The following is a 57,671-nucleotide window of genomic DNA, read 5'->3' on the forward strand; positions in this document are numbered from 1 at the left end:
ATGTCCGAAAGCATGCTCGTACGTGCCAGCCGAGACGGCGATCAGTTTCACTACCTTTGGGCCGCGCGCCGTGCACTGCAGCTTCTGAGGCCTCAATCTGGCCTAGTCGCGGTCACAATTGAAGGAGCCGCAACCAGCGAGTTTCCCGGTGCCGAGCAAGTTGAGGTCGGTGATCAACTCATCGATATCGCTGAATATTACGGCGACACTGATCTAGAACACGCAACACTGGTTCGCTACATGCAACTCAAGCACTCTACGCTACGGGTTGATGAGGTGTGGCAACCGAGCGGTCTGGAAAAGACGATTCATGGGTTTGCTGAGCGGTATGCGGAGCTTCAACGAAGGCTCCCTGGCGTCCCTCTACGGGAAAGACTTGAGTTTTGGTTCGTCACGAACCGCACTATCAGCGCCGAGTTTCTTGAGGCGATTGAGGATGCGGCTGCGCAAAGGACTGCTCGGCATCCGGGCAACCTAAGAAAGCTTGAAGCATTCACATCGCTAAACGGTGACGGGCTAGCAGCATTCTGTCAGATGCTCCGATTGGACGGATCGCACGATAATTACTGGACTCAAAGGAACATCCTTTTTCAAGATGTCAGTGGCTACCTACCAGATATGGATGTTGACGCCCCTATTCGTCTCAAAGAGCTGGTCAACCGTAAGGCGTTGTCTGAAAGTGCGGATAATCCATCCATCACTAAAATGGACATGTTCCGGGAGTTGCGCACGGATGAGGCTCAACTGTTCCCAGCCCCATGCCTGATCAACAAAATCGACCAAGTGATCCCTCGCCAACATGAAGATATGATCGTCAGATCCATCATTGAGGCAGCTGGTGTACCTGTGGTCGTACATGCTGATGCTGGTATCGGCAAGTCAGTCTTCGCAACGAATATTGGCAGCAACCTACCTGAAGGCTCGGTAAGCTTGCTATACGATTGCTTCGGTAATGGTCAGTACCGCAGCGTAACAGGCTACCGTCACGGCCATCGGATAGCCTTGGTTCAACTCGCTAACGAGCTCTCTGCACTCGGGCTATGTCACCTCCTGATTCCAACGGTAAATGCAGATATCTCCGCCTACATGCGCGCGTTTATGCACCGTGTAAGACAGGCTGTCTCAATGCTCCGGGCAAAGAATGCAGACGCACTGCTTTGCATCATCGTAGACGCTGCGGATAACGCGCAGATGGCTGCTGAAGAGATTGGCGAGCCCCGATCGTTTGTTCGCGATCTGCTACGCGAACCTCTGCCTGAAGGTGTTCGACTAGTCGCCTTGTGTCGGCCTCACCGGGAGTCTCTGCTCGACCCTCCTCCCCAGGCACTGTCGCTTGGTCTGAGTGCATTCACTGTCGAGGAAACGGCTGCACATTTGCATCAAAAATTCCCGGATGCTTCCGAACACGATGTCGAAGAATTTCACCGGTTAAGCTCACACAACCCACGAGTCCAGGCACTGACGCTATCTCGAGAGCTAACACTTCCAGAAATGCTACGCCTGCTTGGGCCGAATCCGACGACCGTGGACAGTGTCATTGATACGATTCTGGAAGCGTCCATCGCCAAGCTACGCGACACGGCCGGTACCCTCGAGCGAACCCAGATCGATTTGATTTGTGCTGGACTTGCATCGTTACGTCCGTTGGTACCGATAACTGTTCTAGCCGAGATATCAGGTGTGCAGCCCTCGTTGGTTAGGAGCTTTGCTCTCGATCTTGGCCGGCCGCTCATCGTCAATGGAAATACAATCCAATTTTTTGATGAGCCTGCAGAAACCTGGTTCCGTGAACGATTTCGGCCCGGCGCATCTCAGCTGAAGGACTTCATTAATGATCTGGCTAAGCTGAGCTCAACCAGCACATATGTCGCGGGTGTAATGCCGCAACTGATGCTGGAAGCTGGTCAATTCTCTGAGCTTGTGGATCTGGCACTGACGTCTAATGGACTTCCCGACTCTGGCCCGGTTGAGCGTCGTGACATCGAACTCCAGCGCCTCCAATTTGCGTTGAAGGCAAGTTTGCGTATCCAGCGGTATCCTGAGGCGGCCAAGCTAGCTCTGAAGGCTGGAGGCGAAAGTGCTGGCGATGAACGACAACGCGCGCTCTTGCAGGAGAATACAGACCTGGTCTCTGCCTTTATGGACAGTAACAGCGTGCAGGAGATTGTTTCGCGCCGTACCTTCGGATCCGGATGGGTTGGCTCTCATCACGTGTACGAGGCGGCAATTCTTTCCGGTTATGAGGAACTAAGGGGAGAAGCTCGTAGCCGCCTTCGTATGGCTGAGGAGTGGCTGAGTAACTGGGCCAGGCTATCCCCCGAAGCACGGAAAAGTGAGCCTGTGACGGACGAGGATCGAGCCATGATGGCAATTGCTCAACTCAATATCAACGGTGCAGACCAAGCCGCTTTGAACCTGCGGAGATGGAGCCCGCGCTCGATATCCTATACCGCAGGACGCGTTGTAGCGCAGCGCCTACTAGATCATGGACGATATCTACAGCTTGATGAGCTTGCGGTTGCGGCTGGGAATAATATGCCGCTAGTGCTCGCACTGGCGGAGGAAACCAGGAAGCAAAACCGTTTGCTATCCGTAGAGCCGACTCAGCGGATATACAAGCTTTTGGCCCGTCAGCAGATCCGAGCAAATAACAGTGACTCGGATCGTGCACCTCCGTTGCAAGCGATCGTAGCCCTGGTTGAGACTGCGTATTGCCACAAGATTTGCGATTCCCTTGAGGCTCGCGACCTACTAGAGCGTTATCTGCCACTGCAACCGCCAACTCATCTCTCATCACGCCTGGGCGGCAGTCCGACTCCCTATCTACGCGCCTGTGCCTTACACGCAGCTCTATCGGAGAAGCCTCTAGAGTTGATCGAGGTGGCGTCGCCTGAGCTTAGAAAGGAGATGCAAGCTGTCAAATCTCACAGCAAATCGCAGGAGCTTCGGGAATTTGAAGCAGACATTGGCCCACTGCTTCCGTGGGTTAAATTATGGGCGCATTCGTTTACACACCCTGTAGACGAGTCACAGCTTAACGAGGCCATCGTCCAAGCCAAATCGACATCTGCCCAGTTGCAGGTCAATCGATATCGCGAATACCCGCACACAGCTAACGACATCGTGATCTTATGGTTAGACATCCTCCTTACCTCTGGACTGGCTCGGCAGGAAACCATAGCCGAGCTGGTTGCCTGGACGACGACCCTAAGCCGTCCGCTGTTCACCCCGACCCTCAACCGGCTCACACGTCTATTCGCTACTGTTGCTGGAGCTGAAAACCTAGCATTTGAAATGGCTGAGAAGGCAGCGTCAATTCATCGTACTGAGCGTTCTGATGCACGACACTTGGTCGAAGGGCTTGTTGACGTCGCCCGCTCACTGCTCCCAATCAGTACTGTCGATGCCGAGGCTTATTTCAACGAGGCCGTCGAGGTCGCAAGCAAAATTGGTGACGAAAATTTCGCTCGCTGGGAGGCTCTGATTCAGCTGGCTGAACGCGCGGCAAATGGGGCGCGCCCGGCACCAGAAGTAGCTTACAACTTCTCTCGTTGCGCGGAAGTGACTCGAGATTACGTAGACAGAGATAAACATTTCGCGTGGAACGCCACGATAGACGCTCTGACAGGCTTGTGCCCCTCTTCTACATTGGCCATCGCGAGTCGTTGGCGTGACCGTAGGTTTGGGGATGAAAGCAGAATTTTGGAGGTTGCAACCCGCAGGCTCTTGGCTAATAAGCAAATTGAGCCTTTGGACGCCCTCCCCCTGACTGTCTTTCGGGCGGATTGGGACGAAATCGCAATTCTCTTATCGGTACTTGAGGGAGGCGCTGATAGCCAGGTCAAGGTAATAGCTGTTGAGCGTGCTTATCGCTATATGACGCTCAAAACACAGACCGCAGCGAAATGGCAGGCGTTAGAGTCCATCTCGCAATCTCTGGGCGTGACACTTCCGGGTTTAAGCCAGCGCCTGACCAGGACAATCCAGGCTGAGGCATCTGGTGTCCACAGCCCATCCAGCAGTGTTGGCACTCAAACGGGGCGTTCTCGGGATCAAAATGAATGGGACGCTGTGTTTGTAGGTTGTGACCTATCGACATCAACCGGAATATCGGCCGCTCATCAAACATACAGGGCGGGTGAGCCGCCGTTTCACATGGAGTTTTTTTTCAGCGAATGCGTTCAACGCATCTCGGTCGGGCAGCAGCCGTCCTTCATTGAGGCCTTCGCGCATGTTGCGGAATTTCGATTGTGGGATTTACGCAGCTTTCTGGAAACGCTTCCAACCCAATGGACGGCGCGTCCGGCGATTCGCAACGCGCTGGTTAGGATGCTGAAGACTGTGTGCCGACGTCTCTGCATGGAAATCAGGCGTGACCGGTATTACCAGGTTATGCCGTTCGATCTCGCGTATCAGAAATCCGGTATCGGCGAGTTTGAGTTACTGGACGTGATCTTAAGTGCAATCGCTGAGTCGACCGAGCTCGCTGGTTCGGAACGCCTCTTCAGCCTCGTAGGCCTGCTCGCTCCCAAGCTATCCAATGACGAGGCATTGGACGCTTTATCCTACGGCCTCAAATTATTCGACGCAGTTCTGGAGGAAGGCGATGGAGACGGGCCTTGGAATCAGCAACTGTTTCCAGCCGCTTCAATTGAGGGGGCACTGGCTGGCTACATTTGGGCGGGACTGGCCTCGCCGGTAGCAGCCACGCGGTGGGAAGCCGCTCACGCGGTGGTTGGGGTTTGTGCGTTGAACCGACATCAGATCCTTAGCGAGCTGTTCGCCCATGCGGTCAGTGACACAAAGATGCCGTACGGAGACGCTCGATTCGAGTTCTATAGTCTTCATGCTCAACAGTGGTTGTTGGTAGCTGCTTCACGCGCTGCGCTGGAATACCCAGCTGCATTCATCCCGCATCTAGACTGTTTGCTGGTACAGGCTGATCCGAACCAGCAACACGTACTGATTCGACTGTTTGCCGCCCGCTCAGTCATGGCTTTGATCGAGCACAAACTCGTCACTCTCCCCTCGGAACTTGAGCAGCAGTTGGTGAAGATATGCGCAGGTGAAAGCGCCAGCCAGGGCGCTGCTCAGACGCAAAACTCCCTCTCGCAAAGCAATGCTTCCAATAATGACGATCGCAATTTCTCGGGAAGGGACTTCGATCAGTATTGGCTAGCGCCACTTGGTCGCTGCTTTGGCCTGAAACAATCTCAGGTGTGCCGCGAGACGCAGAAGAGTTTGCGCAGCGAATTAGGTTACACAGGCGCACATCGCTGGGATGCCGACCTTAGAAACAAAGCAGAGCTATACCGCTATGAGGATACAAATAGCAGCCACGGTACCTACCCGCGCGTTGATGACCTGAGTTTTTACCACTCCTATCACGCGATGATGATCACTGCCGGCCGTCTATTGTCGACACAGCCAGTAGTCGGAGGTCATGATGAGTCGAATGAAAATAAGTTTGTAGAATGGCTTTCTCGACACGATATTGCGCGCACAGATGGAAGATGGCTTGCCGATAGACGAGACCCGGAACCTGCTATCCGATATGACTGGCCGCAGCGGGATGAGGCTGATGCTTGGCTAAAATCTATATCAGCCCAGGACTTTGAGCGTGGCCTCTATCCCACCCCAGGCATGCTCACGATTTGGGGCCAGTGGTCTGGGGCCGACGTCAATCATTCGGAGGCAATCTCGGTGCATTCAGCACTGGTATCACCAAGCACATCAGCGTCTCTGCTGCGTGCGATTCAAACCGTAGAACACCCGCACGACTTTCGAATCCCTGGCGTCGACGACGAATTGGAGTTCGCCACTCCACCCTATGTGCTCAAAGGGTGGATACAGAGTCGGCACCATGAATCGGGGCTGGACAGAAGCGATCCTTGGGCCGGCAATATTGGCTTTCCAGCTCCCGAACCGGCGGCGTATGTTGTTGAACTCATGAACATGTCGACTGACCTTGATCGCAGGATATGGTTGACGACCTCATCCTCAGTGCCTGTCATGCGCTCTCAGACGTGGGGGTATTCCCCAGACGATGAAGGTTCTGATCAAGCACAAGGTGTTCGGCTAGAGGCGTCCATGTCCTATGTTATTGAATTTTTAACAGCAGTTGGCAAAGACTTGGTCGTAGAGGTTGAAGTCGAAAGAACTGCTCGCCACCAAAATTACCGAGATCCAGTCGCAGATGAACTCCAATACATCTTACCCAGCAACCGAATTTACATCTTCAGAAGTGATGGAACCGTCCGAACGCTCTAGGGCTATCTTGGCGCTCGGAAAAAAACTGGTGGCAGAGCAAGGACTTGAGGACTCTGTTGACACGCTAGGTCGCTGGATGGCCCACCACATTGCCGAGCTCATTCAAGAGGCTGAATCAGCCAGCGATGACCACCGCCCCACCAAAATGGCAAACGCTCGTGAAGCCGTATTAGCATTTTGGGCTCACCGGCACGCGCTACCATCGGGACGCAGCCCTTTTGCAGGGATGGAGCCGATCCTTGATGTTTTAGAAGGCCTAGATCCTGACGGGTCGAACTATCGATATTTCTCTCCATCCCATGCTCCGAGCGAGGGTGACAAAGAGTCGGAGGAGGTTTATGCCAACGTAGCAATGGCGAAGATCGTTGACCGGGCATCAAGAATAGCCATCGACTTTTACCTAGCCGAGGCGGCGCGAGGGGCTCTCGACACATCAAAGGAGTGGGTTCAGTTGGCGACCGAGGCGGGAGCGGACGACGGGCTGGATATCACTTTAATAAGAATGCTCACTGACAGAGAAGATTTGACCAATGGATCGAATCCCAATGGTGAGCGCCGGCGTCTCCTCAATGACCGAAAACTCAACATGGAGGCCTTGCTCGCTGGAGCTTCGGATGCTCTGGCCGGCATCAATGCACAACTTGCCGAGTTGCCCGCTGATGATCAAGACGCTCAAGATGACTCCGAAATCAGCCTGCCAACAGGCGGAGATTGACGTCAGCATCTGGCGACCTCAATCCTGTACTCGCGCTCAAAACCGACGCTGGACGCTAACGAATTACGTTAGAAAGCATAACGTCTGTAGCGCTAGCTGAGGCAAATCGCGTGCATTAAACGACCAATCATCGCGTTTGCTGGCGGTGAGCGAAAATCCCTGCGATCCTGGCAGCTTTGCGCGGTCGCTGGATTTCCGGGCTTGTTACTGACCAACAAACGGCAATGCAGCTGGCCACCTTGTAACCGAGGCTTCTCTGCTAGATGTTACGGGAGGCCATTGACCATTTCGTCTGATGTTTTAGGTGGCTCTGATCCTCCCTCATACAGAGCAGCAAATAGTTCTCGAAACGCTGGGAGGTCACTGGTGATTTATAGATCCAGCATGGCAAGATGGCGGTCAGCTACCGCCGTTCAGTTTCGAGCACGCCATACCGGCATCAGCGGTAAATATGGATCGCAATCATGGATGATCTCCTGTTCGACTTCGGCAATGCCGTGCCTTGGTTTCCGCACAGCCAAGAAGATCCCTACGTTCTAGTTCGGATGAGTGCCGCGCATGTCGCGCTCCTGCAAGCGACGCTTGCCGAGCCATTGCGTCGTTGCTACATCACTGATGACCTACTCCACCGTTCCGCCGCGCGCACCGGACTGTCGCTTGCTGAAGTTCTCTCCAGCAAGCTTCCGGATGCAGGATCAACCATGGCTGGCGATTTTGGTGAGGTGCTAGGTTATTTCTATCAGTCAGCCAAGGAGCATCCGGCCGAAGCGATAGGCCCCAAGAAATGGCGGCTCAAACAGGATAGGACTAAACCGGCCCCCAAATCGGATGTCATCCATTTCCTGATGCCCGATCACCCCAATGCGAGCGCGAACGATGTCATCCTGTGCTCCGAGGTTAAGCTCAAATCCACTTCTGCTCCGTCAAATCCCATAGCCACCGCAATCAAGGACTGTGAAACGGATCGGGTAAGCCGGCTTGCCAAGACCTTGGTTTGGCTGCGCGAACGATCCATTACTGAAGATCTTGGTGATGTGAATATTCCGCTGTTGAACCGCTTTATCAATGCGGTTGACGCTCCATCTGCGACCAAGCGCTACCGCGCCGTTGCCGTCATCTGTGAAAGCTTGCTCACCGCAGAACTCGCGACTGCACCCACTACAGCAAGTGACGATTTCACCCTAGTCGTTATCTCCGTTCCAGACCTACACGCCACCTATAACGCCGCGTTCCAAGCTGCACGCGCTTCGGTGATTTGACTATGCGAGCCGCACTTCAAACGTGGATCAATAACGCAGACATGGCTCGTCATCTTGGTCATTTCTCGATAACACAGATGCCGATGGAGCTCGCACGCATCAGCAATCGGCTTGAGGATTACTACATATCTCTGGTTGGTGAACTTTTCGAGGCGGCTCGCGGAACAGACACTTCTAGCGCTGACTGGGCTCAGCTAGGAAATGCTTTCCTTCAGTTCTCAAAAGAATTGCCATCGGTGCAATTGGTACAGCTGGGAATCGCCCAAGACGAGGCAGCCCTGTTCGCAGCTGCAGCATTCTATTTCGGAGATTTCCCGGCTTCCGCCTACCTCGCCATGCGCCAATCGGCCATCCCTGACTCACCTCAGAGCTTGAGAGCTGCTTGCTACGACTTTTTGGCACGTCCACTGCAGCTGCGATCTGCGGCAGCACATGCACTGCAGGAACACTTGAGAACCGGTAATTTGGTGGCCCTCGCCAGTGATGTCGAGGCGGCCGTTCAGGTCGAAAAAGATGCTCTGCTGGAAGGGCCAGACGCTTGGGTTGCCGCTGCATTGCTCAGTAAGCTCCTTACTCGATTCCATGCATCAAATGTCCGTGCGGTGTTACCCCAAGGCGCGAATCCATTCTGGACACCACTGGTCAACTCCTTCCTTGATCGCAAGCCATCGACTTGGGAGTTTTTCCCTTCGCAGATACAAGCCATCCAGGGTGGATTGCTCGAAAACAACCAAAGCTATGCTTTGCAGATGCCCACCGGCGCGGGCAAAACAACGCTGTGCGAAACCTTGCTTTACTGGCACCTCAACTTGAATCCGCAGCATGTCGCAATCATGGTTGTGCCTTATCGCTCGCTGGCATCTGAGCTAAGAAGCTCACTTGTACGCAGACTCAACGCAATGGGTTTACCGTCTCGCTGCGCTTATGGTGGCACCGTCCCTTCGCGGGACGAGATGCACGGGTTGGAGCAAATACGCGCATTGGTCGCCACTCCCGAATCATTGTCCGGAGTTCTCAGCGCTGACCCATCGTTCGCCCAACGTGTATCGCTGGTGATCTGTGATGAAGGGCATCTTCTGGATAGCTCAGGTCGTGGCATTGGGCTCGAATTACTTCTCGCACGAATGAAAGCACGCGTCATCAATCCGATCCGCTTCGTGTTCATGTCAGCGATCGTTCCCAACATCGAAGAAATCAACGCGTGGCTGGGGGGGAACGAACAGACGGTTATCAGAAGCACCTATCGACCCGCCATTGCCGAATTTGCAGTGTTGCGCTCTAAGGGGGCGGGCGCGTCAAAATCAGTTCGTCTCGACATGCACCCTCATGAGCCCGATCAGCGCCAATATGGTATTTACGGTTTTCTGGATCGAAGCCATTTTCAGTACATAAACCCCGCCACAGGCCGGAACAAAACCTACACGTTCACCTCAGTTAAGACGCTTGCGATTGCAGCGGCCCGCAAGGTCTTAACGATGGGAACCACTGCGGTTTTTGCAGCGAATAAAAGAGGAAATCAAGGGGCGATAGGATTAGCTGAGGAGCTAATCGCCCAGTTATCTTTTCCGCTTTCACTGCCCAACCCGATCGCTTTTGCAAACCTGGAAAAACTGGAAAGTCGAATCAATTATTTGGAGGCTGAATTTGGCTCGTCTTGGATTGGGGCACGATCAGTAAGAAATGGAGCAGTCCTTCACCATGGGGACATTCCCCAGGAGACCCGCGAGGTGCTCGAGGAGTTGCTGCGCGAGCGCCATATCCACCTCGTTATTTGCACAAGTACGCTTGCTGAAGGTGTGAACCTACCTATCCGATCCTTGGTGCTGTATTCGGTGCAGCGGCGTCAAGGCAAGGGCAAACCGGTAGATATGCTCGCAAGGGATATCAAAAACCTTGTAGGGCGCGCTGGACGCGCAGGTGCCAACACCAAAGGGCTGGTCATCTGCGCCAATGCCGACCAATGGAGTCTAGTTGAGCCGGTGGCGACAGCCGGCCCCGGCGAGACTCTGAGGGGCGCATTGCGCACACTGATCCGGAATCTGGAAAATCACTTATCAATCCACAATATTGTCCTTACCAATGAGTTCTTAGAGGCCAATGCCGTTATTCATCCTCTTGTGGACGGAGTGGATTCGACGCTGTTGGAGCTAATTGGGGAAGAGCTTGGGGACAACGATTTCGTCAGGCTGGCCACGGATCTGGCCTCACACACATTCGCGGCGCATCAGCAGCCACCCGGATCTGCCGGCACCTTGAGATCTGTGTTCGAACTCCGAGCTGTACGTCTGCTGTCTTTACGTGCGCAGGGCAAGCTCGCGTGGATCAAAGAGACGGGTACCAAGGTTCGGCTGCTCGCATCTGTAGAACAACTATTGCTTCCAGCCCTGGCGGATTGGTCAGCGCCAATGGATCCCTCCTCAGATGATCTTCGAACCACGATTCTTGAATGGGCATGGCAGGATCAAGAGCTGCAGAGTGATGTGAAGTCCGCGTTCCGGCTTGATGAAAATCAGCACCCCGTGACGGTAAAACCTAAGTTTTTTGAAATCGTGCGTCTGTGGATGGCGGGGGCATCGTTTTACGGAATCGCTGAATCAACGCAGTTGAAAGTCGATGACCTGTTGGCGGTTCACTCGCGCGCGACATCATATTCGCTGGAGAGCATCGTAGAACAAGGCATCACCCTCCTCTCTCGTATTTTGCTGGAGCGTGGAATCGTCATTCATGAAGGGGTGACGGCATTTACCGAACACCTTAAGTTTGGTGTGCCTTCCCGTGAGGGGAAGCTTTTCGCGACCGCGGGTGTAAGACACCGCAGAGCCTACGTCATGTTAGGTGATGTCCATAAGCGTGATGGCACCGTCGTTGATCCGTCAAACGCCAAAGCAACAGCCCTCAGAGCCATGAACGCTTTTCCAGAGCAGTGGCATGCCGTGTTGGGCGACCTGGTCTACAACAACACACTCGTCGACCTCGGCAATCTGTGAGCGTTGGGCCCTGATATGTGATGGGCCATTTTTTGTAATTGCTAACGCTACTCGAGTCTGACGAGCTCAGGCCAAGAGCACAGCTTTCAACCATCATCTCAATGGCAGGACATGGATATTTATGGACATTGGCTTCGTCGATTTGGACATCTTAGTAACCCAAATTCGCAATTCAGCTTCAAAACGGTACTTCCTAGATGCCGTAAAAGCCTACAAGGCCGGCGCACTTCGAGGGTCTCTCACCTCGTTATGGGTGGCACTTGCCTACGATCTGATAGCTAAATATCGCGAAATCAGCGCTGAAGGCGACGCAGCAGCTACCGAGTTCATCAGGCAATGGGATGCCGCGACGGTGGCAGACAATATCCCAAAGTTGCTCAGCCTAGAGGCTGAAATACTTGATCACGCCGCGGATACGACCCAGGTCATTGATGGGATTGCCAAGCGGCATCTGGGGCGTCTACGGCAAGATCGACACCTGTGCGCACATCCGGCGTTCTCGGCCGAGGCAGCGCTTTTTGAGCCATCACCAGAACTGGTTAGACTTCACCTGGTAAACGTCATTGATTGCGTTCTGTCTCGTGAGCCTCGCCAAGGCAAAGCGATTTACGAAATCTTCAGCCTGGATGTCCAGTCCGCAGGATTTCCGGCAGACCCAGACCGTGTCCACAACTACGTAGATCAGCGCTATTTGAAGCGAATCAAGATACAGAATGTGCAGAACTTCGGCACGGTATTAGCCAAATCACTATTGAAGGGCGTCCCACCAGAATGGGAGGCTCACCAGGCAAAGATTTGCCATTCCTTGATAGCCTTACGTGACCGAGCGCCTGATGCATGGCCTGATCTGTCTACGACGATTTCACGGTTGATTGATAACTCCGAGCCGCTGACTCGCCCGCGGTCAATAGCATTTCTAGCAGCGTTACCTGCTTTCTGGAATCAATTGCAGCCGGCCACACAAACCGCACTGCAAGAAACCGCGGCAAATTTTGATCCGGCCAATGCGCCTGATTTTCGAATATTGGCCGGCGTTTCAGTCCCCGCCTTTCGGCAGGCGCTGCTGGACGCAATCGACAATATGGATGAAGACCAACTGGTGCTAGCGATCGCTATATCGCCAGTATCTGAACTATGGGTTCCGGCCGTCAAATCCTATGGAGAATCGGGTAGCTTTCGTGGGTCAGAAGGAAGGTTCAGAAGGCTGCTAGCTCCATTTTCTGGACACCTAAGTAGCGGGCAGCTCGATATGCTGCTGGATAAGCTCATGACCAACTCCCAATGCTGGGATGCTGGCGCGACACCCGGATTTTTGCTCGGTTTGCTCCGGGATGCAGGGGTTCGGAATCTTCCCACTGACGATGCGAAAAATCGCTTCTACCAGCAAGTTCGTCGTAGAAGGGCGGAAGCCCAGTATGTTGATGTTTTAGAGCTTTTCGCTACCCACGGGTGGGTGCGCCCTGCCCCAGAAAACGTAGATGAAGACGATTGAGGCAATTGGACTGATGAATCGACCGATATCGATCGGTTCAGCTCCTAAAGAGACGCCTACTTAGGGCAAGCGCTTTGATAGCAGAGTGGTCTTCGACCTCCTGCTGTCAAACATCGACACCTGCAATGTGCTCGTCCGGCAAAGTCATCTCTTCGACATTGGAGGTTAAGTACAAGGTAGGCACCAGTCAGGAACTTTCCCGGCGAGGCAATGCAAAAGGATAGCTAGCGTCAGCGCCAGACCGCAGCTCGGTGGCACGGTTACCCCCACCCTCCGTGTCATCCAAGCAGCGAGTAACGTCTGAATAGCGCGCGGTAGAAGTCGATGAGCATTTGGTCGGCATCAGGTCGTCCGAGTTCCTCCGCACCAAAACGATAAACCTCGCAACCGACCAGCCTGAGTGCTCGATCCGCTGCCATCATTTCTGCATAGAGCTTTGGACTCGCCTTTCCGTTTTCCGAATAGTGGTGCTGGCCATCGACCTCTATGACTATTCGCACACCACCAGGAAGCAGGATGAGAAAATCCATCCGGCATCTGAGCAGCGCCTCTTTCCCGCGGTATTTAAATGTCTGCGGATCCCAGTGAAACCAGACCTCAGGGACGAGCGCAGGCAAATTCGGGATGTCTTTCTGAAACGCACGGAAAAAACATGTGAACGCTAGGGCTTGCGGCGGTGAGTTTTCGGGCAAGCTAGCCTCTAGCCGGCGGTATAGCGCTACTTTGGCATCCTCTACGGCGAGCCCACGGGTGTGCGCATACCAAGCTTGCAGATCCCTCCAAAGAAGCCCCTCCGATCCGATAGGGCGATCGTACATGAGGACATCTTCTGCTCCTTGAACGATCTCGATGTCGTTGTCCAGCGCATTTCCTAAGCGCAAGTCTGGCTTTTTTCGGGAACCGAAAATAAGGTTTTTCGGGGAGGCCTGTGTTGCTCCACCGATAGCGACCAAAGTAGACGTGAGGTAGCCGTCCGCGCCATTGGACGTATAGAAATGAATGCCGCACGGCTTCAAGGCGGCGTCCACAGCTCCAATGAAAACCCGCTGCTGAGACTCATCGGGCCTGACCGTCGAGGAAGCAAGTGCCTCCACGAATCGACAGAATCGAGCATCAGTGCATTTGTATGCACCGAGCCTGTCGAAAAGGGCCACAGCGTCCCAGTCTGGGTTGTCGATGTAATGACGAATAATCTCGTCACGCAGGGTTGGCGTCTTGTTCGCGAAGTCTAGAAAAGGCCGGTCATCAATCTGCCAGAATGTACTCAGCACCTCCTCAAACCCTGCCCGATCCAAAGCCAAGTCAACTTGCTCGAGGCTTTTTGCCAGATCTCGTCGGTATCGCGCAGGAATGGTTGGGCTAGTCCCGTCATCCCACAACAGTTCTTGAAGGACATCCCGTTCACGTTCCGGTAATCCAATGCTCTGCAAAACACGTTGCACGGCTTCGATCCGCTGATCGTCGGTGGCTTTTAACACCGCACCTGCTAAATGCTGTCGCTTGCTGGGACTGCCGGGGTTGTCTGGCAGGCCAAGTTTGGCCAAGAGATCCGGGATCTTGGCATCACTCTGATCATCTTTCCGATCACCTAGGATAGCGGCGAAAGACGTGCGAAGGGTTGCGAGATTTTGCTGCGTCCGAGCCATAGTCAGCATTTCGAAAGATGTGGGATGAGGATGCTACCACTGGGGAGAAATGGTTGAGTATCGCCATTGAGAGGCCCACCTGAGCAGGCTATGGGCCCTCCTCCAAGACAGCTCTCGATCCATCTGCCGTGTTTGATCGATGCGTGAACAGATATACCCTTGGGGCACCTAAGTGTTGGTGACAGTTACTATAGGGCACGTGAACTGCCACAACGCCCACCAGCGAGTAGGTCGAACCTAATCCAGATCAAGGGGAAGAGCGCTAATGAAGTACGTCAAACTGGGCACAACTGGACTGGACGTTTCCAAGCTGTGTCTCGGGTGTATGACTTTTGGCGATCCGGATGCCGGTACTCATCCATGGACGCTTGGAGAAGACCAGAGCCGGCCCATCATCAAGCATGCGGTTGAGCAAGGCATCAATTTCTTCGACACCGCCAACAGCTATTCCGCTGGCACCTCAGAGAGCATTGTAGGCAAGCTTCTCAAAGAGTTTACCCGCCGGGACGAAGTCGTCATCGCAACGAAAGTCTTCTACCCAGCAAACATGTGGGAAGGCTCTACAAGGCCCAACGAAAAGGGGTTGTCCCGAAAAGCCATCATGGCCAATATCGACGCCAGCCTGAAACGGCTAGGGACAGATTACGTAGACCTTTTCCAGATCCACCGATGGGATTACGACACTCCGATCGAGGAAACCATGGAGGCCCTGCACGACATCGTGAGGGCCGGTAAAGCTCGTTACATTGGCGCGTCATCCATGTACGCCTGGCAGTTCTCCAAAGCCCAACACACCGCTCAAGTGCACGGCTGGAGCAAGTTCGTGTCGATGCAAAACTTCGTCAATCTGCTCTACCGCGAAGAAGAGCGAGAGATGATTCCGCTGTGCCTTGATCAAGGGGTAGGCCTGATGCCGTGGAGCCCACTGGCGCGAGGCCGCCTTACGCGACCTCATGGTCAGCAAACCGAACGCACTAAAACCGACATTTCCGGCCAGTCATTCTTCCAAGCAACCGAGATTGAGGACGGTCGGGTTATCTCAGTTGTAGAGCAGATCGCTAAAGAGAGAGGCGTGCCCATGGCTCAGGTAGCGCTGGCCTGGGTGCTCGGGAAGAAAGGAGTATCGGCACCCATCGTTGGCGCGTCGAAGCCTGCGCAACTGGACGATGCCATTGCGGCACTCGATCTCGTGCTAAGCGAGGAAGAGATCGCCCGCTTGGAGCAGCCCTACGTCCCTCACGCAGTAACTGGGTTTTCCTGAGCACACTTGCCCCATTCATCACGGTCTTACCTACCCTGATGAATGGGCTCATTTGCAACACCAATCAGGCGAAGCTTGCAGGTTCAAGTGAGTTGATCCAGTGGATCGCAGCCCGCTTGGATAATCAGTTCGAATAACCTCCCATAGTGAAGCCGCCCTTCGATCGTCAATCGGCTCCGGGTTTACCCTTCACGCGCTTTGATGAGATAAGCGCGTCGAAGGCTTCTTGAGTCGAATATCCCTCACGCAGTTTCCCCGCCAAAAACTCCGCATCCAGCCCTGCTGGGTCAAACGCTTCGCGAGCATGTCTGACCAAGGCCAACCATAGCTCCCAAGGAAGGGCCGCATGCTGAGCGTTACGGCAGCGATAGCTCGGGCGCGTCAACAACGCCGGCTCACGCTCAACGAGCGTATCGCACAGGCGTCGTAGCACCTGGAACACTGAGTCGCTTATGCCGATGATACTGGGATGCACCTGGACAGAGATTGCCTGAATCGTTGCTTCAGGGTTGAGAGCATGAAGCCCCGCCAAGCGAAGAACCTCAGCTTCGAACGCCTCAATACCGACAGAGTCGGCTAACCGCTCTATGACCTCAAGCTCCGCCAGATTCTGGCGCTCCAGTCCTATGACGTGCTTTTCCATAATCGACTTACGCCCTTGCAGCTGATGCATCATCCACGCCCCTGCCCGGTCGAACTCCTCCATCATCTCAGAGAATTCGGCGTCGTTCAGTGGTACCAGCTGCTCTGTATTGCCGGGCATCATGTCCCTCTAAGTGACTGAACCTTTGAACGCTAGGTATGCCAACTATCTGCAGATCTAAGCTCCCGAACAGGTTACCACCAAACACTCACCCGTCGGCAGCGCCCCCTCAGGGGCCCTGCCTCGTTGATCTTTGAGATCAGGTACGAATGGGGTTGAGGGGCGGGCCGTCTGGCTGAGCGCCCCGTTTATGCGCCGTGGCACTTCTTGAATTTAAGCCCCGATCCGCAAGGGCACCGTTCATTGCGTGCTACCCCAACCATTGTTTGCCTAGCTGCCACACGTTTAGCTTCGCTGATGATACCGGCGATTAGGGCAGTTTGACCCTCGAGTTCATGCCTTTGAACCACGTCCAACCCTTCTAGGTAAGGCTCCAAGCGGTGCATTTCAGCAATAGCCCCTCGGTGATCGCCACACCACGCCAGGATCACCGCATACTGACTACTGACCTGCACCATCCGCGCAATCAGGCCTGCTCGGGCAACAACTGGCAGAACATGCTGCTCCATGACTTCTCTGGCGCCCTGGAAGTCTTTCACACCGACAAACTCATCAGCCAGATCCTGTCCCACCCGAACGATCGACTCATACCCCTCTACCATCCCGTAGAATTTCATAGCATGGATACGTTGCAGAGGGGCATGCAACCCCTGAGCCTCTCGGGCTTTGGCGTAGACCTCCAGAGTATCGGCAAGATGCTTGATGTGCTCATGGACGTCAGCCGGTTGTTTGATGACCGTCCAAAGGACATCCGAATTCTTGCCCATGACGGCGTTAGGCGTCAGCCCCAGAATTTCAAAATACTCATCAGCTACTTTTTTACACAATGCCTCAGCTTGCTTGTTTTTCTTGAGCTTCCACAGGGCAACAGCATGGTTGTAGTCAAATACCCGTTGGTGATCTGCATCAGGTATTTTTGGTGCGGCGTACGCCACGGCCCGCGTCACCTCATCTTCATGACCTTGGTCTGAAGCAAACAGGATTTTCCTCATTGCCCATGCGATCTGCTCGCGAAATCCGAATCCGTGCACATCGAGCAGTTGCTCCATTGCGGACAACGGATCGCTGACTTCGTCGAAGCGCCCTTCGCGCATGAATGAAAACACAAGGCCATCGAGCGCCCAGAAAGCCTGATGAGGATTCAGACCACCATCCTCAAGCGCCTGCTTTAAGCTGGAGGTGATATCGACCGATACCCCCATCTCGTAGAACAGCTCCTCGCCTGCCAGCCCAATGAGCGTCATCACGTCGTTGAGTCTGATGAACACCCGCGTAAGAAGTGAAAACCGCGAAGTATCACGGTGCCTTTCTAGGCTCTGGATCAGCAGCTCCTTCAGCGCCAACAACCCAGCGGTGATCACACCTTCCCCCATGAGCTCCAAGTGTCGTAGACCTAGTGCACGGATGGCATCATGGACTTTGAGTGTCTTGGCGCCAAAGACCTCAACTGTCCCTGTCGCCTGGATTTTTCTGATGGCCGCAGCTGCCCCGCCCTGTGACAACTTAAGCGTGGCCGATAGCAGGCGAACGACCTCGTCATGCGTGAGCCCCGTATCTGCAAGGCTAACGACAGCTAGGGCGTTCTGGGTCACCTGGTCATAACCATCGTAAACACGAGCCAAGATAACTTCTTGAGCCGTTTCCACCACGTTCGCTTGCTGAGCTAGATCAGCGCAAAGCGCCTCGATGTCTCCTCCGTATTCTGATAAGGCAACCGTAATGGCGCTATCGACGTATAGGGGCAGTCCGCCTGAATAGATCCGTAGTTGTTCGAATGCTTGGGCACTACCGAACGCGCCCGCTGTACTAGCCACCCGAGCTACTGTGTCGATATCCCACCCCGGCAGCGTCTCACGCCGCAATGCCATGACCGCTTCGAGCTCGCGTATATTTTCATGTGGCTGACAGAGAAGAATGAAGCGGATATGGCGAGTCGCGTTCAGAAGATCTCGCAGATTTGCGACGGGAATGCGATGGGCATTGTCGATTACGACGACCAAAGGAGCGCCAGATTGCTCCATAAATCGATCAAACGTTGTAATCGCCTCGTAACCGCTAGCGCCTGGTAACAGGATTTGCCGGATGCCTTCCGGGTCTCGCTTGGAATACTTTGAAGCTAATTCCCGGACGAGTGAGCTTGCAATAGCGGGCCCAGGTAGATCACCGACGTCGTAGTAGGCACATGGTTCTGGGCTCAGCAGTGCAGCATGGGCTGCCCACGTAGTTTTCCCCGCGCCCGACAAGCCGCAAATGATGCGAACCCGCTCATCCGATATGAACGTAGGCTCGTTCTGCTGTGGCCTGTATGAGGCGAGCGGCGTGGGAAAATCTTGCAGTTGCACAATCAACTGCTCAAAAAGGCTCGGAAGCTCCGAGCTACGGAACACGTGTCTGATGTTTCCGTCCCCGGCGGCAGATGCCAACATCACCAAGCCAGCCATTTTCCAAGTCAGAGCAGAAGGCGAAAGGAGTGAGAAATTAAGTTTTTCAGCCTGGGTCACGCACCATTGCGCGGCCTCTTCTAAAGTCGACCACGCAGGTGGAAGGTAATCTGGGCGCGCGGCTTTCGACTCTGGGTAAAGGTAAATCATGTCCGAGGAGGTCTTGTCCTCATCCACTTCGTTCTGCAGGGTTTCTCCGAGCGGTTGGTTAGCAACGATCACGAAGAATGGTTTCCCTGCGCGCAGCCCTGGCCCGTCCTCCTGCCGGATCAGCTCGAACCGCTCCAATGCGCCTGCGGCGTCGCCAGGCATCAGGGGGCGGGAACGTGTCTTAACCTGGACGTACACCCGGCCGGCATCAGTGCTGAGCTCCACGTCCTCATCCAACTCGACCAGAACCTCCTTCACTCCAGAGGCTTGAGCCAGAAAGAGGCAGCCGACAGCGTACAGATGCTGATAGAGAAACCCCCGATGTACGGATTCGATCCGCTTAAGTTGCGCGGGATCAAGCACGAGATCGGGATGTGTCTGGTCATTCGATTTCATAGGATATCCATTCCAGGATTCAGTAGAAAATGTTCGTTATGCGGGTGTTCAGAGCGCCGCTTTCTCCGCACCATTTCAGGGGCATTCCGCTAAGCACTAGGCGATTCAAGAGCCCTCAATCAACAATGCCAAGGTTGCAACTATTCCGGAGCCTCGGCTCTACGGAGCTCAATAAGCATGCCTATATTTGGGCATGCTCATCGTAAAGTGCAGCTCTGACAAAGACAGAACCTCGCTTATGATTGCCATATGCCACCAGCCAAATCAGAATACGTCAAAAGGAGATTTGGCTAGGTGATGTCCATCATGGAAAGAATGCTGTTACGCGCGTTAAACCTCGATGCGACCATCGCCCTGCGCAGATTCGTCGTGGGTCGCCGCCATTCTTGGCGTAGAAGGCTCCGAATGATCGACCTTGGAGCATGGGCTAAATAATGAGTTCTTTCGCAGGCAACGACCCCGCTGACCAAAAAACTAGTGATCCCTACAGCGCCAGAGAGCAAGGACTGGGTTACATTTTCCAGCCTCGCTTTGCTCTGTATCAGGCATTAGAGCTTCCCGAGGACATCGCAATCCTCATCGAAAAGGAAGACGACCTCGATTTTTTGGAGTCCTCCGGTAAGAAGACACTGAGCTCGCTCAAACATAAGGCTGCTGGAGCGCGGCTGACTGACCTGTCTGTGGATTTCTGGAAGTCGGTCAATATCTGGCTAACTCGTTACATCGCCAATGGACGGGTTGAGTCTGACTATCAGTTTTTCCTTTTCACCACCTCGTCCGTCGCGCCGGACTCATTCTTGAATTTCTTCCTTTACGGAGCGGACACCACCAAGGCTCATCCAAGCCTCTGGCAACTGACAGAGGACACGCTTGCCATCAGCAACGCAAAATCGTTCGCCAAGATCAAAGACTTGCTCTCGCAGCTGACTACGATGGAGAAAGAGGACTTCGTATCGAGAATCGTGATTATTGATAACTCCCCTCGGATCGACGATCTACCGGCACTTATCAAGACTCAAAAAATGCGAGCCATTCGCCTCGAACACAGGGACGCTGTTTTCGAACGACTTGAGGGATGGTGGAATGATCTGACCATCCAAATGCTCTGTGACCCGCAGAGCGAACCGGTCTATGCCCGGGACGTTTCAGAGAAACTGTTCGCCTTCAGCGAAGAGTACAAGGATGACAATCTGCCCATCACATTTGAGGACGCGACACCCGCGTCCCCCGTCGATGCGAGCACCGATAACCGGCTGTTCGTGAGTCAACTCCGTGATCTGAAATTGAGCCCCAGCCGCATCCGCAATGCGATCCTGGACTACTACAGGGCATTTGAGCAACGCTCCGTCTGGGCAAGACAGCGCCTGGTGGGCTCCGAAGAAATCATCCGCTACGAAAAGCGCCTGACGGATGAGTGGGAGCGCGCCAAGGACGCTCTGTTCGATGATGCGCTCGACGCACCGATTGAGGAATGCTCTGATCCAGAACTGGTTGCGGTAGGCAAGAAGCTGTACACCTGGGCTGAAACAGAAGCCCAGAAGCTTGCTCACCTGAAAATACGGGCGCGCGTGACTGAGCCCTATGTCCTACGCGGCAGCTTTCAGATTCTCGCCAACAAGCGCCCTTACCCCACCGTTTACTGGCATCCACAGCTTCTGGATCGCCTGTCGAAGGCCGCTGGAGATACCGAATGATTCGCTGGGATCAGCGTCCTTTTGAGACCAAAAACCTGTTCAATCCAGCCTTCTGCGCGGTAGTGCTGCTGCGGTCGCTCAAAGCTTATGCAGTGATAGATCCCAAGGGCATGCCCTTTTCGATGTCACTGCTTGTGTTGCCATTGAGTCTCCACCACGAATCTCGAAGCGCGCTGCTCAAACACTACAAGGGCTACCTGCTCAAGACAGTGGAGACGTACCCCCAGATGCAAATCGGCCTGGCTGAGAGGGTAACGGAAATGCTGCCGTTCACTTTCGAGGCATTTGCGTTGGCGCACCACACCGATTGCTTCGAAGTCACTCCACAGGGTCGACTCCTTCCAAAAGCTAGGAGGGTTAAGGCTGACATCGATGGCACCGAGGAGTCAGTGGCGTGCCAGCGCGCAGCGGCTTTGCTGGGGCGAGAGTTCGCCAAAATTGCAGACAGGGTTACGGTTTACACCGCTTTTGGAATTCGACCATGAAAATCAGCTCCATCCATGTATACAGCCACGATGGCCAGCGCCGCGATGTCAACTTCGAGGTCGACGGTCTCAATATCATTACGGGCCGCTCATCGACAGGTAAATCAGCCCTTTCGGATATCATCGAATACTGCATGGGCCAATCGAATTTCAACGTTTCGGATGGCGTGATCCAGGACAAGGTGTCGTGGTTCGCAGTGATCTTTCAATTTCCGGACGTGCAGGTCATGGTGGCAAAGCCGACCCCGCGATCAGGCGGCGCGAGCTGCAGCCTTGCTATGACACGTACCGGGGAATTTGTGCAGCCCCCTGAGTTTTCCGAGCTTGTGGTCAACACGGATGACATCGCTGTCACCTCGTTGCTGTCACGTCAACTTGGCATTCCGGAAAACCGCACAGAGGTGGCGCAAGAACACACGCGTAACAGCTACGAAGCCTCCATCAAGCACTCGTACTATTACCTTTTTCAAAGACAAGGCTTAGTCACTAACAAGGATCAGCTCTTCTATCGCCAGAACGAGCCGTTTCAACCCCAGGCGATCAAGGATACGCTGCCTATCCTGCTGGGCGCGTCAACCAATGAGCGCTACGAGCTGCAGACCAGACTCCGGACAGCCCAGCGAGACCTGAGAGCCCAGACAAAGCTGCTGGAGCAGGCAAAGCAAGCCGTCGGCAACAACCGAAACCTGGCCATCGTACTGCTGACGGAAGCCAAGGCCGTAGGGATAATTCCTCAAGACTCCTCCATTGCAGAGGTCGAGGAAATCATTACTGCCCTCAAAGCAGCTGCGCAGTGGACTCCCGCCAAACCGCATGCCCAGCCTGAGGACAAGGTACCCAAGCTGGAGGCTGAGCTGTCCAGGCTGCGCAAGACCAGGCGCGAAATCAAATCCAAAGTTGAGGCGGGTCAGCTGTTCGAACGGCGTGCCGGCGGCTTCCAGAGCGAGGCATCGGAACATATCGACCGCCTCTTATCCATCAAGTCGCTTCCAAAGAATGCTACGACGGGCGAATGGCAGTGGCCTTTTGCGGAAAAGAATCTGGCCATGGACACCCCCATTGCTCAAGCGCTCATCAGCGAACTGGCGTCTTTGGAGGCAGAAATGCAGACAGTGATGGGCCAACGACCGCAGATTCAGGGCTATCTCGCGGAGGAAAACCAACGCCTTCAAAACACATCCAATTCGATTGTCGAGAAGGAAGCAGAGCTGACAGCCGCCATCGCCGCCAATACCTTGCTGGCGAACGCACAGAAGCAAAGCGACGCTGCCAAGCATGTCGTGGGGCGCATCAGTTTCTTCCTTGAAGGGTTTGTTCCTGACAATTCGCTGAAACAGCAAGAGGCCGACTATCGCCGTCGGGAAATGCGCGTGCAGGAGCTTGAGAAGGCACTGGCAGACGTCGATGCAGACGACCGCCTTGCGTCGATCCTGAATAGCATCTCGGCGCAATTCAATCTCTACAACAAGCGGTTCGAATCTGAGTTCAGTGCCTACCCTGCCCGATTCGACCTGAAGAAGCTGACCATCATATTCGACCGCCCAGAGCGCTCTGTGCCTATGTCACGAACAGGCGGCGGAGAGAATTACTTGGCCTACCATCTTTCTGCACTGCTCGCCCTGCATTGGTACTGCGCCAAGAGCAATCAACCTATGCCGCGCTTCTTGGTGATCGACCAGCCAACCCAAGTGTATTTCCCCTCAGAGGAATCCTACAAAGCGGTCGACGGTACGGTAACGAATACTGAGCAATCCGATGCTGACATGGATTCGGTACGTAAGCTGTTTAATCTGCTGTACCAGTTCACGGTCGAGGACGTTCCAGGCTTCCAGATCATCATCACCGAGCATGCCAATCTCCGCGATGATTGGTTTCAAAAGTCGCTGGTGGAAGCTCCTTGGAGCAAACCTCCTGCATTGGTGCCGGAAGGCTGGCCTCTCAAAAATGAGGTAACACGCTAACGGGTATTGCAATACACCGCCCTATCGAGCGCTTAAGGAGTGACGCACGGCATGCTCACTCCTTTGTGCAAGTGTTCTGGGCAAAGCACACAGCCGTAGCTTGGTAATCCAAATTGGAAATGAGCACTGGCTGAGAGATAGGCACAAGGATCGCCAGACTGGAAACCAACATCAGCTCATGATTCCACAGCGCCCGCCTGAAGGTATTTCATCAATCGCCGTCGGGGTCATCAGCTGTAGCCCAAAAAACAGCACTTGAGATATGCCTTGATTAGTTTCATCTGCGGGCGATTGGCTCCAGGCTGGCTCCTCAGTACTCCAACCAAAGTTATCCCTCCAAACGGACGCTGCGCTCCGATAGGCCTTCGACAACAACCTAGCCAGGGCTTTGCAGCTATGGTCACTGAGTCCTGCACCCTACGTTCCAAGCGGCGGTACTTTTCTTACAAGATCTAGTCGTTCTTTTCTTCCTGTGGACTCTGCTAGTTTGATACTGTATTTAAGAAGGTCGTGATTATCCCACTTCTCAATCTCATACCCGGCTTCTGATAATTCCTTTTTTTGCTCTGGGCTCAAAATTAGCGTATCGGGCCCCACCCAAGCAAAAATTTTGCGCGGGTGGAAATGCATGTATTTTAACTCAAACCTGTCATTTTTGGCGCGACGCATTACAAGCTTTGTTCTTTCAACTTGGAAGTAGTCGATAAGCTGGTCATAGGTAAATATATCAATCTCGGTCTCGACTTCTTTTCGATGCAGGGCCTGCTTCCGTTCGTAATTCTTATTCTTGTTGGCTGAGCGCCCAATGACTAGCTGATACTTAAACTCCACCGGGCTTTTAGGGTTATCTAACATCGCCATGAGAGGATAAAAACGTGCAGTTACGCATGATTTTGACTCCTCAATAAAGTTTTTCCAGCTCTGCACTTGAGATATAGCTTCGTGAAACTTTGAAGAAAACACAGGGCTCTCTTCATTTTTATTGAAGATAGGCTTGTCTGGGGATTCCAATTCAACAAGCGTGATTCGCCAACGCCCCGAACTCCTGGTGATATAGCAGTAGTCGGATATGTGGTCGGTGCCTAGTGCGAACTTCGTGAGTATGGTTTCAAAGTGCAGTTGGTGATTTAGCAGATTAGGGGTTGGAATGAATCGGGTATGCAGTTCTAGGAAATCTTGAACGACTTGCTCTTTTTGTCGACCAGCCGGAGGTTTGTCATCTAAAAGTCGACGGTAACATTCTATCAATTCATCATCGGAATCTGCCAACTTGAATGCTCCTTCTGTATTTGTTGCGTGTAATGGCAGTTGATGAGCTCTGTCGCCGCCCATAAGCTCCGGCGTCCCCTCGAGGGCCAGAAAACCTAAACCGTACACCGACAATCTATGGTTAATGCCGCGTGATTGAATCACCCCAACCAGCCGGATTCAAGTAGCAAGGCCGGTTGAGGAGCCAAGCTGTGTTTAGGATAGGAGCAATGCTCATAATTTCTTCATCACCCATCCTTCGCTAACCTGAGGCTCCAGACCAATCAGGTAAGTGCAGCGATGAACGACAAGCAGCGCAAACAGCTCAGAAAGCTTCGCAAAAAAGCCAATATTTCGGTCAAACACGCTGCTCGGTGGGCACACGTAGATCCGCGTACTTGGCGCTCATGGGAAACATTGAATGACAAGGGATCGACCCGATCTCCCTCTCCGGCTGCACTTTGGAGCTTCTTCGCCAGGGCAGGCCTTAACATGCCTAAAGAGTTGAAGCCGCTGCTAGCACCAGCACCACTAGGACGAGCGCTATCCATTTCTTCGTACAAGGGCGGGGTTGGGAAATCGCCTCTAACGGTAAACGTTGCGGCCTGCTTGGTTGACCTTTCTTACCGGGTTGCAATTGTTACCGACGATGGGGTCTATCGCCGAATGCGCGGTGCTGGAAGGTCTCCCCAACCTGCTAGTTTGGTAAGTAAAATCGATTTCTACGATGAGCGTGAGTTGATCACCTTCCCTGCGGCGATCAAGCGGATGAAGAAAGAAATCCGGGACAATGTGACCCTCGCTCCTCCGCAAGATCGTGAGGATGCCAAATTCCTGTACGGCCACATTATTGAGACTGTCGAACACAAGGAGAAGGCTACCGAAAAGCTGTCCGAGCTTATCACACGGTACGACTACGTTCTGATCGACGTAAACGTAGACATTGAGCTGATCCGTCGATACGCGGATCTCGTTGCGATCGTTCTCGACAGCCACTGCTTCATGTCTATCCAAAGCGCAGACGCGTTTGCGGCTGCATTGCGACGCATCAGGTGCCGGGAAACATCGCCCGTATATTTTGGCCTGATTACGAACAACGATGTAGGTGCGGTCAGTCCAGAGCTGGAAGAGTACGTCGGCGATCTGCCGACCTTGGATGACTCGCTACGAGCGCAGCTTGAAGATGCTCGGCATGCGTATACTCGGCGTCGAGAGACCATCCTTAAGGCTATCGAAGAACTGGAGCTGCCCACCCTTACAACAGAGCTGACGGCAGCCCACAGGGTCGCAATCGAGATTTTTAACAAGGATAAGGCGTTCATGGAAGGCTATGGCTATTTCCACTCTTTGGCCGACATTGCCCCCGATTCCCATGCAGCCCGGGAGATGCGTCGCCTCACGGATGAGCTCATCAGCTTCAGAATGTGAAATGTACGTTCGATTCCGACGGCGCCATGCTTGACGATAGGATCAGTGGTAGCACACGGAATATAAGCCGTTTGGGGCGCGTCGACGCAACCAGGCTCGTCTCCCTCTCCGCTCACATGGGCTGGCTAAGCATGATCCACCGCTGGACGTCCTCCCGCGGGTATTGAGCGTTCTGAGCGACCAGGCAGTTGATTTTAGCTCACTTGGTTTCTATGCAATTGCACGCGATTTGGCCGCTCAGCGTGAGTTTGTTTTGGCCTTACCACCTGATCCACGTGCCTCGAACAAGCACACTCAAAAATAAAGTTCTGTGTGAAAAGTGACATCGGAGCGCTGAGAATCCACAGGGCATCGCAGGTTGCAGAGTAACTCAACTATCACGCTAGGCAGACATCAATTACCGACCGTGACATTTCTTGTATTTTGAACCTGATTGACATGGACAAGGGTCATTACGGCCAATGACCGATGACTTGTACTTGTCTCGCTCAGAATCGACGCTGGCCAGAAGTGACAGCCCCACCATCTGAAGATGTCGCTGAAAGGTATCGTCAACAACGAGATTGAGGTATGCGGCAGCGCGCTTCACACCCTGATGGGCAGCCTCGGTAAGCAGCTGGCGGGCACGAGCTTTGTCTTGAGCCGCTAATTCCCCATCATGAAGAGCGACTCCAAGCTGAAACTTGCAATCTGGGTCGTCGCGGGACACTCCCTTTTCAAGAATGTCGATAGCCTTCTCCGGAGAGTAGCAAGGTGATTCCGCTGTGCTGTAGAGAAAGAACAAGCCCAGGTAGGCCTGTGACTGCTCAGAAGTTGCACCGAAAGTCAGCATCTCCTCCGCCTCACCAAACTCCCCAACCTGCCGCAGATAGTCTCCGTAATACACGCAAGCTTGAGGGTGTCTGCGGTGTGCAGCCTCCTTGATCGCAGCCACTGCAAGCCGTTCCATATCAGTAACAGGTTCAGCGGTGTAGGCCAGGCTTCCGAAACGAAAGAGAGCCTCGGTATCTGACTGTCGCAACCACAAGGCTTCAAACCCACCCTCCATGGTGATGGAGACCATAGACATCGAGTCCAAGCGAGCACTGACCTCACAGGCACAGCGATACATCTCAATGGCCATAGCCTTAAGAGACTTGGCATGCTCGGCACTAACGCGGGTGGAGATCAGCCCTCCTCGGCCGCAAGCGTTCATCCACTCAGCTTCCAGCACAAGACCGGCTTGCATCTTCACGTCAAAGGAGTTCTCCTCGGCGATCGCCTTCCCGATGACTTGGCCCGGTACCAGGTCTGGAACCTCAGCAGGCACGATGAGCATTCTTGAAGACTTGCTGACTAACAGCCTGTGAAATTCGTCCAACACGGCGATGAATACCTGCCGGGCTTTTTTGCCCGTTTCAACGTCCCCAACCTGGGCTTTTGAAGACTCATGAGGCTCCTTCGCGCCCGCCACCTGTGAGGGGGCATGGACGGCTTGATTGCCCCACAGCCGGATTCTGTGACAATAGTCTTTTGCCGCGTAGCTTATGAGCTGGCATTCGTGAAGGTGGTTGATTTGGCTGCAAAGATCCTGGTTACCGAAGTTCAACTGATGCTTTGCTCCCACCATGCCGACCATCAATTCCAACAGCTTGCGAAAGGTGGACAATGCGTAGTCGGGATAAAGCGTAAGCACTTCAAGCGCGGTGGAGTACATACCTCTGCATTCCGCAGAAATTTGGGTCATGACATCCAGGTCGGTGATACGTCTGGCTACATCCATGTTGAACTCCTTGTTTTCGAATCGCCGCCAACGGATAGCTGGGATCTGCGCTGGGGCTTCAACCTTTCATTGTTCGTTGGGATCGAAGGCGTCTTGCGAGGGGCTTTAGCTCCAGCAGGGGCAGCTTCGTTCAATGTCGCAGGATACCTAATTGTCTCGCAGCTGTATTAGCCCTGCCTGCTCTATCTCGACCAAGATTCAGCGGTTTGCTGATATCGCATGCGGGCTATCCGGGATGAGCCCAGCGAGTGCTAGGGCCGCTCGGTGCGATCGTCTACTGAGATGGCTTCAAGCGCGTCGACAAGCTCAGAAATTTTTGAGTAGACCGCCGTCCCACAAGGCTTTGCAAGCGGCGCGATGATTGACGCCATGTACTTGTCTGCTCTGAACATCGAAACGTAAGGCACATACATGGCGTGAACGGCATCTACGAAGTCGCTGTTCATGAGCTTTCGGGGATTATCGCCCGTTGAGCGACGCAGTGATTCGTAGAAAGTGCGTATACCTATCGTCAGCCCCGGGCAGTACTTTTCCACCTGACGTACATCGTTACAGACCCCAGCAGCGGGCAGGATCTCACCCAGAAGTCGGTTGGCAGTCGCAAGCAGATTTTCGTCAACCGTGCGCGCCCACTTGGTTCCATTGAAGAACCGCAACGCATCACGCCTGTTCTCATCGTCAAGACCGGCTAGGCGCGTATACCATTCGGCTAATGTGGCCTGTAGCGTATTGATGAGTTTTTGGGCCGGATCACGCACCCAGGCACCGACCGCACCTAGCTTTGCATGATGGTTGATGAACCATCGAGCCATGAAGCTTGGGTCGCGCAGGCTTTCCAGGAATGCAGTATTGGCCTGAGCCCGAGTGGCAGAACCCACAACATACTGCATCAGAATCCGGGCATCTGCGTCCCGCATTGGGAATTGCTCCAGCGCCTGAGCAATATCGTCCTGCTGCAGCATCTGATCCAGCGTGCTGCGAGGGCTACCGTTCTTGTTGATCATCTGGCGTTTCAGGACGCGCCGAGCTTGACGATTGAGGTTCGAATCCTGCCCTGCTTTATTCACGATACCAGCGATATCCAAAGCATCGACTGGAGTTATCAGAGAGCCGAAATCGGGAAACCACTCACCGTTCGTATCTATGGCCTGAACGGGTTCTGATCCTTTTGACACAAGATTGGTCAGTTCCGCTTTGATCAACCTGTCGAACGAGATCATTGCGTTCCGCCCGCATAGGTCTACCAAGAGTGACGTCCGGCGAACGCCTGCTTCAGCATACTGATCCTGGACAGGCGCCATCTCAGAAATGTGCGCGGCCGAAAAAGCGAATGTGACATCTGGTAAAGACCGCAGTGCTTTCAGCCTCGACCTCAATCCCTCTAAACGTTCGTCGAGTGCGGACTCGCTCAAGGTCGAGTAGTCGTTGCTATCCAGGTATACGATTGTGGATATGGGCACGGAGGTCTCGCCATAGACTGCATAGGGTTAGCGCATCATCCACTGGACGCCCACCAGTTAAAACCCCCTCGCACACTTGATCTTCCTTCACCACCGGATAGGGCTGGTAAGGGGGGCGGTCACACCGCCAATTCCAGGCACCTCGATGTGGAAATACGCGACCGCCATCCTGCCAAACCTCAAGGGGAGGCTTTGAGCTCGATCGCGATACAACATTCCAGATGCGCCTGCAGACTTCTGCCGAGTACATAGCATCTACCCTGTAATAAGCCGGGGGGGGAAACATAAGATCGCAACCTGAAGCCTCGCAACATGACGAATGCAACGAATATCCGCTTACTGCTGATCGGCAGCGAGCTGTACCCCGCGGTCGAGCAAGTCGGCTAGCAACTCATCTCGCGATTTACCCGACTCGCGTCCTAGCTCCACTAGAGCCCAGGCAGCTTTCGCCGCAACTCTTCGTGCTTGCACACGTTGAACAGTGGAGATCTTTTCCAGCCTGCCCCGCCCATGAATGAACGCACTTCTGAGGTCGAAGAGGTGTTCATAAATCTTCGCCGCACCTGGATCATTCAAGGCCGCGGATAGGCGCAGTGCTACTCGCTCCGTAGGCCCCTTGCCCGCATGATTCAACCGTTCCTTGCGCCGGTAGTCGCTCTTAAGTCCCAGCGCCGCCTCAACGACGGTAAGGTGGGCCATGAACTCATCGATACCGTTAGCCAAGAACGCCCGCACCAGGAAGTGAATAACTGGCGTATCGAACAAGCTGGTGTTGAGCGCGGCTTGGAATTCAGACCAATGCTCTTGGTTTCGCCCCAACAGCAGCTGACTGGCTTCATCAGCCAGCCTCAACTCCACCGGCCCCTCAACTTCTTCGACTTGTCCTAAATCGTCTTGGAAAAATTTGGGCTCCCATGACAGGGAATCCGGGCTTCGGGGCTCAGAAGGCGCCACAAACAAGTCGTCATCCAGTTGGTAAATCCACGGTACTCGAAACCCACGCCAATCCACCTCTGTCATGGTTGACCATTCTTCCCACGGAGCCAGAAGTAGGAAAAAAAGCGCATGCTCAACCGCCCGGGGATATCTACTTTCGTGAGGGTCGATCTCGCCCAAATCACGAGTCATCATCATCGAGAAGCTGGGCATAGAACGGCCGCCAGTGCTATCGGCCACAGCCTCGTCCTGCTCCACGATCAACCAATGAAATTGTGAGAAGCGTTTTGAGTCTAACGACAGATTGGGGTAGTACCTCGCCAACCGCGGTTTATCAAAGAGCTCATCCAACTGAGCAGCCGTGAAATGCCCGACTTTTGCATCGCCAAACTCAAGCGTTGGAATGATTTCGGCCAAATCAAGGGGGCATATGTAACGACGGCGGGTTGTCTTGCGTGTGAAAGCCGCGTGTAGCTGCGTATAGGCTTGGGCTGAATCAAGCGCGCCAGTGTGAGTACCTTTCTTGGCCAGGCACGGAAGGCCTAGAGATTTGAGCGCATGATCCAGCGCGAATGTCAGGCCAAAAGTGTCTTTGCCGTGCTCATATCTTTCGCCGCAGGCTTTTTTCAGTTGAATAAACTCAGGTGCTTTCCAGAGTCCGCCTCCTGGCAGTGTGCCAAGTGACCAGATGGCGCTTACAGCCTCCCGGACTAGAGCGTCCACATCCATGTCCAATTCATTCTCCCCTGGCGTCAGGCGTCGATTCGATAGATGTGCGGTTCGCATCAGGTTACGAACAGCAGCAATGGCCAATGCCAATGGATTACCAGCGCCTAGTCCTACAGGATAGCGATGTTGGATCGCAACTCAACCGTTCAGGGCCTCTCCGTCTGAAGTCATTGGATGCCTGAGTCGTAGGCGCCCGACCCACTACGTTACGTGAATCAGGCCGGCACGGGCTGACGCGGTAGCATTTGCCTGATCTCACTGGCCCGCCGCGTCACTACATCTTCGAGATACCAGAACGCAGATACCAATTGAAGAGCAGCGGGCCACCGCTTAACCCACCTACTTAGAAAGCGCCATTTTCGCTAGCTGTCCAACTCGAGGATTTTTGATCACTGTCATACCCCGCTCCATCGGCCCCTCGATCTCCGACATCAGTTCCCGAGCACGATTCGCAACCTGTGCAATTCCCACGGCTTCGGATGCGATAGCGATGTGCTTGAGCCTTACCCACACACCATTGATGAGATTTTGATAGAGCTTGAGGTGCTCCATCACGTAGTTCAGCCCAGTCGAGAGGTAGTTCTGGATGCTGTTATCAATGTTCTGCGAATGGCGCTGAGCCAAGCTGTATTCTTTCTGGAGCTCTGTCTCGATGAAGCGAACTGGGTCGTCGGCACCCCGTACCATCAACGTCATCAAGTCCGGGTTGTACCGGTATGTGTTCACTTTCACGTCATGGTTGTAGTAAGTGAGGTAGTCATTTTCGTGCAGAAAGCCGACCACGATTTCATCGAGCTCAGGCCGCTTAACGAGAAGTTCATCGACATCATTTACTGTCTGGATGTCGAACGCGGCATTAAGCTCTGGATTGGATTTGACCAGCGCTCTGACCTTAGCCAACCACTCGAAGGTATCATCCGCGTTCTTCTTATTGGGGTCGTGTTTTTTCGCAAACTCGACCTCACCGGGCAGGGCTTCACGAATTATCCCTGGCACCACCTCAAAAGCCTTCGTTCTTGCGAGTTTGCCCGGTGTGCAGTAGTGAGGGGAGCTCAGATTGATGAAGTCGTATCCGATCTGTGCATAGGCTAAGGCAACCAACCGTGAACAAAACTGTTTTTTGGTTGACTCGAGCTTCATCAAGCGCCGTGGAAGAGCGAGGGTCGCCTCATCCAAAGCGTACAAAGAGCCAATCTGGGTGTGTGCATAGCGACAGATCTGATCGAGCTCCTCCTCTGCCAGAGGCTTTCGGCTCCGAAGCACCACACAGTGACTCTGCTTATCCAGCATGATTCTCTGCGGGTTCTTAGAGAAGACACCAGCTTGCACCGCCTCGATCAGCGTCCCTCCGACCCAAATCGATGCATGCGAGTATCGCGATGCGGTACCCACTCGCACGCCCTTGCTGATTAACGTGTTCTCTGCAGTCAGGATGATGTCGCCTCGTTTGAGGAGCGAACGCTCAATCGTATATTTCTGTTCCATCGGTTTACGCCTCATGAGGTTGGAGATGGCAGCGCCATGGACGTAATCGGTCAGAGTGACCCGCCATGCCGGCAGAGGCTCACTACATTCTTCAATACGGAACAAGGCCGCGCACATCAGCAAAATGAGGGCGAAACGCCATTACTCAAGCTGCCATAAGTCGGTAACTTGACTACAAAATGTTTCAACAGATGCGATGTATGATACGGATCGGTGTTTAACCCTAAGCATTTGGCCGGCCGTTGTTTTGATGGTGCATGCATCCGTCGCAATGAAGTAGCGTCGAGGCAATCTCACCACCAGTAGTCAAGGATGGAGCGCATGAATGACTGATCGATGCGTTTGAGCTGTTGATCGGGGGTGACAATCGCGAGCTTGGGCATCTCCGACATCCGCACAACCTTATGACCTTGCGCTACCGATCTTCCCTCCGCCAGGTGGCGACTGGCTCCATGAGCCAAGCCCGCAAATACCCCTCTGTTGTCATACTGGCCATGACCTAGGCGCAATCGCGTCCAGCACCTCGATAGACGCTGACCTCCGATAGCCATCGCCCATGAGTATGAAGACGGTGGATTCGGTTTCGAAGATACCTCGACCATCGAACGAGACAGCGTACCCAGTTTTGATGCGCTCACCCTGCTGATATTCACCGGTGCTGTGCAATAAAACGCTGTGATTGAACATCACGACTGGATGCTTCCCTGATGCGATGATCGGTGCTGAGTTGGTGTCAATGACATCGATGATCACCCAGGCCGTTACGGCGCAGGCGGCCTTCCCGGTTTCTTTCACCAGGTTCTGGATAATCTCAATTTCAGAGGGAGAAGCACCGGATAAGGGCTCACCGTCCAGGGCTATAGCTTCGGCAATAGGTAGCAGGCGCATCAACCCTCCGATCCTTCGGGTGCTTCATGGATGAACAGTTTCTTCAGCTTCTCGTCCCAGTTATCAATGGGTCGCACAAGCACATAGCAGCTGTCCGAAAACGTATAGGCAAGCGCGTAACCATGCTCCCACCTCAACTCCATGATGGCTGAGGTCTGGATCATGCCACCCTCTTCAAAGCGGCCGCTCAAGTCGCCATATAGCTCTCCCGCCAGGCTCCAGCCCCGGGGAAATGGCTGCCACAGGAAACCTGTAATTCGAGTGCTGAACTTCAGCTCAGCAGCTTTAAGAACTTCACTGGGAATCCTAAGGCTGGTGCTCATCGCTGGTCACCGGTGCGCTGCTCGCTCACAATCACAAAGTGGTCGCTGCTGCTCGGACAACGCATCAGTTTGAATCCAGACTTGGTTTCGACCAATTCCAAGGGTGGGGTGGCCACTGTCATTCCGTCAGCGCTTACGCCGGACATGTCACTGAACACCCGGGCGGCATACCGCTGCCCGACCCTGGCCGCGCCAAGCAGGTATGCGTCTACTGTGACGCCCCAATCAATGGCCTTTGCCTGGACAACTTCTAGAGGTATTTCTGGATTACAGGTCACGGGATTTCCAAGGTTGCCGGATTCGCGTTTCCGAGTGGACGCAGACATCAAATATCGATCTCAAGATGAGGATTGAATCCTGTGTTTTCATTGGGGTATCCCCGCGGGTTTGAGATCACTCGACACCCGCCCAGCTCGACGTCCACCGCTTGATGCGTGTGCCCGAAGATCCAGAGATCCGCCTGCTCGATCATCCTGGGCCAGTCATTTGTGTACGCCGCATTGAGATGGCCATCATGCTTGGTACCGACCACCAAGGGCGATGGGGAATGGTGTGTGACGACGATGGTTTTGCCTGCAAAAGGCTGGGCAAGCTGCTCGGCCAGCCAGGCCTTGGCAGCATGGTTGCGAGTGACGAGGTCATCGGGTCTCAGGCGTCGATATCCCGCATCAGCGCGGATGTAGTTGAAGTCATTCACCCACTGCCAAGCCATCCTGCTCGCGGCCAGTTGGTCGCCCGTTGAGGAAAAATCCGTCCACGCTGCGGTGCCCAAGATGCGGATGCCATTGATGATGAGTGAATCATTTTCTAGGACATGCACGTGGCTCTCTGCGGCATCCCTCATCTTGCGCAGTGTCCTGTCGATATGGCCGTCGTAGTACTCGTGGTTGCCGCATATATAAGCGACCTTGCACTGGAATGTTTCATTTGCCCATCTCACGCCGCGGGCTTTTTTGTCTATGTCGCCAGCGAGGATGACCAAGTCGACGTCGGGATCGACGGTCGGCGGATCGAAGCGGTGAAATTCGTTATGCAGGTCTGAGTAAATTCGTAGCTTCATCAGTCGGTCACTTGGGAATTTGCTGTGTTTCGATGTGATTTACAGGTTGTACGGCTTTAGCGTTTCCACACCTGTCTGACCTTCGCACGGGCACCGTTATGAGCTGCTGGTTTCGAGTGCATTGATAATCCATGGGGTCATAACAGCTTCACCTGTGTGGATCCGTATGCCGGATGGCTAGTGGCGTACGCCAGAAAAGCGTGGGCTAAATCCATCCGGCGCCCATTCGCAAACGACATATGCACTGCCATTGCTCGTTTCGAAGACATGATATCCGTGGCTCTCAAACCGTCGACGAAGCGAGGACGTCCGAACGGTTGCGCCATCTCGAAAACGCCCGCGTTGTTCTTGGTAAACCACACCTACTAGGCAGTTGATTTCGTGATCTACCCTCGCACAGCACATGTATGCGGTGGCCGGAAATTCGAACCGCACACCCATAGCACGCTCGACGCTTGCGGGGATTGAGGTTGGCTTGACCTCCGCGGCGGTCTGCAAGCTGTTCAAAGATTCATAGTCTGTAGACATGGCAGTTCACTCGATCCGTACCAGCATGACGTCCAGTATTCAATGCAGCTCGAAAAATGGGCTGATGCCACTGTTACCGAAGTAATTGATGGGCATCCACGAAGCCCGCCCGTGTACTCCTATACCACCAGGTAACCGTTGCGGTGAAACCGCCTCAGTAATGGCGACGTATGGGCTGGTAAACGCGGGGTCAATCCCATCACGTCATCTTCAGGTAGGGCAGCCTTCGCCTTTTGGATGACCGTCGGCATCCTGTTGAAGGGGAGGTCAATCATCGTCGCCCCGACAGTCTTGATCGTGAATGCCGGAGGATCTGGGGATGCTGTGTTGCTCACTAGTGGTTCCTCGCACAAATCCAGGCCTCTCGGCAAACGACGCAGCTCCGTTGCTGCACACTGACTGCGGGAGCCTAGCGCTACCGACTTCACGCTCTGAACTCCTATTCAAGATCCCGCCTCTGCAGCAATTGCCCTGACCCGGACGTAACCCCTGCTGACCTGGGCTCTGCAGTCTGCCCAGAGCTAGAGGATAAAAATCGCAATCGACGGTTTAGGGCTAAATTGATATCTGGTAGAGAGATGTCGCCCTGAACCGCTGCCCTCACCCGCCTGCCTGACCCTCCCTGAGGTAGGTCGAGTCACGCGCCTACGACGTAACGATACGACTACTATATACGGTAGAGTGTTACGGCACAACATGGCTACATCCTCGCTTTTGAGGAATACCTGTGTCGATGAAGGTGCCTTTCGCCGCGATACTTCGCGCGCTGCGATCTCAGAAAGGGTTGACCCAGGAGTCAATTCCCGAAGGGAGCAATCGTCAGTACCTGAGTCAACTCGAACATGGAAAGTCCAGCCCAACGTTAGACAAGCTGCAGGATTTGTCGGAGGCGTTCGGCGTCAGTACCCTCGCCCTCATTGGAGCGGTCACTGCGGTTAAAGAAGACCTGACAGTCGATGATCTGATAGCAAAATTTGCCGCACAGATGAAGGCCTTAGAGGCCGAAGGCATCTTGGCTGCTGCCCGCGCTGAATTGAGCGGTGCCGAGCTGCTCACCCGCCCCGCCGGCCGCGTGATCGACCGGGCCTTGAGGGCGTCGATTCAGGAATGCAAAGCTCAGGGGCTGAGTCAGGCACAGACATCCCAAAATCTGGGTGTGAACAAAATGACAGTAAGCAGGTATTGGCGCGATCCTGACTGACGTCGTCAGCGCGCAGAGGGTGCTGATGATTGGAGGGTTAGAGTGCATCCGCCAGCCAGGTGCATTTTTGGCTTTCGGTCAATGAGGCCGCGGGATGTGACAGGACTCAGGTGAAGTCAGCATTGCCGCGGCTTTGCAATGGCCGAGGCTGCGACGCTTGGGGTTCGCAGGCTGGACTCACTGGCGAACGGCACGCTTGCCACGCTTTTGCGTCTTGGCTAGTTTGAATCTAGAGTCACCAAGTTGCAGTGCACGGCCAGGATCTATCAGCGCCATTATTTCAAGTGAGCTGAAATCATATTCCCCGGCCAATTTATCTAGCTCCGCCAAAAAACGTGCAACCTTAACAACTTCAGGATCACGCAGAAGCGGCGCAATCGCCTCATACTCCATTGTTATTCTATTGCTAAGCTCGATAAACTCTTCCACACTAGTCATGAGACTTTTCTCCGACCTTAGATTCATTATCTTCCACATCAGTCGCCAGATTGAGATCATGCTCAGTACTGCGACCGTTAAGGGAAGAAGACCCACTCTCCTGAGTCGGATTTCGATCTGACTTCGAATACACCTCAGAGTTATGTTTTGATTCGGCGGAACATCCAGTTGTAGACTTATCTGGCCTGCAATCTACGTCTTCTAACAATGAATCACGTCTTGGCTCCAGACGCTGCATCATTTCCAGAAGTGCAGTGTTGGTTCTCGCGTTCAGCTCCCCGGCGGCGCCACTCGCTTGCGCAGCTGACCCCTCATACCGTGACATCAACAAATCAAACACCTGTGTCATGCTGTATCCATGCCGCTCGGTCAGGTCTTCAAGCTTATGGTAAAACTCTACGTCCAGCTTGTAATCGAGCTCTTCCTGCTGCTTTTTGAGGTTGCGCAAGGCCTGCTCAAGCTCAAACTCCTTGAGCCTGTACTCGACAAGCGTGTGCGTTCTGACCATCAATGACTCCGGCTTCGCGAGAGGATTCGAAAGACGACATACCCAGTATAATAGCCTTCGACCCTGAGAAAAACATTTATCGAAAGGCTACAAATTACGATGCAATATTGTTGTTTTTCAGGTAGTTATGAGTCAAATGACCTGTCTGCATTACCTTCTGTCGGAATGGCAGACCATAAGGCCTAGACCTCATTTCAGGGAACATGAGTTTTCTTCAAGACAGATTCACCACCGTTCCGACTATTACTCAGGAGGAAACAATCCGCCGCCCCCTGACTCAAAAGGTGGCGCTAGCGCCTTCGCACCAGCCATTTATCAATAGATTGATAAATAGCACATATCACGCTACCTGGGACGGCTGGATTGATCTGACAACATTGCCGCTTGCTCTGCCCGTTAGCAGCCGATACATGGATAGCGTGGCACAGTGCTGGGCAGCGATGGCTGGGGAGTACCAGGGAGATCAGCGTCTTGCAGCCTGCTTGGCATGTCGATTGTAGTCGAAGTCAAACGTGAGCAAGCCGAACCTGGCGCAGGATGGGGACGTCCAACACTCTCAATATCACGCTAAAACGACGTCATCCTTGGTCTCGGGGCGTGCGCTGGAAACCTGCTGCGAGGTTCACGATCGCGGCATGCTCGTCGGTCTGTGAGAGCAGCCCTCTCACTGTGCCAGGTTCGCAGCGGGCGCCTGGCACAGTGCCAAGGCGACTCAGTGTCAGATGAACCGTGATCGCTTCAGTGATTTCAGAGGTAGCGCGATTGGCTTCGCGATCGAGGTGGTCAAAGAATTAATCGAAGTCGGTCTGGGCTGACGCCACATCTCATAACTTTACAGTTGATGATCTTCAAGTTGAGTTCGCACGCCATGGCCTACGCTTTAATACCTGCGCTTGCGCCGAGGTTTAATTTTAAGGGCCCAAACGACACTCTCAAACTCTTGCTCGCTAAGCTTAGTTTCTGCCAAGGCCAGGTAACACTTCTTCTGCCTTTTATTAAGTGCAAGCAAACCTAACAAACCTACCTCATCGCGGGAAACCGGGAAAGGAATGGAGTATGGCCTAGTAGTATCTCTTATAAAATCCGCGTCGACTGAGTCAATTACATTGAATGCTATTCCCAGCATCCAGTAGGCAACCGCGACATCACGAGGCCGCGATGAGTCTGGCATAAGTTGAGCTGACAATTTACCTTGCTGACGCTTTGTCGCGGAAATGGGCTTTGATGTATGGGAGAAAAAGTATGAACGTGCAAACCCTTGAGCCCCAGTCTCGCTCGAGTCTTGGAGCCAGCATGCGAGCAAGAACTCTGCGGCATCTGCGGAAGGCGAAGTCGTAGCCGATAGCCCTTTAAACCAACATTGGACTTTGGCCGTCAATGCAACAAGACGATCGCTGTCCTTCTCCGCCTGATTGGAGGATGAGTGCTGAAGGGGAAATTTGGTCGTGAGCCTGGAGGCCGGGCTGTCGATGTACTCCGCGAAAGCCCGCCAGGCCTTGTCCAAGAGCGTGAAGCCCGACGTACCGAGTCTCTCGAGCATCACGGGCGCATCGTGCCGCAAACATACACACCGTCGCGCCTGTCGCCACTCAAGGCGCCAAGCCGGGCTCACACCCGCTGCGAGATCGGATGTGAAGCACCCTGGACAGTAATTTAGAGCCTGCCGGTAGGGGATCATCTCAGCCACGGCTGTTCTGAACTGCTCGGATAGGTAGAGTCGATCTGCCACGCTCAGCGATCGCAGCAGCTCAAGATTGCCGAATTGCATGTCAGGGTCGGCGCCGCCCTTACTGCAGAATTCAATGAGCTCTTCAACCAGCATGTACTCAGAGCTGTGCGTCACCACCGCGCTGAGTCTCGCTACCCAGGAGGAGAAAGACTCGTTGTCGATGGCCGGAAAGGAATGCCGCAGATCCGTCAAAAATGGCTTCGATGCGATGACAGGTGCCTGCTTACCGCTTCCTGTATGACCTACTGCGTTACCATGATCGCGGGAAACCGATTCATCTTCCTCATAGGCCTCGACCCACGTGGGGTAAGTTTCAGACGCAATCTCGGCTACGTACTGATGTTGGCGCCCTACGTGGTGATTGGTTGATGTCCCGGTTGAGAGATCAACGATCTGCTCCATCAGTGTCGTTACTGAATGTCCTACCTTCCCTTTCGACGTCGCATGCACTGCAGCAACATCTATCTCATCTATACGTTCTACTGGGCACGGCGGCTGGAGACGTAAAGCCAGACTCGTGATGAAGTGACCGAACCGCGCGTCAGCGGGCATCGGCAGCAGGTGCAACGTTCTGCTTTCGATGTTGGCATCTCTCAACGCAACCTTCATCCATTCAGCCGTATCGGGAACACCCATGAGCACGAATCTGGCCTCGGGGCTACCTCGAATAAGCTCGACAATAGCCGCCGCATTGGTCAGCTGATCAACCTCATCGCTCCCGTAATTCTCAAGGTCGTGAACAATGAAGGTGTCGTAATGCCGGGCTTCCAATACAGCGCGCTGCAAGCGATGCAGGCTGGCCGAGGTAGACCCAGCCTTTTTGCTAATTTCGTGAATCTGAAGCGAGACGTCCAGATTGGATTTGAAGCGGCCAGGATCAAGGACAGAGACCTTGTTCATCAGTAGAACCCGTTGCCCCCGTTCCCCCAGTCGGAAGTTGAGCTGCCTAGCAAAGGCGGTGGCTCCGCAACCAGGCTCTGCAAGGATCATCAGCACTTCTCGTCGACCAAGAACCCCCAGCTCACGCTGGTAGGTTAAGAGCTCAAGGCAGTCATTCAGCGCTTCTTGGTTGCCAGAGTCATCAGACCAAAATTCAAGGGTGTCGTGCCTGACCAAAAATTGAGTCCTCGTGAAGCTTGTTCTGGCTCTTGTTGAGGCTGTATGAGCCCACCGAACCCGCTGACTGGTAAATTCGGTCGCGAGCAGAAGTCCTGCTGAATCTGCTCGGGGCATCTGGATGACAGCGCTGATGTGGGTTCATATTAGGGGGCGGGAATAACCCCCTGCGCCGGGACTTCTCGGACTTCCAGTTTTTTCAGAGCATCGGTCTTGCCCTGCATGCTGTTCCAGGCGTGAAGAATGCTGTCGGCATTGATGTATTCCTGCCCACTCTCCACCGCCATACGGCAAGCCTCCGCCAAGATATCTCTCAGAGCGCGGCGGGAGCAGTACGTGATGTACGCTCCATCGACCAAGGCCGTTGTCGTGGCGTTCTTTTTCAGATTGGCCAGGAGAGTGTTATTCACGACTGATGGCTGCATCAGGGGCATGTAGTACAAATAGCCTCGAATGAACGACTCGCCCTCATAATCGTTGTCCCATGGTGAGAGCGTGGCCACCCTGAGGTTGAATCGGGACTTCAACGTGTCGTCCTCCCCATAGACCTTATTCAGCCCTTTAGGTGTCCCGCTCAGGATCACATTTAGCTGCCAGTCGGCCCCAGCAAAGCCTTTGATAGCGCCGTACTCTCGGTTCATCCGCTTCTCCGACAACGTCTGTTCTACCAGAGGGATCTCATCGATGAACACGCCGCGCACGTTGTTTTCCCTGATCAGCCTCTGCGCTATCCCTGCGTCCCGATACGACTGGTTAAGGATTCTTTTATAGAATTTGGTACCAATCTCGGCCAGGAAGAGCTTCATGATGTTGAGGTTTGCAATGTTCTTGACGAGATCGATGTAGATTACTTTTCCCGCCCACTTGGATTCCGGCATGGAGCTTTGCGTTTGCCACCGTTGACCCAATGAAGATTTTCCGAGACCAGGAAGCGCGACCAAGGACATGCCGGGATTAGAGGTGGTACGAGGCAAAGACAACAACCGTTGGACACTCTGTTCAGCCGCCATCGCCGTAGGGTGCAGCAGGAAAATCTCGCGCATGCAGGCCAGCGCCCTCTCCTCGCGAGGCAATTCCAACAGTTGCTGAGTCCTTTCATTGAGGTGATTCATAGATCATCATCTCCCATCATCGGAGGGGCTGGGCCGCGCTGCCGTTGAGCGCTATCCTCAGGTTTTTTGTCGCCGGCACCTTTTGTAGCGTTGTCGAGGCCTGTAGGGAGCAACGTAGACGCCACACGCTCCTGCAGAGCAGCTGATTCTTCGAGCCTTCTCCGCTCGCTATCAGTAACCAGGCTTTTCATCAGATCTCGTTGATCATTAATCATGTGCAGTCCAGCATCGGTCACCTCGCCCCGGGGCAGGCCAGACTTTCGCTTGATATTCCACTCCCACATCGTTTTTGGAACATAGAGTGGATGACTCTTGTCGATACCCTCGTTATTCTTCAGTTCTATTACATGCCATTTATCTTCAAACTCAACCCAGGCACGCCTTAGGTTGTTATGGTCAAGTTTGACCCGGACACGCGCGCCAACTTTATTTCTGTATGGCCCAACTTTATAAAGCAGACCTAAAGTTAATATCCCTTCACGCCGAACTCTTACATAGCGCTCATGCATGGCATCTATTCTAAACTGAAGAGGATCCTTCACAGTCCTTGGAGCTTTTATCACCCCATCCTGGATTCCAAAACTTTTTATCCACAGTTGGTTTGGAGTAAAGCCATCTCCGGGAGTCTCATGCCAAATACAAATCTGAGTTATGATTAGTATGAATAAGTCAGTAACGCTATACGTCGCCGTAGACTGGGGATCTTCGCCACGTGCAATCTTTCGATTGGAGGCTATCGCACCTTTTAATCTTTGCATAAATAAAGGATTTATCTTGCCGAATCCTCGCTCGACCTCTCCTCCACTCTGGGGGCGCATTCGATTGTCAGGCTCTATACCGTGTTTAGCTAGCGCTGCTAAAACAGTTTTTGCATTCAAATCCCCGCCGCCATCGACACGATAGAGCTCTCCGGCGCCGTACTGTATCCAGAAATACGATCCCGAAAGTCCAAATTCTACAAGCAGGTCGGCCTTAGGCGTTACGGCCATCAACATAGCATCAGCAAGAGTATTTCTGGATGGGTATCGATACGAAAGCGAAAACCCTAGGAATGACCGAGTATGATCATCCACAATTATCGTCAGGTTGGGTCTACCGAGCCATTCTCCAGTTTCAGGATCCACGGCGTGACAGTCTAGCGGGCTGTTGTCTGCATGGACAATCTGCAGAGCGTGAGTGGTCAAGACTCCACTGTCGAATGTATCAAACTTATCTCGCGCAGCTTTCACTCCTTTGTTGCTAGCAAGAGCCTGGCGAGCTGAAATCTGGGCGTATCGTCTCCGGATGGTCGCATCTGCCGGGGCTTTCTGATTACGTTGCAAACAGCGAGCACGAACTCCATTTATGACAGCCTTTACTGTCCCACCTGGGCCAGTATGATCCTCGACGATAGCAGTAGCTATGATGTCTTCGATATCCTTATCAAAACGGGTATCGCCTTTGCGTCGCCCTGGTTTGCCAGGAATAAGCGATTCCCAACTGGGCCACTGCCGATATTTCGCTAAGAGCTCATTGAGAATTGTTAACTTAACGTCTAGCGTCGTCATTGCGTGCAGCTTATCTTCTTTCGTTACCTCGTCAGCTTCATGCAACGGCTTGATGACTCGCTCTCTCGCCTTAGCTACCAAGATCTGCTCAGGTGTGTAACGGGATGCTGGTTTGGGTTCGCTGTCCTCTTTCGCTCGCTGCTCGGCATCAGCCAGCGTTTGAACTCGTATACGATCTGTAGCCTCTGAATTAATTTTCTCCAGACTACCCCGTGGAGCGAGGAAAGGCGGTGTCAGCCTGTCTGAGGCCTGGACGATATAGCTGTCCGATGCAACGTCGTATTCAGTAACCGTGAAAAGGCCACTGCGATCTTTGCTGAACACGGGCTCGCCGACGTTGAATTCCATCGGTCACTGCTGCCGTAGCTTGACTTTAGTGCTGTATTTATCGCCTTTCAACTGCCCCAGTTGAGCCCGAAACAGATGGTCGCGGTAGACCCCCAATCGCGATCGCACAAAACCGAGCGTTGGGCGCGGAAGGCCCAATAGGTCGCACCGTGCGCAGATATGTCTCCAGCAATTGGCGACGGAATATTCAGGATGGGAAAACATCTTATATTCATGCTGGATGATGTACGTAGTTACGGCAGGAAGCCGATAGCTGGCGTCAGCCAAGGACGTGATTTCGAGGTACTCATACATAGAATGCCCCCCACTCTGAGGCGCTTCTGGAGCAACCAGAGAGCTGAAGAGCTTCCGAGCCTTTTTGATTTCAACAGCCATGTGCTCTTCAAACGCACCGGTACCGTCAGGAATGACACGCACGCGCGAAGGGGGCAGCGTAAGCCGGAGACCATCGGAAAGCCTGCAGAGGCGAACTGCCTCGCGAGGTGGCTTGTGGATGCTGGTGACGATCAGCAGATCTGGGTGGATGTCCGAATTGGCGAAAGCCCCTACGTAGGTCATTGCTCGACTCCAAGGTAGCGACCGGTATGGTCGGAAAGCTATTGGAGGAAAGAATAGACGCAGGTGGCCAGCGGTGTAGACCGCTTGTCCAAATTACCGGAGATATGTAACCTATTGATTTATATAGACTACGTTTCACTTATCACCGTTTTTTTGGTTAAAATTGTCGGAGTTTAGTGAAAGCTAATTTTTTAGTTTCGGGATTTCAATGGGTTACGGAACGGCCGGAGATAAGTGAAATTGGACAGATCTGTGGCCGCCTTCACCAACCTAATGTGAGCGCTGGTAAAAAATGGAATGCAGCGCTTTCAGCTCCTGAGTTTTCTGCTGCTCGGGCGTCCTCGGGCGTCAGGGCTTTGCTCTGAGGCGTTACTCCGCTGCGCTCCTGCTGGAGCTGGCTCACCCAACTCCGAAATCGTTACACCACTACACTTAGTCACAGAGAGGCCCTGAGCAAATGAACCGCCGATAACTGTTTTTCTGCTTCGCAAGCTGTAAGAGTTCTTTCACAGTATTCTCGACTCAGAAAAACGATTGTGTCATTACCGTCAGGATTGTCGGAATAACCAGGGTGTTTTGAAATTTCTGTGAGCAAGTCTTCGGAGACTGGAGCGACATGAAAATGCGCGTTGAAACCGAGAGAAAATCCCAATTTGTAAAACATTACTTTGTACGGGGAATAAACCTTTGCCAGCAGACGTTCCGAGGTTTTCATCACTAAACCTAGAGATGACATGGCTTCGTCGCTCAAATCGCTGAGACCTGAAGCCGTCTCTTCAGACGAAATTATCAAATACCCGTCATAACGTGAATCTCGCCGATGAGTCACTATCCAGTGGGGGTGGCTGAAACTCTTAGCTCGTCCATGTGGCTCCTGCTAAACGACGTGTTTTATGACCGTTAGGCCGACTGGTACAACCTAAATTTTTTGCCCAATGATATGCAACCAAGTTACCGCTGACCACTGATGAGTAGATTATGAATGACCGATGCTCAAGATGTCTGGAGCGAGCATGGCCTGGCCAGTCGCCTCATCCGCGCCTACCCTACCCCGCGCGATAAATCCCCAAGAAGCCTGATATTCATGAGCAAGCATCAGAACCGTCAGCAACTCCTCCCGGTGTATGCATTAGGCCCTAGAGTTGGGGCTTACTGCTATAACACCCTTCATTTGTATGCGTCCGGTGCTGCTTTACTTGCGGCTGGAATGATATGGTCAACCCCTGAATTAGGCGCGATAGGTGCTCTATGGCTGGCGCACGCTGGTTTTGATCGAATGCTCGGCTATGGCCTGAAGTTACCACAAGGCTTCACTTATACCCACCTAGGTAAAATCGGTCGTTGATAAGTAGGCAGCCTTTCCATGGTTCGCTCCTAAGCGCACGAGCACCGCGCCCGGGCAGCAAAAAATTCAGGAGTTCGAAGCACGGATCGCCCGTCTTGAGCGGGAGAAATCCATTGCCTGCAACACCGCTGGAACGACGGGGGTGTGACCTGGAGACACCTCACGATTGGTGGACACGTTGGGTTATTCAATACTGGTCAATACCCCGCTTTTTGATCCGCTCAGCAAAGGTGATAAAAATGTTTGACTTCGGCATTCTCATGAAAAGCCACTGCACTCCCCCAGGACCTCTGTGCCTGCTAATGGCTTTGACACTGTGTGCGCCTTTCTCAATAGCCCATGCAGCAAACCCGCACCCCAACTCGACAGGTATAAACGCGACAAAAAGCGGCACCCAAATGAACGACATTCCCCCACGCCTTCAATGGGAAGCAAACTATGGTTATTGCGGTGAAACGGCGCTCATCAGTGCCAGCCTTTACTATGGCCAATACGTTTCACAGTTCGATGCCCGCGCAATCGCAAGCCCGAACATCAGGCAATCCAAGCGTGGAAGTCAGTTACTGTTGGGGGTGAACGATGCGGCTGCTGCCGCTAAAATGCGCCTGAAAGCTGTTGAGTGGAACAGCCCTATTATGGCGAATGCAAACGAATTCCTGGCATGGGTCAAGGGCAATGTGTTGGTCGGTTACCCGGTCATCATCGGCGTTTACGAGAATTTTTCTCAGTTCGAAAATGAAAATGGGAGCCAAGGCGATGGTGAATACGACCATATCGTTCCCGTCATTGGAGTATCGTCTAGCAAACCCGCTACCCAACCTGCTGCCTATTACGCTGATGACGCCATTACATTCAGCGATAACGGTCTTTGGTCGCCCGATAGAAAGCCGGCCTATCTTTACCGCTTTAACTTCGGAGCATTTCAGGCGAATCGAGAAGAAGCCAATGACGAGAATCGACCGGTGTATTCATTATCCAGCGGCGGAAAAAACTATGGCGTGGCCATCACCGGGATTATCGACCGGGACGGCAAGACGCTTCCGGTTCGCCTCACCACCGATGTGAATGAAGAAAAACCGGCGATGGATGAAAACTCCAATAGCCGTCCTGATTCCGCGAATCTGAACTTGAACGTCACTGTCTCGGGGCTCAAGCCAGGCGTGGCGTACAACCTGTATCGATACAACAGCTTCGACAACGTGCCTGAGTCAGGTTTTAACGCAAAAGCATCGAAAGCGAACAAACACTGGGAGATCAACATCAAAGAGGGGGCGACTTACGTACTGAAAGAAACTGTACGTTCAGATCAGGTCGCCGTATACCGAGCCGTTCCAGGGACGGCTCCATAAGCCAGCCAGTGCGGGCACATGAGCGGCGCGCAGTGGCAGCAGGACTTTCATTAGCTATGCGATTGCTGCGATGTTCAGGTGAAGAGAAGATGGTCGAGAGAAGAGAATTCAGCCGTACAACATTGCGCAAAAATTTCCGCTATCTGGACAATGACGAAAGAGAAATACCGTCCCAGGCCAGCATTGGTTTCTTGCTGCTTCAGAACTTCTCACTGCCCGCCTTCACCCAGGCCCTGGATACCGTGGTCACCGCGAACCTGCTAAGGCCTAATCTTTTCACATCCAGAACGTTCGGGTTGACCGAGCATGAAATTCAGAGCGATCTGGGGCTGATCATCCGTCCCGATGCTGTTCTAAATGTCAGCGAACTCAAGGAGCTTGATCTTCTCGTCGTCTGCGGCGGCTATAGGACTGAGCTCAAAATCGATCCATCTCTTACGGCCCTGCTTCGCACGGCTTCGGAATGCGATGTGATTCTGGCCGGCTTATGGAATGGCGCATGGTTCCTGGGCGCTGCCGGGCTTCTTGATGGATACCGATGTGCCATTCACCCCGAACACCGATCTGCGCTGGCCGAGATATCCAGAATCACCCATGTGACCAGTGAGGCCTATGTGCTGGATCGAAACCGAATGACTGCTTCGAGCCCGGTCGGCGCATTTCAGATGGTGTTGGAGTGGATCAAGGGCCTGCATGATAAGGAGCTGGTTGAGGGCATCGAGGACATTCTGTCTTTCGAAGCCTCTCGTTATCGCAGGATCAAACCGTCAAGGCATCTGTCCGTCAGTGCTCCATTGAGGGAGGTCGTCAAACTGATGGACTCAAACCTTGAGGAACCTCTGGAACTGGAACAATTGGCCGTTTATGCGGGACGGTCCCGGCGTCAGATCGAGAGGCTGTTCAAGGAGCAACTCGGCACCACGCCGCAGCGCTATTATCTAGAGTTACGTATAACCGAGGCCCGTCGCCTTATTCAGCACACCGATCTCTCTCTCACAGAGGTCGCAGTCGCCTGTGGTTTCGTCTCACCGAGCCACTTCAGCACGTGTTACAGCTCTTACTTCGGCTACCGACCTTCCAAGGAAAGTCGGCACGCCATTTAACGCATCTCCTCAACCAGCACAAATTGCTACATCGCTCCAGGCTGGATCCGCTTTGAAATCCGGCTATCCCCGGCTTCGCGCCTGATTGATGTTGAACCCGCGAAGAGGTGAGGCATCAGAGACATTGTCGACCACAGGAGTTTGCAACATGCAGAAAACCCCAAAAACGCTGTTTCTAATCCTATCCGTGACTGTAGCCTTGTCGGGGTGCTTTGATAATTCTGACAGTGAGCAGGGGACGAAAAATAATCCCGATAACGGCTCATCGGTACAAATGGAGAAGCGCTAGGCGAGCGTCGCTCGCAGAAGCCGTACCAGATCGTTCCACCACATCGCTATCGCTCAGGATGACACATGACCTTCTATATCTTTCTTCTAGCCTGCTGCGCCGCAGCAGCAACCGGCATCATCTTCAAACCAGGCGCATGGTACGAGTCCCTTAAGAAACCTGCTTTCACTCCGCCGAACTGGGCATTTCCAGTGGCATGGACCACGATCTATCTGCTCCTCGCCTGGGCAGGCTATCGCTTGACCCTGATCCCCGGCAGCGAGACCGTGCTGGCGCTGTGGGCTGCCCAGATTGCGCTGAATACGTTGTGGACGCCGGTGTTTTTTGGCGCAAACCGCCTTGTAGCTGCAATGGTGATTCTGGTCTTGCTATGGATTGTTGTCGCCACAATGATCGTAATGGCGTTGCAGCTGGATATCGTTACAGGGCTGATTTTATTCCCGTATCTGGTGTGGCTCTCGGTAGCTGCGGCGCTGAACTTTTCCATTCTGCGCCACAATCGATAATTGCCATTCCGTTTGAACGAGGGATAAAGCGCTATAGCGCATAGCGCCGGCAATGTTCCAGGTAGCCCTGCTCATGACTACCGACCAGTTGAACCACGCTTGACCATAACCAGGAGGGAGCGTCGAGGGTCTGGGATCGATTTGTTTGCAGATCCCGGATCCACGCGGTGCGCGTCGCCAGGTCCATCTGCCTGGCGTGCGCCATGCCTACCACTTTCGCGAGGTATGCGGCTGCCTGCATAGCCTCCTGCTGGGTAAGTTCATCAAGTTCCAGCTTCATATCCTGAGGAAGCAGTTCACGTATGAAGAACGAGTGATCCAGCATTCTTACAGCCACCATCCGACTTCCCAAGCCGGGCGAAAGATGCCTGGCACCCTCCACTACTCTTTTGCCATTGTCTCTGGGCATAGGCGCTCTTGCAGTACGCGGAGCAGCGGCGGCGACCGCTTCCTTGATATCCAGCAGACAGAACTCCTGATCATCTTCATCACCCACGCCCATTAATACCGCGTAGCGAAGCAGGCCAAGAGAGCTACAGCCTTTTACCCAATACGCAGAGTCAAGTAATTGCACTCGGTCGTCCTGAGACCTGCCCTTTAGCGATGTCACCAGCGCATGAATTTCCGCCGTCGAACAGAGCGCTTTAATGGCATCGCGCTCTGCACGCGACAGTGCCCAGAAATGCTTGCCCAGCGGAATGCTGGGTTGAGTATCTTCAAAGCGTTCCTTGGCAAGGTGCTTCCACGTACGCTGCACCGCGCTGCGCATCCCGGCTTTTACCTGTACCGGGCGATCAGGCTCTTCATCGCCGTCGCCCAAAAAGGCTTCTTCGTAGCCTTGCATCATCTCTTCCAACATCCGAGCGGTCGTGACCCCAGGCAGGTCCGAGCCGCGCGCAGCTGTCGCCAACGACAGTCCCAGCCTCACAAGGTCGTGAGCAGGATTGCCGATCACAGCCTGATCAAGGTCGCGTATGTGCATATCGATGCGCCCTTTTGAATCTCCCGTTGGCCCCAGATTACCGGCATGGCAATCGCCGCAAATCCAGACCGGCGGGCCGCTGGGCAAACGTCTGCCTGACTGGCTGTGGAGCCACTCGTAAAACTGAGCGGTGTTGCCTCGCACGAACGCATGTGCAGAGCGGGCCATCTTGAGATTGCGCAGATCGGTCAGGGGTTTATGGCGTGCGTTGGGGCGAGGCGTTTTCATCGGAAAACCTTGAAGAGAGTTATTTCATTGACTCGCGAGGCCAGTGGAATGTTTCAAGATATTTCAAATTTATTGCACTGTGCGCCAAGCACGGCGGGAGATGCTGCCCTGACAAAGAGTCAGCGGATGAGAATGCAGTTGTACCGAGATGTCTGGGGCCTTGTGAGTCTGGTCTTTGTATGGCGTGATTGCCCCTGTTTATCTATGAGTGGAATGACAAATGCACCACAGACAACGTGTTCGAGACGCGAGACAAAAACTCTCGGAAGCCGGATTGGCGACTAAGCAAACACTGATGATCAGGGAACCGAGTTGATGTTTCACGTTATGTTCAGCCTGCCTTGCCTGTACGTTATCCTGCGTTATTTATTGCCGATGCCTTGGGCACTGTCGTCGCGAATAGCCGTCGGCACGCTGCTTGTTCTCGCCTCGCAATATCACCTGTATTGTCGGTTCTCCTCCGGCAGCGTGTTCTCGCCGGAATTTCCGCGCTATGTGGTTATGCTCTTCAACTGGGCATTTGGCGCGATCCTGTTACTTGCCGTGCTGCAAATCATTGTCGACCTCGGCACAGTGCTGACAATGCTGATTCGGCGCCAACGGCTGGCTGTTCCAGCAAAAGTGCGTTACAGCATCGGGGTCGCAGCACTGCTGCTCGCTGCAATCGGTGTCCAGCAGGCAGTGCGCGTGCCGCCCATCAAGGATATCGATATCGCAGTCAGAAACCTTCCCCCGCAATTTGAGGGCTATAAGGTATTGCAACTGACTGACATGCACATCAGTCGCCTGTTTGATGCGCCGTGGACACAAGCGGTGGTGAAAGAATCGAACGCCTTGGGTGTCGATCTTATTGTCATCACGGGAGATCTTATCGACGGCTCGCTCAGCAACAGGAAGCTGGATATCGATGCATTGCGTGATCTGCGTGCGCCGGATGGCGTTTATGTCATACCCGGTAACCACGAGTATTTCTTCGACAACAAAGCATGGATGCAGCACTTCGTTTCGTTGGGGATGATACCGCTGGCGAACAGTCACACATTCATTGAGCATGACGGTGCCCGAATTGCACTGGCTGGCGTCACGGATTTAACTGCACCTAAAACAGGGTTTCCCGCCCCCGACGTTCAAAAAGCCATAGCTGGAATAGCGAAGGATACGCCGATCATTTTGCTCGACCATCAACCAAGGAACGCGCGCGCGGCTTCAGTTCAAGGCGTGGCTGTGCAGCTGTCCGGACATACCCACGGCGGGATGATTTTTGGTATTCATCGACTTTTGGCAATGGCAAACGGCGGCTTTGTATCAGGGCTTTATGACGTTGCCGGAATGCAACTGTACGTCAACAACGGCACTGCGCTCTGGCCGGGGTTTGCCATCCGCCTCGGCAAACCGTCGGAGCTGACACGCATCACCCTTCGACGAGCGCCGGACGCTTAGTCAGAGGGATAGACTAATAAACTGAAGCAGTATACGACCGGGCCAGGGTACAAACTAATGACGCGGTACAGAGCGGATAGACCAAGGCATTCAAGCCTTCGCCCTGTATCGAGCTTTTTGCGCCCTGCCCTCAACTTCGGTCGAAATCGATCAACACTTTTCCTACGTGGTTCGCCGCTGCGAAATAGGCATAGGCCGCAGGTGCATCATCGAACGTGAAGGTCTTGGCGACCACGGTTTCGATACGGTTCGCTTCGACTGCGCGAATGAGGTCGACGAACATCTTGCGGCTACCGTTAGCGATGCCTCGGATTGTCACGTTCTTGATGATAAGGGACAGGTAGTCGGGAATCGGAGAGTGCTGGCCGGGCGTCACACCTATAACTGCAATCCGTCCGTTGACGGCGGCAGCGGCAAGCGACTGGCCCAAAGTGTCCTGACCTCCTGTTTCTACAACGATGTCGGCTCCGGCGTTATCGCTCAGGGCCATGACCTGCGCAGCCCAGTCAGGGTGTTTGCGGTAATTGATAGTGATGTCCGCGCCCAACTGGCGGGCAATGTCCAGTTTCTCGTCACTTGACGATGTGATCGCCACCCGGGCACCGTGAAGCTTGGCAAGCTTCAGCGCGGCCAGAGCCACCCCGCCAGTACCCAGACAAAGAACAAGCTCGCCCGGTTTAAGCTTGCAAACCTCTATCAGAGCGTTCCAGGCGGTCAGACCGGCAGAGGCAAGCGCGGCGACATCCTTGTCTGCCAACGAGCCCGGCACTCGAATCAGTGCAGCTGCGGGTAGTACGAGCTTTTCAGCTAGCCAGCCGTCATGCGTCACGCCGACATCATGAGCAAAAACGCTAGTCCGGAATTCGCCCTCCAGCCAATCAGGGAAGTGACCGCAGATGACTCGGTCGCCAGGTTTGACCTGGTTGACGCCCTCGCCCACAGCAATGACCTCACCTACACCTTCGGACATGGGAATGCGCTCGGGAGACTGTATGGGACCGTATACACCTCGAAGAATTTGAACGTCCCGGCTGATCAGGCTCACCATGCGAGGCGCCACAACGGCTTCTCCAGGCCCGGCAATCGGCTCGGGGCGAGTAGTAGGGGTCAGAGAAGCCAGGCCTTGTTGAAGCCCGATCTGAAAAGCTTTCATTAGAATAATCCTTGTACCATCAGCGCAAAACCAGACGTGTATCGCGCCTCGTAAATGTCATTACAGCTTGGCTGAAGGCTGCGCGGCTTCAGCTTTACTGCCTACACCATACCTGCTCTTGGCTTGGTCGCAAGTACAGCAAGCAGCTTGTGACGCATGCCTGCGCCATTAAACAAGGGCTCGTAGAGCGTTTTTGGAGAGTGGCATTCATTGTTCGCCGGGACTGTGCGTTACCACAAAATGACAGGGAATATGTCGCTTGGTGTATTGATCACATACGACTCCAGTCCATTGTTCTCGGGAAAGATTTTAAGGATCATTCCCCGGTTGAATGCAACAGTCAAAATGGCAAATTCGTCAATTGAAATGCGTTCTACATCGACATTGAGGAAATCAAAAAACAAAGGGCTGGTGGCCACATCTTCTCCATGCCCCCACCTGCCCACGCCATTGATTTCGCAAAAAAACGAGCACTGAATCATTACGCTGGCGACGTCGCCAAAAAGCAGTACCTGAGCGCCCACCCCGACAGTGACACCCGTGAGTGCTGAAGGAAGCATTTCGGCCAAGTCCGAGTTATTGATCATCATGCTGCGTGCCCGTTCTAAAGATGATGGTGTCCGGGCCTTCCTGTGCCCGGTTACCGGATGACCCATTCTGGCTGGCGAGTCGAAACAACGCGCAGGCTATTGAGCCTTTAGCGGAATATGCCTACACCATTTGAGCGACAAGACCGCCTGCTCGTCAGGTATCTGGGCATAGCGAAAGAAATATACCCGTCTCATCATTTTGGACGAGTCTTCGGTTCAAGACTGAATAACTACACGGCACTTGCCCTGACCGGCCTGGCTGGCACACTCATCGCCAGCAGCGCTTTCACCTGAGCCAAGGGTAGCGGCTTTCCAAACAGGTAGCCTTGGGCAAAGTCGCATTTATTGATGGCCAGCCAGTCCGCCAACTGCTCATGCTCTACTCCCTCGGCGGTAATTTTCATGCGCAAGCTCTTACCCAAGGCAAGGATGGCTTTGACCATTTCATTCTGGTTATCCAGAGACGTATCAAAGAAAGACCTGTCGATCTTGATTTTGTCGATGGCCAGCTTGGTCAAGTGATAAAGCCCTGAATAACCCGTCCCGAAATCGTCCAGTGCAACGCTCACTCCCATTGCGCGTAAACGTTCCAGGTTCAAGCGGGCGCTGTTCATGTTGGCCACCAGAGCGTTTTCCGTCACTTCCACTTCCAGACGACTCAACGGAAATCTGCCTTCGCTGGCCAGTTGCTCGAGCCATTCGGGAAAGTCGAGGTTTTCGATCATCAGCGAAGTGACATTGATTGACAGTGTGAAGTCGCTAGGCCAGTCAAGCGCATGATCGAAGGCCTGCACTAACAGACTCTCGGTAAGTTGCTTGATCAGCCCCAGCTGTTCCGCCACGGGTATGAAGTCCATTGGCATGATGATGCCCCGCTCGGGGTGCAGCCATCGTGCCAGCAGCTCGAACCCCGAGAGGCGTTGTTCGGGAAGACTGACGATAGGCTGATAAAACGGCTGAATATGTTTCTCTTCAATCGCATGCCTCAGTTCCTGCGCGAATAGCTCCTGCAGGCGTTGTTCGCGCTCAAAACTGACCTCGTAGAAGTGAAACGAGGCTCGGCCGCCGCTCTTGCCTCGATACATCGCGCTGTCGGCACGCTGCAGCAGGATGTCTGCATCTGAACCGTCCAGTGGCGAAACGGCAACGCCCAAAGAAGCACTGAGGGCCACACGTGACACACTTGTCCTGGACGCTGCAATTTTTGACAGAACGCTTTCAGCGAGTGTCGCCAGTTCCACCTGGCTGAAATTACCGCTTACCGCCAGACCGAACTCGTCCCCTCCCAGCCGCGCCACGGAAGCCTGTAACCCTGCAGTTGCCTCGCGCAGACTTTCTGCAACGGCACAAATAGCGGCGTCTCCCACGGCATGCCCGTGGGTATCGTTTATTAACTTGAATTTATCCAGATCGATCAGGAAGACGGCGGTCTGCATAGATGTTTCCTGTAAGCGCGCGACCAGTTGCTCATGAAACACCCGACGATTAAGCAGACCGGATAACGGGTCGTGACGGGCCAGCGAATCGCTGAGTGTCTGCGAGGCCAGCAAGTCGTTGTAGCTGCCCTGCAATCGTTGCATCAGACGTTTCAGCAGTATGAACGGAACGACCATCGACAACAGCGCAAACCCGGTCGACGTCAATACAAAGCGCCAACGTTCGGCGTTTTCGAAGTCTGAATCGTAAGGCAGGTTCATGGTGTACATGGCCAGGGCTTCAAGTTTGAACTCCCACACCACTGCCAACAGGAATAGAGAAAACAAGTAAAGCCACAACACGGTGTACAGGTATTTACGAACCGTTCGCGGATCGCGGGTAAATGACATAAGGGCTACGCTCGAGGGACTGCGGGTGCTACGGCTATAAACAAGTTATCGCTAGTCAAGCGTCAGGTTTGAAGACAAACGGTCCCACGCCGAGCGCTGACCAGGCATGGCCCCAGGGAGTACGATTAACGTGGCCCCCGGAGCCGATCAGTCAGCGTGCAATTAATTCGAGCGCTGACTGACAAAACGACTGACTGCCCTTACTACAGTATTGGCGCCCTGCTGGATCTCCTGAATGACACGGTCGGCGTCGTTGGCCAATACCAGTGCTTCGGAAGCCTGCTCAGTGCTGCGCACGATCACGCTGACCGCTTCTGAAGCCAGGCTTTGGTTGGTCTTAACCACATTTACAATTTCTTCCGCCGCCTTTGTGGTGCGCGAGGCCAACTGCCGCACTTCGTCAGCGACGACTGCGAACCCCCTACCCTGTTCGCCTGCGCGGGCGGCCTCGATGGCGGCGTTCAACGCGAGCAAGTTGGTTTGCTCGGCGATCCCGCTGATGGTTTTTATGATCGTCCCGATCACCTGACTTTGAGAGTCAAGTGCCTCGATGCCCCGCGTGGCCTCTTCCATCGAAATCGTCAGCTGGCCGAGCATTTGAAGCGTGTCGTTGATGACTTTTCGACCTTGCTGTGCGCTTGTGTCAGTGTCGATAGATGTCTGATAGGCCATCTCCGACGCTTCGGCGACGGCTTTCTCACGTTCAACCTGTTCAGTAATAACTGTCGCAAACTTGGCGATCTTATAGAGTTTGCCGTTTGCGTCGGTGATAGGGTTATAAGATGCTTCAAGCCATACATCGCGGCCAGACTTGTCGACCCGGCGAAAACGGTTGACGATGAATTCACCGCGCCGCAGTCTTTCCCAGAACTGGGTATAAGCATCAGAACTGGACTCTTCAGGCAGACAAAAAATCTTGTGATGCTTGCCTTTTATCTGATTAAGCTCGTAGCCCATCGCTTTCAGAAAGTTGTTATTGGCGCCAATGACAATTCCATCAAGGGTGAAGTCGATCACGGCGGTAGAGCGCTGCAAGGCATTGACGAGGGCCTCGTTTTCACGCGATGCCTCGATCGTCCGCGTTAGAACGCTCGAGTACAACGTGATCTGTTCGATGCCGCCTGTTTCATTTTTGAAGGGTACGACCACTGTCCTCAGCCAGACCCTGGCACCTGTCTTACTGATCAGCCGCAAGGTGCCACTGAAGTGCTTGCCTTCCCGAATCGCAGTCAAGGCGCGCTTCTGATGAACATCACCGCTTAGCTCTGGCGGGCTCAGTTCAGAAAGGTTGCGCCCGACAATCTCGCTTTGTGAGTAGCTCATTTCCGTTTCAAACAGACCGTTGACGTTCTGCACCTTGCCCGAGGCATCCAGAACGACGGCAACAGTCTCCAGATTGAGGATTTGCCCGGCTTGTTCAAGCATGGCGAGGCGGCGCTCCAATGCCTTGTTGGTGTTTTTCAAATGCGTGTTGAACATTGCGACTATCCGGGACAGTTTGGGTTGTAATCTTGATCGGTCATGAAACCGAAACCTTTAGCGCGCTTAACAAACTAATATCGAAAAAGACAGATAGAACTTCCAAGGCTTAGTTTGGGATCCAAATTGTCTTTTATTCGTATGGCAAAGTTTTCTTTATGACGAACCGTGTATCTGCTGATGAATCAAGTTACCGGTCAGTGGTCGACCCTTTTTGCCAGTCTGAACAATAGCTGAAGAGAAGATTGACATCGTTTGCATATTGCTGAACGGTAAGATAGAGGCTTTTACGCATGCCAGAACCTCACATCCGTCCCCTTGCACTTTGCATCTTCCACCGTCGCGGAAAAATATTGGTCAACCAATTCTACGACGCCGTCGAAAAGCGAACCCTTTTCCGTCCGATTGGCGGTGGCATCGAGTTTGGTGAACGAAGCATCGATGCCATCGTCCGAGAAGTGCATGAAGAGTTGGGTCTTTCGATCAGCAACGTTCGATTGATTGGCACGTTGGAAAGCATTTTTACCTACGCGGGCATGCGAGGACATGAGATCGTCCAGGTCTATGATGCAAGGTTTGAAGATGCAGCAGTTTACGAGAAGCCCTGGCTGGAGGGCCTTGAAAGCGATGGTTCACCTTTCAAGGCGACATGGCATCCGGTTTCCAGCTTCACCGCTACATCTGCGCTGGTGCCTGAAGGCCTGTCCGAACTGCTCAGAAAATCTTGCCTGCTGGACTGAGTGTCCAGACGAAAGGCAGCGTTTCCTGGCTGGCCCCTAGCGCATATATTGGCGCTGGATAGGTGCTTTGTACGGAAGTCTGCGCTCTACCTGATGTTGTTGCTGACGCTAAGTTGCAATGAGTTAGGGATACAGAAGTGCCAGTTTCAATTCTCACGATTTTCTACACCCCCTCATTCAACCGCCGCAAAAACTCTTCCCGCCGTTCTCTGTCAGCGCCCTCCTTCGCCAACAACTCAGGCAACAACTCAGTCGCCTGTTGTGGGCTCAAGATAAACACCCCGTCGTCATCGCCAATCGCGATATCGCCCGGGTTCACAATCACTTCACCTATATTGATCGGCCCATTGAGTTCGCCGTTTTCCCCGAGGCTTCGGGTCGTGACGGCGCTGACGCTTCGGCTGAACACCGGCAGGCGATGTTCGCGCAGGGCGGCGACGTCAGTGACTGCACCGGACACCACCACGCCGGCCACACCTTTGATAAGGCCGGCCAAGGTGCGCAGTTCGCCCCAGCAGGCGCAATGCTCGTCGCCGACGCATTCGATCACCAGCACGTCGCCGGGAAGGCTGTTGAGCAGTGCGTCGCGAAGGATGCTGCCGTCGGGCAGTTGGACTTTTACGGTAACCACGTTGCCGACCAGTCGAGCACCGTCGAACAAGGGGCTGATCCCGCGTAGATAACCGCTGTCGGTAAGATGGCCGATGGTGGAGGCAG

Annotated in this window: 41 protein-coding genes and 1 pseudogene (1 of these 42 cut by a window edge); 17 read left to right on the forward strand and 25 right to left on the reverse strand. The window is 53.7% G+C overall.

The annotated features are described in order from the left end of the window. The 5 genes from avs3a to ALO43_RS25035 all read left to right on the forward strand — a co-directional run bounded on the left by avs3a (position 1) and on the right by ALO43_RS25035 (position 12,723). Complete coding sequence (gene avs3a / locus ALO43_RS25015) at positions 1–6,270, forward strand: AVAST type 3 anti-phage nuclease/ATPase Avs3a (protein ID WP_054998274.1); 6,270 nt, start codon at positions 1–3, stop codon at positions 6,268–6,270. Next, complete coding sequence (gene avs3b, locus ALO43_RS30820; RefSeq protein WP_054998275.1) at positions 6,248–6,985, forward strand: AVAST type 3 anti-phage proein Avs3b; 738 nt, start codon at positions 6,248–6,250, stop codon at positions 6,983–6,985. The genes avs3a and avs3b overlap by 23 nt, the downstream gene beginning before the upstream one ends. 464 nt (positions 6,986–7,449) lie before the next feature. Beyond that, positions 7,450–8,244 carry a Hachiman antiphage defense system protein HamA gene (locus tag ALO43_RS25025; protein ID WP_054998276.1) on the forward strand — a complete coding sequence of 265 codons (795 nt, stop codon included), beginning with the start codon at positions 7,450–7,452 and terminating at the stop codon, positions 8,242–8,244. A gap of 41 nt (positions 8,245–8,285) precedes the next feature. Beyond that, a complete protein-coding gene (locus ALO43_RS25030; protein ID WP_235662574.1) occupies positions 8,286–11,231 on the forward strand; it encodes a DEAD/DEAH box helicase in 2,946 nt (981 codons plus the stop codon). Positions 11,232–11,352: 121 nt separating this feature from the next. Continuing rightward, positions 11,353–12,723, forward strand: coding sequence for a hypothetical protein (locus tag ALO43_RS25035; RefSeq protein ID WP_054998278.1), 1,371 nt, complete (start codon positions 11,353–11,355; stop codon positions 12,721–12,723). 278 nt (positions 12,724–13,001) lie between these two features. On the opposite strand, the gene ALO43_RS25040 is transcribed toward ALO43_RS25035, so the two are convergent. Beyond that, the gene (locus ALO43_RS25040; RefSeq protein ID WP_054998279.1) at positions 13,002–14,369 is read right to left on the reverse strand and encodes an AbiJ-related protein; all 1,368 of its coding nucleotides are present in this window, start codon (positions 14,367–14,369) and stop codon (positions 13,002–13,004) included. Between the two features lie 265 nt (positions 14,370–14,634). Here ALO43_RS25040 and ALO43_RS25045 point away from each other — a divergent pair, with 265 nt between their 5' ends. Further along, entirely contained in the window at positions 14,635–15,630 is a 996-nt protein-coding gene (locus tag ALO43_RS25045) for an aldo/keto reductase (RefSeq protein ID WP_054998280.1), read from the forward strand. A gap of 166 nt (positions 15,631–15,796) precedes the next feature. On the opposite strand, the gene ALO43_RS25050 is transcribed toward ALO43_RS25045, so the two are convergent. Both ALO43_RS25050 and ALO43_RS25055 read right to left on the reverse strand, forming a co-directional pair. Beyond that, a complete protein-coding gene (locus tag ALO43_RS25050) occupies positions 15,797–16,393 on the reverse strand; it encodes a hypothetical protein (protein ID WP_235662575.1) in 597 nt (198 codons plus the stop codon). Positions 16,394–16,581: 188 nt separating this feature from the next. After that, positions 16,582–19,380 carry an SEC-C metal-binding domain-containing protein gene (locus ALO43_RS25055; RefSeq protein WP_054998281.1) on the reverse strand — a complete coding sequence of 933 codons (2,799 nt, stop codon included), beginning with the start codon at positions 19,378–19,380 and terminating at the stop codon, positions 16,582–16,584. 434 nt (positions 19,381–19,814) lie between these two features. Between ALO43_RS25055 and ALO43_RS25060 the strand changes: the two genes are divergently transcribed. The 3 genes from ALO43_RS25060 to ALO43_RS25070 are packed head-to-tail and all read left to right on the forward strand — an operon-like array spanning position 19,815 to position 23,520. Beyond that, complete coding sequence (locus tag ALO43_RS25060; RefSeq protein ID WP_054998282.1) at positions 19,815–21,074, forward strand: ABC-three component system protein; 1,260 nt, start codon at positions 19,815–19,817, stop codon at positions 21,072–21,074. Then, entirely contained in the window at positions 21,071–21,559 is a 489-nt protein-coding gene (locus ALO43_RS25065; RefSeq protein ID WP_054998283.1) for a three component ABC system middle component, read from the forward strand. The genes ALO43_RS25060 and ALO43_RS25065 overlap by 4 nt, the downstream gene beginning before the upstream one ends. Beyond that, positions 21,556–23,520: a DUF3732 domain-containing protein gene (locus ALO43_RS25070; protein WP_054998284.1), complete on the forward strand. Its 1,965-nt coding sequence runs from the start codon at positions 21,556–21,558 to the stop codon at positions 23,518–23,520. The genes ALO43_RS25065 and ALO43_RS25070 overlap by 4 nt, the downstream gene beginning before the upstream one ends. Before the next feature lie 417 nt (positions 23,521–23,937). Here the strand turns inward: ALO43_RS25070 and ALO43_RS25075 are convergent, their stop codons facing one another. After that, positions 23,938–24,933, reverse strand: coding sequence for a Shedu anti-phage system protein SduA domain-containing protein (locus ALO43_RS25075; protein ID WP_147461996.1), 996 nt, complete (start codon positions 24,931–24,933; stop codon positions 23,938–23,940). Positions 24,934–25,068: 135 nt separating this feature from the next. Between ALO43_RS25075 and ALO43_RS29615 the strand changes: the two genes are divergently transcribed. Then, on the forward strand, positions 25,069–26,196 hold the full coding sequence (locus ALO43_RS29615; RefSeq protein WP_083492247.1) for an AAA family ATPase: 1,128 nt from the start codon (positions 25,069–25,071) through the stop codon (positions 26,194–26,196). Between the two features lie 397 nt (positions 26,197–26,593). Here ALO43_RS29615 and ALO43_RS30500 read toward each other — a convergent pair whose 3' ends face one another. From ALO43_RS30500 to ALO43_RS25120, 7 genes are all read right to left on the reverse strand, one after another. Further along, positions 26,594–27,958, reverse strand: a complete 1,365-nt coding sequence (locus tag ALO43_RS30500) for an SEC-C metal-binding domain-containing protein (protein WP_054998287.1) — start codon at positions 27,956–27,958, stop codon at positions 26,594–26,596. A 251-nt stretch (positions 27,959–28,209) separates the two neighbouring features. Next, positions 28,210–29,178, reverse strand: a complete 969-nt coding sequence (locus ALO43_RS25090) for a hypothetical protein (RefSeq protein ID WP_147461997.1) — start codon at positions 29,176–29,178, stop codon at positions 28,210–28,212. A gap of 576 nt (positions 29,179–29,754) precedes the next feature. After that, positions 29,755–31,173, reverse strand: a complete 1,419-nt coding sequence (locus ALO43_RS25095) for a hypothetical protein (RefSeq protein ID WP_147461998.1) — start codon at positions 31,171–31,173, stop codon at positions 29,755–29,757. A 249-nt stretch (positions 31,174–31,422) separates the two neighbouring features. Then, entirely contained in the window at positions 31,423–32,673 is a 1,251-nt protein-coding gene (locus tag ALO43_RS25100; RefSeq protein WP_162235628.1) for a YiiX/YebB-like N1pC/P60 family cysteine hydrolase, read from the reverse strand. A gap of 378 nt (positions 32,674–33,051) precedes the next feature. Then, positions 33,052–33,456 (reverse strand): DUF6957 family protein, encoded by a 405-nt coding sequence (locus ALO43_RS25105; RefSeq protein WP_054998291.1) that lies wholly within the window; start codon positions 33,454–33,456, stop codon positions 33,052–33,054. Then, a complete protein-coding gene (locus ALO43_RS25110; protein WP_054998292.1) occupies positions 33,456–33,779 on the reverse strand; it encodes a hypothetical protein in 324 nt (107 codons plus the stop codon). Before ALO43_RS25110 ends, ALO43_RS25105 begins: the two co-directional genes overlap by 1 nt. A gap of 325 nt (positions 33,780–34,104) precedes the next feature. Continuing rightward, positions 34,105–34,839: a metallophosphoesterase gene (locus ALO43_RS25120; RefSeq protein WP_054998293.1), complete on the reverse strand. Its 735-nt coding sequence runs from the start codon at positions 34,837–34,839 to the stop codon at positions 34,105–34,107. A gap of 1,261 nt (positions 34,840–36,100) precedes the next feature. Here ALO43_RS25120 and ALO43_RS25125 point away from each other — a divergent pair. After that, positions 36,101–36,568, forward strand: a complete 468-nt coding sequence (locus ALO43_RS25125) for a transcriptional regulator (RefSeq protein ID WP_054998294.1) — start codon at positions 36,101–36,103, stop codon at positions 36,566–36,568. A gap of 177 nt (positions 36,569–36,745) precedes the next feature. Here ALO43_RS25125 and ALO43_RS25130 read toward each other — a convergent pair whose 3' ends face one another. From ALO43_RS25130 to ALO43_RS29635, 7 genes are all read right to left on the reverse strand, one after another. Next, the gene (locus tag ALO43_RS25130; protein ID WP_054998295.1) at positions 36,746–37,006 is read right to left on the reverse strand and encodes a hypothetical protein; all 261 of its coding nucleotides are present in this window, start codon (positions 37,004–37,006) and stop codon (positions 36,746–36,748) included. After that, positions 36,999–37,514, reverse strand: coding sequence for a hypothetical protein (locus tag ALO43_RS25135; RefSeq protein ID WP_054998296.1), 516 nt, complete (start codon positions 37,512–37,514; stop codon positions 36,999–37,001). The genes ALO43_RS25130 and ALO43_RS25135 overlap by 8 nt, the downstream gene beginning before the upstream one ends. Positions 37,515–38,394: 880 nt before the next feature. Beyond that, complete coding sequence (locus ALO43_RS25140) at positions 38,395–40,359, reverse strand: TniQ family protein (RefSeq protein WP_054998297.1); 1,965 nt, start codon at positions 40,357–40,359, stop codon at positions 38,395–38,397. A gap of 146 nt (positions 40,360–40,505) precedes the next feature. Beyond that, positions 40,506–41,471, reverse strand: coding sequence for a TniB family NTP-binding protein (locus ALO43_RS25145; RefSeq protein WP_235662577.1), 966 nt, complete (start codon positions 41,469–41,471; stop codon positions 40,506–40,508). Continuing rightward, positions 41,468–43,366: a hypothetical protein gene (locus ALO43_RS25150; protein WP_054998298.1), complete on the reverse strand. Its 1,899-nt coding sequence runs from the start codon at positions 43,364–43,366 to the stop codon at positions 41,468–41,470. The genes ALO43_RS25145 and ALO43_RS25150 overlap by 4 nt, the downstream gene beginning before the upstream one ends. Positions 43,367–43,369: 3 nt before the next feature. Further along, a complete protein-coding gene (locus tag ALO43_RS25155; protein ID WP_054998299.1) occupies positions 43,370–43,924 on the reverse strand; it encodes a hypothetical protein in 555 nt (184 codons plus the stop codon). A gap of 436 nt (positions 43,925–44,360) precedes the next feature. Then, positions 44,361–44,675 (reverse strand): hypothetical protein, encoded by a 315-nt coding sequence (locus ALO43_RS29635; protein WP_223810591.1) that lies wholly within the window; start codon positions 44,673–44,675, stop codon positions 44,361–44,363. A 231-nt stretch (positions 44,676–44,906) separates the two neighbouring features. On the opposite strand from ALO43_RS29635, the gene ALO43_RS25160 reads away from it, so the two are divergent. The 4 genes from ALO43_RS25160 (at position 44,907) to tspO (ending at position 48,516) form a co-directional block, all read left to right on the forward strand. Continuing rightward, positions 44,907–45,269 (forward strand): DUF4260 family protein, encoded by a 363-nt coding sequence (locus ALO43_RS25160; protein ID WP_054998300.1) that lies wholly within the window; start codon positions 44,907–44,909, stop codon positions 45,267–45,269. Positions 45,270–45,508: 239 nt separating this feature from the next. Further along, positions 45,509–46,618 carry a hypothetical protein gene (locus ALO43_RS25170; RefSeq protein ID WP_223810590.1) on the forward strand — a complete coding sequence of 370 codons (1,110 nt, stop codon included), beginning with the start codon at positions 45,509–45,511 and terminating at the stop codon, positions 46,616–46,618. 89 nt (positions 46,619–46,707) lie between these two features. Next, the gene (locus ALO43_RS25175; protein WP_054998360.1) at positions 46,708–47,721 is read left to right on the forward strand and encodes a GlxA family transcriptional regulator; all 1,014 of its coding nucleotides are present in this window, start codon (positions 46,708–46,710) and stop codon (positions 47,719–47,721) included. Between the two features lie 354 nt (positions 47,722–48,075). Next, positions 48,076–48,516 (forward strand): tryptophan-rich sensory protein TspO, encoded by a 441-nt coding sequence (gene tspO / locus ALO43_RS25180; RefSeq protein WP_024671553.1) that lies wholly within the window; start codon positions 48,076–48,078, stop codon positions 48,514–48,516. Positions 48,517–48,547: 31 nt separating this feature from the next. Here the strand turns inward: tspO and ALO43_RS25185 are convergent, their stop codons facing one another. Beyond that, positions 48,548–49,726 (reverse strand): DUF2252 domain-containing protein, encoded by a 1,179-nt coding sequence (locus ALO43_RS25185; protein ID WP_005886909.1) that lies wholly within the window; start codon positions 49,724–49,726, stop codon positions 48,548–48,550. A 315-nt stretch (positions 49,727–50,041) separates the two neighbouring features. On the opposite strand from ALO43_RS25185, the gene ALO43_RS25190 reads away from it, so the two are divergent. Further along, complete coding sequence (locus tag ALO43_RS25190) at positions 50,042–51,166, forward strand: metallophosphoesterase (protein ID WP_054998303.1); 1,125 nt, start codon at positions 50,042–50,044, stop codon at positions 51,164–51,166. Between the two features lie 130 nt (positions 51,167–51,296). Here ALO43_RS25190 and ALO43_RS25195 read toward each other — a convergent pair whose 3' ends face one another. The 5 genes and pseudogenes from ALO43_RS25195 to ALO43_RS32265 form a co-directional block, all read right to left on the reverse strand. Further along, positions 51,297–52,319: a zinc-dependent alcohol dehydrogenase family protein gene (locus ALO43_RS25195; RefSeq protein ID WP_054998304.1), complete on the reverse strand. Its 1,023-nt coding sequence runs from the start codon at positions 52,317–52,319 to the stop codon at positions 51,297–51,299. A 230-nt stretch (positions 52,320–52,549) separates the two neighbouring features. Further along, entirely contained in the window at positions 52,550–52,909 is a 360-nt protein-coding gene (locus ALO43_RS25200) for a hypothetical protein (RefSeq protein ID WP_083492250.1), read from the reverse strand. 230 nt (positions 52,910–53,139) lie between these two features. Continuing rightward, the gene (locus ALO43_RS25205; protein ID WP_054998362.1) at positions 53,140–54,615 is read right to left on the reverse strand and encodes a putative bifunctional diguanylate cyclase/phosphodiesterase; all 1,476 of its coding nucleotides are present in this window, start codon (positions 54,613–54,615) and stop codon (positions 53,140–53,142) included. A gap of 282 nt (positions 54,616–54,897) precedes the next feature. After that, a complete protein-coding gene (locus tag ALO43_RS32260; protein ID WP_397417010.1) occupies positions 54,898–55,407 on the reverse strand; it encodes a methyl-accepting chemotaxis protein in 510 nt (169 codons plus the stop codon). 30 nt (positions 55,408–55,437) lie between these two features. Then, positions 55,438–56,214: pseudogene (locus ALO43_RS32265) on the reverse strand (PAS domain-containing protein); the annotation flags it as partial. Positions 56,215–56,507: 293 nt separating this feature from the next. Here ALO43_RS32265 and ALO43_RS25215 point away from each other — a divergent pair. After that, on the forward strand, positions 56,508–56,954 hold the full coding sequence (locus ALO43_RS25215; RefSeq protein WP_024671547.1) for an NUDIX hydrolase: 447 nt from the start codon (positions 56,508–56,510) through the stop codon (positions 56,952–56,954). Positions 56,955–57,117: 163 nt separating this feature from the next. Here the strand turns inward: ALO43_RS25215 and ALO43_RS25220 are convergent, their stop codons facing one another. Then, positions 57,118–57,671, reverse strand: partial view of an RraA family protein gene (locus ALO43_RS25220; RefSeq protein ID WP_054998306.1) — the 3' portion only. Its footprint extends 70 nt past the window's final position; only the last 554 of its 624 coding nucleotides appear in the window; its start codon lies beyond the right edge, outside the window; the stop codon is at positions 57,118–57,120.

The organism is Pseudomonas tremae (genome assembly GCF_001401155.1).
In the GTDB taxonomy this organism is placed as follows: Bacteria; Pseudomonadota; Gammaproteobacteria; order Pseudomonadales; family Pseudomonadaceae; genus Aquipseudomonas; species Aquipseudomonas tremae.

What these genes read in the sequence shown, in the direction of transcription:
- ALO43_RS25170 (WP_223810590.1), top strand. Translation starts at nt 45,509, where the DNA reads ATGTTTGACTTCGGCATTCTCATGAAAAGCCACTGCACTCCCCCAGGA.
- ALO43_RS25190 (WP_054998303.1), top strand. Translation starts at nt 50,042, where the DNA reads ATGTTTCACGTTATGTTCAGCCTGCCTTGCCTGTACGTTATCCTGCGT.
- ALO43_RS25200 (WP_083492250.1), bottom strand. Translation starts at nt 52,909, where the DNA reads ATGATGATCAATAACTCGGACTTGGCCGAAATGCTTCCTTCAGCACTC.
- ALO43_RS25145 (WP_235662577.1), bottom strand. Translation starts at nt 41,471, where the DNA reads ATGAATCACCTCAATGAAAGGACTCAGCAACTGTTGGAATTGCCTCGC.
- tspO (WP_024671553.1), top strand. Translation starts at nt 48,076, where the DNA reads ATGACCTTCTATATCTTTCTTCTAGCCTGCTGCGCCGCAGCAGCAACC.
- ALO43_RS25155 (WP_054998299.1), bottom strand. Translation starts at nt 43,924, where the DNA reads ATGACCTACGTAGGGGCTTTCGCCAATTCGGACATCCACCCAGATCTG.
- ALO43_RS25130 (WP_054998295.1), bottom strand. Translation starts at nt 37,006, where the DNA reads ATGACTAGTGTGGAAGAGTTTATCGAGCTTAGCAATAGAATAACAATG.
- ALO43_RS25090 (WP_147461997.1), bottom strand. Translation starts at nt 29,178, where the DNA reads ATGATCTCGTTCGACAGGTTGATCAAAGCGGAACTGACCAATCTTGTG.
- ALO43_RS25070 (WP_054998284.1), top strand. Translation starts at nt 21,556, where the DNA reads ATGAAAATCAGCTCCATCCATGTATACAGCCACGATGGCCAGCGCCGC.
- ALO43_RS25035 (WP_054998278.1), top strand. Translation starts at nt 11,353, where the DNA reads ATGGACATTGGCTTCGTCGATTTGGACATCTTAGTAACCCAAATTCGC.
- ALO43_RS25195 (WP_054998304.1), bottom strand. Translation starts at nt 52,319, where the DNA reads ATGAAAGCTTTTCAGATCGGGCTTCAACAAGGCCTGGCTTCTCTGACC.
- ALO43_RS25125 (WP_054998294.1), top strand. Translation starts at nt 36,101, where the DNA reads ATGAAGGTGCCTTTCGCCGCGATACTTCGCGCGCTGCGATCTCAGAAA.
- ALO43_RS25040 (WP_054998279.1), bottom strand. Translation starts at nt 14,369, where the DNA reads ATGGCTCGGACGCAGCAAAATCTCGCAACCCTTCGCACGTCTTTCGCC.
- ALO43_RS25150 (WP_054998298.1), bottom strand. Translation starts at nt 43,366, where the DNA reads ATGGAATTCAACGTCGGCGAGCCCGTGTTCAGCAAAGATCGCAGTGGC.
- ALO43_RS29615 (WP_083492247.1), top strand. Translation starts at nt 25,069, where the DNA reads ATGAACGACAAGCAGCGCAAACAGCTCAGAAAGCTTCGCAAAAAAGCC.
- ALO43_RS25205 (WP_054998362.1), bottom strand. Translation starts at nt 54,615, where the DNA reads ATGTACACCATGAACCTGCCTTACGATTCAGACTTCGAAAACGCCGAA.
- ALO43_RS25110 (WP_054998292.1), bottom strand. Translation starts at nt 33,779, where the DNA reads ATGAGCACCAGCCTTAGGATTCCCAGTGAAGTTCTTAAAGCTGCTGAG.
- ALO43_RS25030 (WP_235662574.1), top strand. Translation starts at nt 8,286, where the DNA reads ATGGCTCGTCATCTTGGTCATTTCTCGATAACACAGATGCCGATGGAG.
- ALO43_RS25050 (WP_235662575.1), bottom strand. Translation starts at nt 16,393, where the DNA reads ATGCCCGGCAATACAGAGCAGCTGGTACCACTGAACGACGCCGAATTC.
- ALO43_RS25120 (WP_054998293.1), bottom strand. Translation starts at nt 34,839, where the DNA reads ATGAAGCTACGAATTTACTCAGACCTGCATAACGAATTTCACCGCTTC.
- ALO43_RS25160 (WP_054998300.1), top strand. Translation starts at nt 44,907, where the DNA reads ATGACCGATGCTCAAGATGTCTGGAGCGAGCATGGCCTGGCCAGTCGC.
- ALO43_RS25175 (WP_054998360.1), top strand. Translation starts at nt 46,708, where the DNA reads ATGGTCGAGAGAAGAGAATTCAGCCGTACAACATTGCGCAAAAATTTC.
- avs3a (WP_054998274.1), top strand. Translation starts at nt 1, where the DNA reads ATGTCCGAAAGCATGCTCGTACGTGCCAGCCGAGACGGCGATCAGTTT.
- ALO43_RS25185 (WP_005886909.1), bottom strand. Translation starts at nt 49,726, where the DNA reads ATGAAAACGCCTCGCCCCAACGCACGCCATAAACCCCTGACCGATCTG.
- ALO43_RS25135 (WP_054998296.1), bottom strand. Translation starts at nt 37,514, where the DNA reads ATGGTCAGAACGCACACGCTTGTCGAGTACAGGCTCAAGGAGTTTGAG.
- ALO43_RS25065 (WP_054998283.1), top strand. Translation starts at nt 21,071, where the DNA reads ATGATTCGCTGGGATCAGCGTCCTTTTGAGACCAAAAACCTGTTCAAT.
- ALO43_RS25060 (WP_054998282.1), top strand. Translation starts at nt 19,815, where the DNA reads ATGAGTTCTTTCGCAGGCAACGACCCCGCTGACCAAAAAACTAGTGAT.
- ALO43_RS25025 (WP_054998276.1), top strand. Translation starts at nt 7,450, where the DNA reads ATGGATGATCTCCTGTTCGACTTCGGCAATGCCGTGCCTTGGTTTCCG.
- ALO43_RS25105 (WP_054998291.1), bottom strand. Translation starts at nt 33,456, where the DNA reads ATGCGCCTGCTACCTATTGCCGAAGCTATAGCCCTGGACGGTGAGCCC.
- ALO43_RS25045 (WP_054998280.1), top strand. Translation starts at nt 14,635, where the DNA reads ATGAAGTACGTCAAACTGGGCACAACTGGACTGGACGTTTCCAAGCTG.
- ALO43_RS25215 (WP_024671547.1), top strand. Translation starts at nt 56,508, where the DNA reads ATGCCAGAACCTCACATCCGTCCCCTTGCACTTTGCATCTTCCACCGT.
- avs3b (WP_054998275.1), top strand. Translation starts at nt 6,248, where the DNA reads ATGGAACCGTCCGAACGCTCTAGGGCTATCTTGGCGCTCGGAAAAAAA.
- ALO43_RS32260 (WP_397417010.1), bottom strand. Translation starts at nt 55,407, where the DNA reads ATGGCCTATCAGACATCTATCGACACTGACACAAGCGCACAGCAAGGT.
- ALO43_RS25055 (WP_054998281.1), bottom strand. Translation starts at nt 19,380, where the DNA reads ATGAAATCGAATGACCAGACACATCCCGATCTCGTGCTTGATCCCGCG.
- ALO43_RS30500 (WP_054998287.1), bottom strand. Translation starts at nt 27,958, where the DNA reads ATGGATGTAGCCAGACGTATCACCGACCTGGATGTCATGACCCAAATT.